This window comes from Erythrobacter westpacificensis, from assembly GCF_039542285.1.
GTDB lineage: Bacteria > Pseudomonadota > Alphaproteobacteria > Sphingomonadales > Sphingomonadaceae > Alteraurantiacibacter > Alteraurantiacibacter westpacificensis.
On sequence record NZ_BAABHV010000022.1, the window covers coordinates 1 to 56,672 of the forward strand.

Genomic DNA, 56,672 nt, shown 5'->3' on the forward strand with positions numbered 1-56,672 from the left:
ATCATGACAAACCGACGCAATCCCGTGCCACCGGCTGCGACACTCGACATAAACTGCGACTGCAAAGAATATGTCATCGACTATCTTGCGAAGAGCTTTCCGGTGCGATTGATGCAGGTCTTCGCCGACGAGGACGGCAATCTTCGCTCCGAGGCGATGATCGACGAGGAGGGCAATCCCGTTTTCTGCCCGCGCGCCATTGCCGCGCGCGATGCGCTGATCGAGCAGCTCTGCGCGCTGCCGCCCATCGCCACTGCGCTCGACGCGATCATCGAACACTTCGGAACCGACGCCGTGGCCGAAGTCACAGGCCGGACCCGCAGGCTTGTCCTGGGCCGTGATGGCCAGCAACGCCTCGAGCGGCGAAGCCCCAGTGCCAATGTTGCCGAAGCGCAAAGCTTTATGGAAGGCACCAAGCTCATCCTCGTCTTTTCGGATGCAGGCGGCACGGGGCGATCCTACCACGCCGACCTTCATGCGAAGAACCAGCAGCGCAGGGTTCATTTCCTGCTCGAGCCGGGCTGGCGGGCCGACAATGCGATCCAGGGTCTTGGCCGCACCAACCGCACCAATCAGGCCTCGGCCCCGTTGTTCCGGCCGGTAACCACCGACGTGAAGGGCGAGCGCCGGTTCATCTCGACCATTGCGCGAAGGCTCGACGCATTGGGCGCGCTGACGCGTGGCCAGCGCCAGACCGGCGGACAGAACCTGTTCGATCCGGCAGACAATCTTGAAAGCGACTATGCGCGCGATGCGCTCAGCCGCTGGTTTCAGCTGCTCTATGACGGCAAGCTCGAAGCCACCACGTTCGGCAATTTCGTCGAGCGCACCGGTCTCCGGCTCGAAAACCCCGATGGCGGGCTGACCGACAATCTCCCCACGATCCAGCGCTGGCTCAATCGCATCCTCGCGCTGCCGATTGCGCTCCAGAACGCGATCTTCGATGAATATCTCGGCCTCGTCGAAGCGCGGATTGAAGCCGCGCGCGAGGCTGGAACGCTCGACCAGGGACTGGAAACCGTGAGGGTCGATCGTTTTACGGTCCTTGCAGATGAACTCCTGCGCACTGACCCCGTGACCGGTGCCGAGACCCGTCTCGTCTCGCTCGAAGTGTCGAGGCACCTTAGGCCTCTACGCTTGCAGCGCCTGGTGCGGATGCACGAGATCAGCAGCCCGCACGCGATCCCGATGCGCAATGCGCGCTCGGGCAAGGTCGCGCTGTCGGTTCCAGCCCGTCGCCTCATCGCCGACGACGGAGCCGTGATCGAACGCCGACGCCTGCTACGCCCGCTCAAGTCCGCGAATTGGACACTTGAGGCACTTGCTGAAAGCCACTGGGAAGACATTGGCGTCACCGCGTTCACGAGCGCCTGGCGGGCTGAGGAAGAGGCGGCCGCCGCTTCACCGGTGACCGAGCGTGTCCATCTCGCCACTGGTTTGCTGCTCCCTGTCTGGAAGCGCCTGCCGGGCGATCATGTCCGCGTCACCCGGCTCGTTGCCGAGGACGGCCAGTCGATCATCGGCCGCGAAGTGCTCGATATCGATCTCGCTGCGATCGCCGAAACCTTTGGCCTGTCCGGTGTTACCGGACCATCGGCAGAGCAGATCGGCGACCTCGTCCTCGCAAACGGCAAGCCGCTGGGCCTCACAAGCCACGATGCCTTGACCGTAAAGCGCTCGCTGGTGGGAGGCGAGCAGCGCCTTGAACTGACCGGATTCTCGCCGGAACGCCTCGAGTGGTACAAGGGCAAGGGCTGCTTCACCGAGATCATCCGTTACCGCACGCGGCTATTTGCACCGGTGTCGAGAGCAAGCGAGATCCTCCAAAGCATCGCAATCGAGCCTTGAACTTCTCATTTGCCCTAAACTGGTCTATATAGAGACCAAATTCAGTCCTAAGGTGTTCTATGAAGCTGGACCAGCGCATCAAACCGATCAGCTATCTGAAGGCCCACAGCGCCGAAATTATCCGGGAGATTGGAGATGGCGCCGGGCCAATGGTCATCACGCAGAATGGCGAAGCCAAGGCAGTTCTGCAGGATGTCGCCAGCTACGAGCGCGCACAGGAAACGCTCGCTCTGCTAAAACTTCTGGCGCTCGGACAGGCCGATGTTGCCGCCGGTCGGACCCGCCCGGTGGCAGGCCTTGCGGATCGCGTACGGGGTAAGTCAAACTGAATGATGACGGCCGCCGTAGCGATCGAGATCACCTCCGGTGCGGAGCGCGATCTCGCGGGTATCTGGCAGCGCCGCTTGACGCAGCGCGGGCCGGATGGCGACGATGGTGCGGACGCACTGCTGGATGACCTTGTCGCGTCTATCGAATCCCTTGTGAACAATCCTGAGAAAGGACCGGTTCCACCGGAACTTGAGGCTCTCGGGATCACCGACTTTCGGCAATTGTCGCGCTTTCCGTTCCGCATAATCTACGGGTATCAGCCCGAGCCGGCACCCGGTCAGGTGACCGTGTTCGTAATCGCTGATGCGCGTCGGGATTTTCGGACGCTTCTCGAAGAGCGCTTGCTTAGCAGCGGATAGGCATAGGCTCCGCTGAAGAGGTCAGGGTCCGGATGAAGCTGAGCGCTGCCTCCGATTGCGCTTAGGTTTCCCCTTCTCTCCTCCCCTCCGTGTGTCTGAATGAACCGATAAGCTCCCGTGTCGCGTACGCCGGAGCCTGATCACGTCCTTCCTCAAGTCCGGGCGACTGATCTGCCTGTGCCCGCTGATGACGGGCTTGCGAATGGGTTCGCGCATCGAGAACAACTGCTCTCATGGACGGATCTCAGCCGATCCCTGATCGCCCCATCCCGGTAGCATAGATGGTCGCCACAGCCATTGAAGAGAGTGGAGGGAGCCCGTTGGGCTTGTGGGCCTCGTGATCCTCACCTGCGCCTTCATTCCATCAGGAGAACACCCATGATCCAGTCGATTCCCTTGAAGAAGCTCGTCCCGAGCCCGCGCAACGTTCGCAAGTCGAGCGATGTGCTGGCTGACCTCCAGCTGCGGGCAGACATTGGTGCGCGCGGTCTGCTGCAGAACCTCGTCGTGCGCAAAGGAAAGCGCGGCAAGTTCGAGGTCGAGGCCGGCGGTCGCCGTCTCGCCGCGCTGCAGGCGCTGGCCGAAGAGGGCACCTTGCCCGAAAACCACGAGGTTACCTGCATCGTCATCGAAGGCGAGGAAAGCGAAGTGCGCGAGGCCAGCCTTGCCGAGAACTTTCAGCGTCTCGCGATGAACCCCGCTGACGAGGCGCAGGCCTTCGCTTCCATCATCGAGGCAGGGGCTACCCCCGAAGACGTGGCGCGCCGCTTCGGCCTCACCGTCCGATTCGTCGAAGGACGTCTGCGCCTAGCCTCTCTCGCGCCTTGCGTCTTCGAAGCGCTCGCCGAAGGCACGATCACGCTTGATATGGCCAAGGCCTACGGCGCGATCTCCGACGTGGAGCGCCAAGCGCATGTCTATGCCGAGCTGCAGGACGCCTGGTACCAAATCACGCCCGACACGATCCGGCGCATGGTGCTCGACGCAACCGTTCGTGGCTCCGATCCGCGAGCGGTTCTAGTCGGACGCGACGCCTATCTCGACGCAGGTGGTCGGATCGAGCGCGAACTGTTCGATGATGATGCCAGCGAGAGCTGGATCGATATCGCGCTGCTCGAAGACCTCGCGCACAAGGCCATGGAAGAAGCCGCAGAAAAGGCCGCGCTCGAATATGGCCTTGCCTGGGTGCGCCCGACGCTGGGGAACTATGTCAGCCACGACCTTGTTGAAGGTCTCGCTCGTTTGCCCTGCGAGCCTGCGCCGCTGACCGAACAGGAAGTGCAGGAATTCAGCGAACTTGAGGCCGACTACGACCGCGTCGCCGCCGTGCTCGAAGACGAAGACAGCGACGAGGACGAGGTGGCCAAGGCGGAACAGGAACTCGTGGTGATCGACCGCGCGATGCGCGCGCTCAATGACCGGCCGCCGGTACTCGCCGAGGAGTTGAAAGCCGAGGCCGGTGCCTTCCTCGTCCTCTCGCGCAATGGCGAGCCGATGTTGGTCCCACAGTTCTACACCGAGACCGAGGTCATCGCTGACGAAGGTGTGGTCGAGGCCATTGAAGAGAACGGTCCGGCGAAGCCCAAGGGAAGCTCGTTGTCGCAGCGCCTGCTCGACGAGCTCGCGATGCAACGCCGCGACATCCTGGCCATCCATCTGGCCAACGATCCGGCACTGGCGCTCGACTTCATGGTCTTCACGCTCGCCGATGCCGATGGGAGCGATTGGCGGGCCAAGAAGGCGTCGACGCTTGGCGGCTCGGTCGCGTCCGGTCCGGTCACCGGGTTCGAGGCCAAGGATGCACCGGCGAGTGCTGCTTTGGCTGAGTTCGCCGGGTCGCTTGATGAAAGCTGGCGTTCTGGCGAAAGCGATGTCGAGCGGTTCGCAAAATTCCGTGCGCTTTCCGACGAGGCGCGCTCGGCCTGGCTCGGCCATGTCGTCTCGCGCACTCTGGTTGCGAGCTTGGCCTGCGATGGCGAGCGTTCGGTGCCACTGCACGAGGCGCTCGGCTCGCTGCTCGAAATCGAAACCACGCATTGGTGGCGTCCCACGGCGGCGAACTACTTCGACCGCGTGGCCAAGGCCCGCACGCTTGAGGCGCTCGATGCCGCCGGCGGTCCCGAACTGGTTAGTCGCTATGCCGCCTCCAAGAAGGCCGAGCTGGCGAGCGCTGCCGAGCGCATCTTCTCGGGCAACTTCATCGGCGATGCCGAGGTCAAGGAGCGGGCACAAGCCTGGGTTCCGACGATCATGCGGTTCACCGATACTGACGTTCCCACCGATCTCGAGGAAGATGCGTCGATTGAAGATGAAGCCGGCGAAACGGTCAGCGGCGATGTGACCGACGAGATTGCCGAGCAGGCTGCCTGACCCCTCCTGACAGGTCTAGGTCACTCGGCGGGCGGTCCGTCCCTATCGGGACGGGCCGCTTTTTCCCGTCATGTTATGAATTGAGCACTCTCGCTCGCTGGCCGAGAGCTGCCCTCCTGAAGTTTTTGCCACTACCGTGCCAATTGCGGCTACGATCATCTTGGCAAAGCTAGCGTACGCTTTCACCAAGTCCGATGAATCTTCCGTCCGTGATGATGACTTTGTCGCCCTTTCCGGCCGTTGCGAAGAGTTTATCCATGAAGGGGTCGGGTGCCGCAACGCAGCCATGGCTCGCGTAGCCGTTTTCGATCTCGGAACCGCCGTGGATGGCAATGCCGTCCCAAGTCAGGCGAAGGGTCCACGGCATCGGAGCGTCATCGTAAATGCTCGACGTATTGTGCCGCTCTTTGGTCAGAATTGGAAACACCCCGGTTGGGGTTAAATGATCCTCGGTTCCGAGAAGCACGGCTGTGGCCCCAATTTCATAACCGCCCCGCCAGACCGACATGACTCGTGCCTGTAGATCGACCGTCACCGTTAGCTCACCGTCCGGCACGCCCTCCTCATCCCAATACCAGTCACCGTAGCGGATCGGACTGGGAATATCGAGGATGCGTTGAACCGTGAATTCTCCGTTTTTGCTTCCGACACGCCTCTCCATCTCTTGGGGAGCGGCTTGCGTCTCGCTGACGGGAGAGCCGATTGTCGCAATCACCCCAGCGGCCAGAATGACGTAGGACCTCATTGGCTCTCTCCTTTAGTCGGTCCCATCGTCGACGCATCGCCTGTCTCGACTTGAACCGTCAACCAACGGTAACTAGCCCGCCAGCTTAAGGCAGGCTTAGGCTGCGGACACTTTTGCCGGCGTCAAAAGCGAGATCCCTTCGAGGCTTACGCCGAAACTGTGCCGGAGGATGCGGCGGTTGAGCAGGTGGCCAGTCGGGCCGCCTGAGCCCTCCTGACGGTCCGTCCGGGTTCATTTCAAACCTTGCCTGGCCAGCCCACATGCAAGTCGTCAATAACGAAATGGTGCCGATGGCCGTCGCTTCCATGCTCTTGCAAATGCGGATGATCAGACGGCAGTTCGGGATGCGTATGGTAAAGCATGGAGGGGTCTTTGCGGGGCCAGAGCCACAGGGTAAGCCCGACGCCCAGAATGCCCAAGGCCGCTAGCACCAGAAAAGTCGGCGTCATGCCAAAGCGAGCGCCGATTTGACCTGCCATGGGATACGCGACGAGCCAGCACACATGGCTCAGCGCGAACTGGGCAGCGAACAGCGCCGGGCGGTCCTCATCCGCCGACGAGCGTTTGAGTAATCTTCCGCTCGGCGTGACGCAAAGCGAATACCCGATACCCATCGCGAGCCAGCCGACCAGCAGAAACGGCCAGAGCGGTTGGGTGCCCAGCTGTCCGAACACTAGCCCTATCGCTGCCAGTGTGGCGACCAAGAGAGCCGCGCCGAAAATCATGACCGTACGGTCTTTCACCCCGGTCAGGATGCGGGGCAGAGCAAGCGCAGCCAGCATCGAGCCCGCTCCGTAAGCCGCCAAAGCCAGCGCGACGTCGCCTTCGCTGCGTCCCATGTTTTTCACGATGACAACCGTGTTGACGATGACCATCGCGCTGCCAGCCGCCGCAGCAAGGGTGACGGCCAGCAAGCCGACAAGCCTGGGTGTCTTGAGATAGACCCGCATGCCGCGTGTGGTTTTGCGCCATACACCCTCCACCCGCTTTGCCAGCGATTTCCTGTGAGGTAGAGCGGCGCTCACCACAAGCATCGCCGAGACGACGAAGCCGATGGCGGTTCCCGCGAACAGCCAGTGGAAGCTTATGGTCACCAGTAGCGCGGCAGCCAGGACCGGACTGACCAGGCTTTCAAGATCGTAGGCCATTCGGGACAGGGAAAGAGCTTTCGTGTACTCTTCTTCGTCCGGCAGGATGTCGGGAATGGTTGCTTGGAAGGTCGGCGTGAAGACGGCCGATGCCGACTGCAGCACGAAAATGAGCAGATAGATTTGCCAGACCGCATCGACGAATGGGAGCAGTAGCGCAACGCCGGCGCGGATGATGTCCATTCCCACAAGCAGGCGTTTGCGGGGAAATTTGTCGGCATAGGCCCCGGCAAGGGGAGCGATACCGATATAGGCGACCATCTTGATGGCAAGTGCCGTACCCAAGACCGCGCCGGCGTCGGCACCGGCGAGATCATAGGCCAGCAAGCCGAGAGCGACCGTCGAGAGCCCCGTTCCGACAAGCGCGATGACCTGCGCAAAAAACAGGTGACGATATGTGCGATTGGTCAGAACGGAGAGCATGGCGATGTCTTCCTTTGGGCAGAGAGTGATCTAGACTACACGCTTGATTTCGGAGTAGCTGCCGTCGGTCTTGAGGGTCACGGTTACGGTTGCGCCAGAACGATTGCGCCAGAACCAGCCATGGCTCCCATCGAAGGCGGCGACGAGTGTGCCGGACTCACCCGTGGATTCGCGGCCTTTGTCGTATCCGTGGTAAGAAATGCCCGGGGCATCGGCATGCGTATCGAAATTGACGTGGCCACCTTGCACCGACCATTCGTATTGAAGACTGGCCCCATCGGCCATGACCGCCTTGACTTCCGCACCCTCACCAGGCGCGAGCGTCAATTCGGTGACATCGCGGCGCGTTGCCGCTTCGGAGCCGCTGCCGCTGTTACCGGCGAGCGTACGAACCTCCTCGATGGCTGTGTTCTGCTCGTCGGCAGCTGCTTCCGCAGCAAGTTGCTGTTTGATCTCGCCCATCTCGGAATATCCAAGAAGACGGCCCGCTCCGGTCGGATCGATCGCGTATTCCGCGGGTAGAACCACGGTGACCAGGAGGACGGTCGCGGTCACCAAGGCGAACGCGGTCGCCTTGACAAGCTGGCGGTTGGTGGGAAGGTCGCTGGTGGACGGGCGCTGTGAATTGAACATGTCTATTGCTCCTGGAAAAATGTGATCAGGCTACGGCGAAGCCGACGAGTTGGTAGCCGACGAGCATGAAGCCCGCGGTCATGAGAAGAGTGTTGGCGGCGAAGGCGTGACGCATGAAGCTCTCGGTCCTGCGCCAAAAGCCCATCACGATCAGGATTGCGCCAAGGGCGAGCAATTGCCCGATTTCCACACCGACATTGAAGGCGAGAAGATTTGGGATGAGGCCGTCTTCGGCGATCTCGAATTCGATGATCTTCGTGGCAAGGCCGAAGCCGTGAAAGAAGCCGAAAATGAGGGTTGCTGCCTTGGTACTTGGCTGGAATCCGAACCACCGCTGGAAGGCACCGAGATTGTCCAACGCCTTGTAGACGACCGACAGACCGATGATCGCATCGATGAGATAGGCGTTGGCGGTGATACCGGTCAGGACACCGAACAGCAGCGTGGTCGAATGGCCGATCGCGAACAGCGTCACGTAGATTCCGACGTCCTTCAACCGGTAGAGAAAGAAGATGACGCCGAAAAGAAAGAGCAGGTGATCGTATCCGGTCACCATGTGTTTTGCGCCGAGATAGATGAAGGGCAGGATCAGCGTTCCGCTGCTCTCCTGGATGTAGCCCTTGTCCCCCTCGGCGACATTGTGCGCCCACGCTTCGGCACCCGAGGCGAGGAAGATTAGCAGAACTGTAGCGAGCGCGAGAATGCGCATGACTGCTGTATTGGATCGAGATTGCGTTATCGATATCATTTCGTTCTCCGGTCCCGGATGTCGGCCGCCCGCAGGATTGCACCCTGCGGACGACTGCTCCGGCTTCAGCTTGCGAGTTGAGGGTTGGGGTTTTCGTCGAATGTCCCTGTCTCCGGGACTTCCGTGCGTTCGCCGCGAACCACCCTGTAGAGTGCTGGCAGAACCAGCAGTGTCAGCGCGGTAGCCGAGACGATCCCGCCGATGACGACCGTCGCGAGCGGACGCTGCACCTCCGAACCGAGCCCGACATTCAGAGCCATCGGAACGAAGCCGAGGCTTGCGACGAGTGCGGTCATGAGTACGGGCCGCAGACGAGCCATGGCTCCTTCCTTGATGGCGTCCTCGAGCGGCTTGCCGTCATCCATCAGCTGCCGGATGAACGTCAGCATGACGACGCCGTTCAGCACGGCGATCCCCGACAGGGCGATGAAGCCGACCCCCGCCGAGATCGAGAAGGGGATGCCGCGCAGCATGAGCGCGGCCACCCCTCCGGTAAGCGCCAATGGCACCCCGGAAAACACGACCAGCGCGTCCTTCACCGAGCGAAACAGCGCCACCAGCAGGCCGAAGATCAGCAGCAAGGCGAGCGGAACGACGATCTGAAGCCGCGCACTCGCGGATTCGAGTTGCTCGAATGTGCCGCCATAGTCGACCCAGTAGCCCTCGGGCAGCTCGATCTCCGTGGCGATCCTCTCTTGCGCCTCGGATATGAAGGAACCCAGGTCCCGTCCGCGCACATTGCTGGTGACCACCGCACGCCGCTTGCCGTCCTCGCGGCTGATCTGGTTCGGCCCCTGAACGTTCTCGATCGTCGCAACCTCCGACAGCGGGACAGACCCTCCACCTGGCAGTGCGATAGGAAGACGCTCGAGCACCTGGCGATCCTCGCGCATCTCTTCGGGCAGCCGGACAACGATATCGAAGCGTCGATCACCCTCGAAGATCTGGCCGGCCTCGGTCCCGCCGATTGCCGTCGACACCACCGTCTGAACATCGTCCACGTTCAACCCGAGCTGGGTCAGGCGGATGCGATCAGGGATGACCTGAATGAACGGCAAGCCGGTCACCTGTTCGGTCTGCGCGTCCTGCGATCCCTCGATCGAAGAGACAACGCCCTCGACCTCGGCTGCAACGGAAGCGAGCTGGTCGAGATCGTCCCCGAAGATCTTGATCGCGACGTCTGAACGCACGCCCGCGATGAGTTCGTTGAAACGCATCTGGATCGGTTGAAGGAACTCGTAGCGCGAACCCGGCACCTGCTGGACGGCCTCGTTCATCTCGGCGACGAGTTGCTCCTTCGGTTTGCGGGGATCCGGCCAATCCTCTCTCGGCTTCATGATCACGAAGGTGTCGGCGACCGATGGCGGCACTGGGTCAGTGGCCACATCGGCGGTACCGATCTTCGCGAACACCTGGTCCACCTCGGGGAAGGTGCGAATTTTGTCTTCCAGGGCAGTCTGCATGGCGACTGCCTGGCTGAGGCTGGTACCCGGAATTCTCAGGGCGTGGAGCGCGATATCGCCTTCATCCAGATTGGGAATGAATTCCGATCCCATCCGGCTTGCACCCCATCCACTCAGGACCACCAGAGCCACGGCTCCGGCAAGGACAGCTTTGCGCGAACGCAAGGCGAAATCGAGCATCGGACGATAACCCGATTTGGCGGCGCGCATGACGCGCGTCTCCTTCTCCTCGACCTTGCCCGTCACGAATGTCGCGACCGCGGCCGGAACGAAGGTGAGGGAGAGCACCATGGCGGCGGTGAGCGCCATGACGACCGTGATCGCCATCGGGTGGAACGTCTTGCCCTCCACGCCTTCGAGAGCGAAGATCGGCACGTAGACGATCGTGATGATCAGAATGCCGAAAAGGCTCGGCTTGATCACCTCGGCAGATGCGCGGGCCGCCAGCTTGAAGCGTTCCTCGCGATTCAGCAGTCTTCCGAGCGAATGCTGCGCCTCGCCGAACCGACGGAGGCAGTTTTCGACAATGATGACCGCACCATCCACGATCAGGCCGAAGTCCAATGCCCCCAGGCTCATCAGATTGCCCGACACGTTGTTCTCGACCATCCCCGTGATCATCAGGAGGAAAGAGAGCGGGATCACGGCAGCGGTAATGAGTGCAGCCCTGAAGTTGCCGAGCAGGACGAACAGGACAACGATGACCAACAGCGCCCCTTCGGCGAGGTTCTTCTCGACTGTGGAGACCGTTGCTTCGACCAGTTCGGAGCGATCGTAGACCGTATTGGCGACAACGCCGCCGGGCAGCGAGCGGTTTACCTCTTCCAGCCTTTCGGCCACCGCGACACTGACATCGCGGGCATTCTCGCCAACGAGCATGTAGATCGTGCCGAGCACAACTTCGCGGCCATCCTTGGTCGCGGCGCCATTGCGGATCTCGGATTCGATCTCGACATCCGCCACATCAGCGATACGAATGGGAATGCCATCGCGGTAATCGACGATAATCCCGGACAGATCGCGTTCGTCCTCGGCCTGTCCGGGTACGCGGATAAGATATTGCGAACCCGACCTCTCGACGTAGCCAGCACCGACATTGGCATTGTTGTTTTCGAGCGCCTCGATCACGTCCTCGACCGTCAGACCGAAGCCGGCAAGACGTTCGGGAAGCGGCGCTACGACATACTCCTTGCGGTAGCCGCCGATCGAGTTGACCTCGGTGACCCCTGGAACCGTGCGAAGCTGGGGCCGAACGACCCAGTCATGCAACGTCCGCAGATCCTGCGCGGTATAGCGCGAGCCATCGGGTTTGACCGCGCCCTGCTCGGCTTCGACCGTGTACATGAAGATCTCGCCCAGGCCCGTGGCGATAGGCCCGAGCTCGGGTTCGACCGTCTCCGGCAGGTTCGAACGTACCGCCTGCAGGCGCTCGTTGACGAGTTGCCTGGCGAAGTAGATGTCGGTGCCGTCCTCGAAAACGACGGTAACCTGGCTCAGACCGTAGCGCGAAACCGAGCGCGTATAGGACAGCCCCGGCAACCCCGCGATGGCGGTTTCGACCGGATAGGTAATGCGCTGCTCGGCTTCGAGCGGAGAAAAGCCCGGCGCCGAAGTGTTGATCTGCACCTGCACATTGGTGATGTCCGGCACGGCATCGATCTTGAGCCGGCCGAAACTGTAAATGCCCACGGCGGCGAAAATGAACACCGCTGCCAGCACTGCGAAACGCTGTCTGATCGACAGCTCGACAATTCTTTCCAACATGAAATCGCGCTCCTCAGTGATCGTGGCTCGCGCCCGACTTCTCGATGTCGGCCTTGATCACGTAGCTGTTCTCGGATGCGTAGACGGTGCCTGCATCGATCCCGCTCAGCACTTCGGTCCACTCGGGACCTTCCTGACCAAGCTCGAGCATCCGCACCTCGTAGGTCTCGCCGATCTTGGCGAAGACGACGCGAAAATCGCGGAATTGCTGGATGGCGTCCGTCCTGACGGCGAGAGGCACCCGTCGCTGGTCGACCGAGACCAGCCCCCTGACCGCCATTCCCGGTCGCCAGAAGCCATCGCGATTGGGGAGCGGCGCACGTGCGGTCACCGCCTGGCTGCTGACTTCCGCCAAAGGCAGGAAGTCCCGGATGCGGGAGCCCTGCGCACGCTGGCCTTCGAGGCCCCGGATGAGCACGGATTGTCCGGGACGAACCCGCTCGATGTCGCGTGGGAAGATCGGGAAGGTCGCAACCGTGCGAGACGGATCGGAGATGACGAACATCGGATCGCTGTCCGCGATGTCGCCAATGTTGGTATTGCGCTGCGTGATCACTCCGGAAATCGGCGCGTAGATCGGATAGGTCTGCAACGATGAACTGCTTTCTACCCGCGCCAGCAACGCCCCCCGCGCTACACGATCGCCGAGATTGGCATGCAGCGACATGACGGTGCCCGGGAATTTGGCCCCCACTTCGGCGCTGCCGGAGGGATCGAGCTCCACCCGTCCGATGATTTCCACGGTTTCACCGACCTGTTGCGGTCCGACCGTCTCGGTCCGGATGCCGGCCGCACGTGCCGCCTCGTCCGAGATGGTAACCCGGCCCTCGTAAGATTCGAACGCCCATCGATGGCTGTTGTCGCCTTCGATTGCCACTACCACGACGTCGAAACTGTGCGGTTCGACGAGAACGCCCTGGCCCCGCAGGTAATCCTGTTCCGGTTCGAATTCGAACGTGGTCTTTTCGCCGTCCAGACGCGTGATCATGACCCGGGCACGGACCGTTTCGGGATCGACGGGCTCGTTGTCGCGGTAGGCGTATAGACGGTATTCGGGCGGAACACCGTCTTCAAAGACGGTAACCTCGATCGCGAAGTCGCCGTCACGAAGCATGCGACCGTTGTGTGGACCGCGCTCGTACTCGCCCTCTGCGGCTGCCTGTTCTTCGGAAGTTTCCGGCGTATCTGCCGACTGGCCGCAGGCGGTGAGTGTCGCTGCAAAGCACGCAGCAAGGAATAAGTGCGTCTTGCGCATGATCAATAACCCCCAACAAGTTCGATGAAGCGGCCAGTCAGTCGGTCGTAGTCGACCTTGGCCTGATGATATTCGGCGAGAGCATCGACGAAGCGGACTCTGGCCTCGTGCAATGCGGTCTGGGCAACGGAGACATCGAGAAAGGTGAACCCTCCGCGATTGTAGCCGGCACGGACCTCCCGAAGGGTCTGTTCGGCACCGGGCACCACCTGCTCCTGGATCGCCTCGGCCTCGTGGCGCGCCTCTTCGACGCGTTCGGCAGCCAGAGCGATCTGCCGGCGACGCTGGAACCGTTCGACCGCGAGGTCCGCCTCTACCTGCCGCTGCTCGGCCGCGGCGCGGTCGATGTTGGCCCGATTGAGCGCGCGGTTGGGCAAAGGCAGCGAGAAGCCCGCAATGACGGCGACGTCGCCATTGCCGAACAACCTGGGTCCCGCGAAGACAGTTGGATCGGTGCGCGAATTGGCTTCCTGGAGGCGATAGTTCGCGTCCGCCCTCTCGCGCCGGGCCTGGAAGACGGCAAGATCGACTGGCGTAAGGTCGGCAGTGGTGATGGCAATCTCTTCGGCTTCGAGGAAGCCCGAGGTCACGACTCCGATGCTGCGTGGATCTCCGCCGGTAAGGAGCGCCAGGCGCGCCAGAGCGGCTTCGAAGGCGTGTTCCGCCAGCCCAAGATCCACCCGGGCTTCGGCCAGTTGTGTGCGGGCCCGCGTTCCCGCGAACAAAGGGTCGCGCGCCTCATCGACCCTGCGCTGCACCTCATTGGCGAGGGTCTCGGCGATCTCGACCCTGCTCCTGGCAAGTTCGAGCGACAAGGCGGCGGCTTGCGCTTCGACGTACAACGCCTGGACTTCGCTCGCGAGATCGAGACGCCGCACGAGCGCCTCGGCCCCGGCAACGGCGATATCACCTTGCGCGAGGCGCACGCGCGCCGCGCGTTTGCCGCCGCGCTCCAGTCGCTGGTTGTAAGTCCCGTCGATCTGCCATTGGGAAAAGCCCGGGGTGCCGATGTTCTCGACGGTCCCATCGATCGTGGGCGCGGGGTTGGTATCGGCAGCGCTTCGCGCTGCGTTGAGGCCGTCGAGGCGCGCTGCGGTCGCCTCGCCCTGCGGTGAATTGGCGACCGCAGTTCGAACGGCCTCCTCGAGTGTGTACGTCTGGGCGGATGCCGAGGTCGCCCACACCAACGTGGCCGCCAGAAGGGCGGCACGCGTGGACACGTGCATGATAGACTGCTCCTGATTGTCTGAATGGAAATTGGCCCGGAATGCGGGCCGGATTCAGAAAATCAGGCTGATGGGGGCTGTGTTAACGGAGCTGGCGAAAAGCCGATGAGAGGCGGTGTCTCGCCCGGCCGCAGAAGTGTTCGAGGCGCAGGGGCGTTGCCCGCGAACTCGGTCTGGTCCGGCATCGCAATCGAGCTGTGCGAATGCGAAGCAGGGTGAGGCACGATGTCTTCGGACGCGAGCGAATCGGCGTCTGTCTCGACCTCGATGACATCGGCGGAATTGTGCTCATGCGCATGATGCGCGCTTGCCGCCTCATGTGCATGCGCCGCTTCCAGATGCGGAATCGATCCCGGAAGCCCGCCATGCGAGACCAGGAGCAATGCCAACAAAAACAGGAAATGGAGCTGCCGCATCGGCGGGCGGTTAGCTGATCGCAAGCAAATGGGCAAGCCGCAGGGACCGGTTTTTGAGCGATTGCTTGCCGTACGATCCCGTGTCCGACGGAAGATCCGGCGCGTGCAAGGTAGCACGCAGCAAGGAGAGAGGAGAGGGAGCTTTGCTCTTCCTGAGCCGGGGCATCTCCGTCCCGGCGATCAGGAGACCTCCCATGACCAAGTCCCGCCGCGCTGTTTCAGATTCGCCAGCCCAGCGCATCACCGCCGCCATCATCGAGAAACTCGAGCAAGGGACAAAGCCCTGGGTTAAGCCGTGGCGCGGTGTGCCGGTCTCGCGGCCCTTGCGGAGCTGCGGGACACCCTATCGCGGCATGAACACATTCTGGTTGTGGATGGTGGCCGATGGCTGCGGCTACGCCTCGCCTTACTGGATGACCTATCGTCAGTGCCAGAAACTTGGCGGACAGGTCCGCAAGGGTGAGAAATCGACCATCGCGATTTTCTACAAGAGCTACACCAAGGAGGTCGAGAACGCCGAAGGCGAAGTGGACACCGAGAACCGGCGCGTGCTCAAGGCCTACGCCGTTTTCAACGCTGACCAGTGCGATGGCCTCCCCGAGTTCTATCATCCCAAGCCACTCGTTGACGCGCTGGAGCCCGAAGGACGCGAAGAGCGGCTTGATGCCTTTTTCGCAGAGATTGGCGCAGACCTGCGCCATCATGGCGCCCAGGCCTATTACGAGCCGCTGCGCGACCGCGTCACCATGCCGCCAGCCGAACTTTTCGAAGCCTACGACCACTACTACGCGACGCTCGCGCACGAGCTGTCGCACTGGACGGGGCATTCCTCGCGGCTCGACCGCGATCTCAAGAACCGCTTCGGCAGCGACGCCTATGCTGCCGAGGAACTGATCGCCGAGCTGTCCTCGGCCATTCTCGGGGCAGAACTGGGTCTTCCCGTTACCCATCTCGACCATCACGCCAGCTACATCGCGTCCTGGCTCAAGATCCTCAAATCGGACGAGCGCGCGATCCTCACCGCTGCGGCCAAGGCCGAGGAAGCGGCCAGCCTGTTGCTCGAACTGGGTGGCCAGCAATCTAACGAAGGCGAGACTGACATCGATCTCGTTGATGCAGCCTGAGGAGCAGTGAGATGGGACGTTCCGTCAGCTACCCGACCGGCTCCGTAGTGGCCTTTCGCCTGCTCGATGACGGCGAAGTGGACGACACCGACTGGGCTTATGAGTGCCTCGTCGACGAAGTCATCGATACTGCGAAGGCGGCCTTTCCTTCCTTCGAGCGCTTCGATGGATGGCGCGGCCGCGAGGACCGCATCCTCCTTCGCAATGCCTTCGCCGATTGCGGCATATCGACCTATTGCGGCCTTGCAGCGATCTGGCTCGCCGAACGCGACGATGCCCAGTACTGGGAGGCCGACTTCTACAACCCACGAACGGCGAGAGCACGGCACTGGCTTGGCCAAGTCTCAGGAAGGTTCATCGACCTGTTTGGTGAGTTGCGCCTCATCGGTCGGCTCTCGAATGGCGAAGCGATCTTCGAGCGCTCCCGATCCACCTGCGATACCGGGTGCTGATCCTGCCTCATCCCTGTCCGCCGGGAGAGGCCCTTGGGCCGGTCGGGGCGAGCCGCAACCTGCGGCCCGTCGGCCCGTGTTGCCCGCGCCAGCCTAGGACCGCAGGTTTCCCGCTGCGCGGTGCGTCACGCCCCCTTTTCCCGGCCCTGATCGGGCTCCGGCGGACTGGGCCGAGGCAATGGTGCCTCCTCTCCTTGTCCCCGCGATCAGGAGACACCCCATGTACGACAGCTTCATCGACCAGTTGAGCGGCCTCGATCTCTCAGGCCTGAGCATCAGGCCGGCCCCCTTCAACGAGACCGACTTTCCCTGCGAGGACGCGATCGAGCAGACGCTTGGCGCCGTATGGTCCGACCTCTTCGCGATGTTTTCCGACACAGCCCTGGAAGCCGATGCCGAGGATATTGCCTGGGGCATGGTCAATCTGTTCCACCGCGCAGCCAGCCGCAAGTCGGCTCAACTTGATCGGGCCAGCGACGAGATCCGGGTCCTCCTCGCATCAGCCGACGGGTCCGAAGTGCATTCGAGCAATCTTGAAGAGCAGGTTGAGCGCGCGCAGGCTGCCGAAGCCAGCATGCTTGCCTTTGAGCAGATGCGCGAGGCGGCGGCAGCACTTTACCGCGACGAGACCGGCTCCTCTTGGAAGCCCGTTTCGGGCTCGCGCACGAGCCATTCGCGCCACTTCACATCGGCCGTGATCGATGCCCGCGATTTCCTCCGCGCACGTGCCGAGAACAGGCGTCACGCCCTGATACCGGAAGGAACTCCGGTCCTCTTCGCCGGTGGTCGCCAGAGCTTCGAGAGCACCGAGGATGCGAAGCGATATGCCGACAATATCTGGGCAACGCTGGACAAGGTTCGCGATGCGGTTCCCGATCTCTTCCTGGTCCATGGCGGTGACGGCAAGGGAGCCGATCGCCTGGCAGCGAGTTGGGCTGAACGCCGCGAAGTGCAGCAACTGACCTACTCGCTTGATCGTCGGCTTGGTGCCCGCGCCGCGTTCAAGCGCAACGAGCAAATGCTCTCCCTCAATCCGCGCTACGTTGTCGCCTTCCCGGGGAATGGCGTGACCGAGCGGCTCGTGATCGATGCCAAGGCACGCCGGATCACCGTGGTCGATCGCCGCGGTCCGTTGGGTGCATCCCCAAAGGGCGGCTAACGCCGCTTTGTGGCCAGCCGTTTATTTGCCGCGATTGACGTTGTCGCTCTTGGAACGGTCAGGATTGTCGCGGGCATATTCCCGATCGTTGATCTTCACGACATGAGCGCCGGGGTGCTCGCCGCGCTTGATTTCCGCTACGATATTTCGGCGCGGCACGTTCTTGCGTGACCCGACGTCATAGTGCTCGTTCCGGCCTCTGGGGCCGTCGTTCTTTCCTCTGATTTTCGTCATCCCGATCTTCCTTCAGCGCCCCACCCTTGAGGGTGCATTCTTCAAGATGGGTCTGGTTAGATAAGGATCAATTCCCTGAATTGTTGAAGAGATTGGGTGTTGCTCCTCAAGCACATGTGCATTTGCCCGTCACCGTACTATCCTTTGCGAATGCAACTTGACGATCTGCTGCAGCGCTACTTTGCCACCACCGACCTTTCCAGGGTTGCTCCCGACACCTTTGCAGCCGGCATCGAGCACTGCCGGGTCGATCTCGGCCTTGAAGAGGACCGGGGCAAGCGCTTTGCACTGTGGTCGTTCCTGCACATGTTCGGGTCCGCCCCCGATCTCGATGTGGCGTTCGAGAACGAGGAAGACCGGGAAGCGGCCCGCAACTTCATGGATCTCCTGGCGGCATCGGAAGGCGAAGGCGAAGCCTGATTGCAAGCGCCGGTCACGGCACCTTCAGACCCGCACCCGATACCCATCCGGCTTTCTTCGCGAACAGTCCTGAATCAGGTCAGCTGAGGACAGCAACCCGTTCCTTTCCGGCCGTGTTGTCGCGCTTCGCGCGCCTGCCCGCACCACCCGTCATGAACAGGTTTCCCTTGGAGCTTCGCTCCTGCGGTGCAGTCCTCCCATGCCCTGCTTCTTAGGCAAGTTCGCAAGCCGGAGATGGTCTCCGGTTTGAGGAACTTAAGGAACTTTCATCATGACCAATATCGCAATCCTCACTGGCCGCATCGCCCGCGATCCCGACACCCGCGAGACCAAGGGCGGCACCAACGTCACCGGGATCACCGTCGTCACCGATCGCCCCGCGCGCGACAAGGACGGCAAGACCTACAAGGACGAGAACGGCTACACCGCCAAGGAAAGCGAGTTCCACCGGGTGACCTGCTTCAACGGCCTCGCCAAGACCGTCGGGCAGTACTGCTCAAAGGGCCAGCTGGTCAGCGTCCAGGGCCGCATTCACTACACCCAGTGGGAGGACAAGGATGGAGTCACGCGCTACGGCACCGAGATCCTCGCCGACAAGGTCGACTTCCTCTCCCGCGGCAGTGGTTCGAGCGACGACAACGACAACACCGACGCTCCCGAGATCGACTGACGTCCATCATCATCGATCCCTACCTGAGGGGCGCTGTCCAGACCGGACAGCGCCCTTCTTCCTGTTCTAGCCGGACGATGCCTGGGGCTCGCGAGCAGGGGCAGGGCGGGCTCCTTCCAGCCGCCGCAGGCTCTCCTCTTCGCCCAGCTTGCCGAGCAGTTCGCCAGCCGTCCTGATGCCCTTCTTCGAGAAGGTCTCAATACCTGTGCCGAGAAGCATCTGGCCCAGTTCAATGGCCGCCTTCTCTTCCAATTCACGCTGGCGCTGGTCGAGCGCTTCCCGGTCGGCTTCCAGTTTCTTCAATGCGGCAATCGCGCTTCGTTGCGACGGCATATGGGGGTCCTTTCAATAATCCCCTTGTGGTGGCAGCCCGCACGCATCCTGCCCCGGATCCAGGCATGTAGGAAAATGGAATCTGACCTCGCGCCTTTAGGAAAGGTGAGAGGGTCCTGGCTCACGGAACTCCCATGCTGACGGGAATGCAACCACCGCGTCAAGGACGGCGGGGCCCCACGATTTTGCCTCCCCTTCGCTGACGCTACGGTCCGACAAAACCGTTACCCCCACCGCCGCTGGCGCGGTCGCCCATGCGGGCGATCCTGTGACCCGGCGGCCGCATCCCCGTCCTTGGACCTCCTGTCGGCTTCCCGGCACAATCAGGAGGATATCATGGCTACACTTGCAACGGTTCAGACCACTTCGAACAGCTACTTCGAGGCACTTGCCACGGCCGAACGGCGGGCATTGCACAGCTTCTTCGACCAGCACGTGATCGAAGACGACGATCTGGGCTACTTCGCACTCGACGAGGGTGACTACAACGCCCTGCCGGCACACCTGGCACACCGGGTAGTGCACACGGTCCACGGAGGGCTCCTCGACGAATATTGAAACGCGCAAAGAGGGCGGGGCCGGCAACGGTTCCCGCCCTTTTTTCATGCTCGCCCCTTTTGGCAACGGTCCGAGAAATTGAGCGGGGCTGTGGACGCGCTCTGTCCCGCGCAGCTATCGCTGCGCTCCTGAGGGCGCGGCCTGATTTGTTTCTGGGCCCCGCACGCACTTGCGCACCGGAACCGGGTCGGACCAGCGCGCGCGGCAGGACCGACAGACCCCGTTCCTGCCGCTCCACACGTGGTCCTTGGCCGGTCCCTTTTGCGCAGGTGCGACCCCTTGTTGGGAATGGAGACAGGGACAGATCGTTCGCGAACATGGGCCAGTTCCAAGGGTTGCTCACGCTCCCTCGGTAAGGGTAGTCAGTGACCCATGAGACAGAACGCCTAGGGTCACTGGTCACCACCTGCGCAATTGGGGACGAGATGCACACCGTACGCAGTAGCACTGCTGTGTTTTGGGAAAAAATGCAATAAAATCAGTGTGTGAAGCGCTCAAGGTGCTCGGCAGAGAGGGCGCTGTTGAATGCTGCCCGGTCCCCGCAAATGACGGTATTTCCAAGGGTTCTGGGGGCAGTTTGCATGAGGGCGAATGCCATATGGTCCCCAAACGCCGAAGGTCTGCCCATAGAGCACTTCTCGATGGCAATTTTGCCCGCCGCAAGCTGCCGCTGCGCGAACGCGAATACTGCATCTGGGACACTGAGCTTGCGGGCTTCGGGCTGCGCGTAAGGCCGAGCGGCAACTACTTCTGGTTCGTGCGCTTGCGCCATCGCGGCAAGCATCGGCGCATCACCCTTGGCCGGACCGACGAGCTTGAGGCGGGGCTGGCAAGGGCGCAAGCTCGCCGCATTCTTGCGGAAGCCGCGCTTGATGGTTTGCCCAAACGCGCAGTGGTCAAGGCCACCCCGACGATGACCGACTTTGTTGAGGCCTATTGGGATGATCTATCCCGCGTCTGGAAGCCCTCGACCACCAAACGAAATTGGGATGCGTGGCGGCTCGATATCAAGCCTACGTTTGGCGACACGCGCGTGGCGGACATCCTCCCACCAGACATCCACCGCTGGCGCGATGGCTGCGCGGGAGAGAGCGAGGTAAAGTTCAACCGCGCCGTGCCCGTGTTGTCCGCGCTGTTCAAATATGCCGAAGCGCTCAAGATGCGTCGGCCAGGTTCGAACCCCTGCCGAGGGATGCCACGATACAAGCGGCAAAGCGTTGAGCGTTATTTGACACCAGCCGAGTATCGCCGGATCGGAGCGGCATTGCGTGAGGCTGAGGCGGACCGACCGGCAGAGGTCGCAATCGCTCGCCTGCTCTTGTTCACTGGCGCGCGCGTGGGCGAGATCACGAACCTGCGCTGGGAGTGGGTGAAGCCGCCCCGATTTGTGCTGCCGGACAGCAAGACCGGTCCCAAGGTGATCTGGCTCAATTCGCAGTCGCAGGACATCCTTGCGGGGATCGAGAGGCGCGACGACAGCGATCTTGTGTTTCCGAACCGGACCGGAAAACGCCCACTGAACTTTGATACTTGGTGGTACAAATTCCGGCGGCAGTGCGCTTTGCCCGACGTTCGTATCCATGATCTGCGGCACAGCTTCGCTTCAACAGCGATCATGGACAACGTGCCGCTATCGACCATTGGCAAGCTGCTTGGCCACAAGCTGGTCGAAACGACCGCAAAATATGCACACCTGTCCGACGAAGTGATCGGCGAAGCCGCTGAGCGGGTTTCCGGCTCGCTGGCGGAGGCGATTGGTCTCAGGCCATGACTGCCGCCAGTCTCAAGAAGATCGTCGAAGAGGCGCTTGCCGACGTCGGGGCAACCGTCAACTTCAAGCTCGTTCCCAAAGGCAAGGCGCGGACCACGACCTGGCTTGGTGTCGAACACGGCTTTGGTATCCGGCACTATCCGAGCGGTCGCAACGTCTACATCGTCCAGACCCGCATGGCAGGCCGCATGCGCACGGTCACAATCGGACCTGCATCGGTCCTCACGCGCTATCAGGCGCAAATGGTTGCGCGCCGGGTCATCGCATACGCGCAGGTAGGTCGCGATCCGGCGACTGAGCGCCAGCGCATCCGGTCAGCGCCGAGCTTCGCCGACTTCGTGACCGAGTATTGGGATCGCTGGGCACCACGCTGGAAAGCATCGACCCTGGAAACCCACACCGGCTATCGTCGCCGCTATCTCGATGACGCCTTCGCTGGCGTCTACATCGACGAACTGAACGAGGGCCACGTCGCGAGCTGGTTTGCGGACCTCAACAATCGCACCGGACCGGGAGCATCGAACCGGACATTCGAAATCCTCAAGCACATGCTCAACAAGGCGGAGGAATGGGGCTACCGGCTCGAGAACACCAATCCGTGCCGCTCAATTCGGCCCAACCGCAAGCGCCAATGCGAGCGCTTCCTCACCAACGAGGAACTCGCCCGTTTGGGGTTCGAGCTTGCAAAACTTCGCACATCGGATGATCGCACCAAACAGTGTGCGGGTGCAGCCCTCACGCTCCTACTGCTGACAGGTTGCCGGAAGAGCGAAATCCTCACGCTCGAATGGACCGACATCAAGGGCAACCGGCTGCACTTGCGCGACAGCAAGACCGGACCACGAACGGTTTGGCTTGGCTCGGCAGCCCGCGAAGTGATCGCTGCGCTCCCGCGCTACGAGAGGATCCCATATCCGTTCTGGAATTACAGCTACCGCAAGCCGCTTCGCTGCGTGGATGGTTTCTGGCGCAGGCTCAGAGCCGAGGCAGGGCTACCCGGCGTTCGCATCCATGACCTGCGCCATACCTTTGCCAGCCATGCGGCGATGAACAAGGAAACCCTGCCGATGATCGGGCGTCTGCTCGGTCATGCCAATGTTCAGACCACCGCCCGGTATGCTCACCTCGATGACGGTCATCTGATAGAGGCCGTGCAGCAGATTGGTGATGCACTTGAGGGCTTACTGAATTGAGCAAGCCGGATAATGCCTGCAACCACGGACTGGCTGCGTGGCAGATGGAGTGCATAGTCGGAAGGTCCGCTTCGCGCCCTCATTTCAGCCATTGCCGTTCGTTTGGCGGATTACCAAAAGCAGACATATAGCCGAGCGCAATTTCGAAACTTCGAGGCGATCTTAGCTGCCGCATCATCGTAGCGGTTTAATTTCGGGCATTCCGCAGCCTCACGCCGGATTTTTTACCGAAAGTTGACGGAGAATGAATTGTGAGGCCTCATCTAGGGCTTTCTTAGCTTCGCGCGTAGGACCTACGGGCCAGACGTGCATCATTTCCGCGTAACGCCGATGATCGATTGCCGGGTTCTTGGCTTTGAGCCGCAGAGCATCGGAATCAAGAATCTCGCGGTCTCCGCTAAACACCATGGTTGGCGCAAGTCCCTCTTGGTTGGCGAAAAGGGGGCTGACGCGAGGATCGTTGGGTGGGATGTCTTTTGCCCACATGTTAGCCATGTGCTCTAGCAGCTTGAGTGAAAGTGCAGGGTCACGTTGTCCGTCGTCAGCACATTTGGCACAACTCGCGGCGTAGATCAGCGGAGTGTGGGCCTCGTCTTGGATTGATGTTTAGGCGGCGAGCTTGCGGTGTTGCAAGCGCCGATGTTCGAGTGTCTTTCGCTTGATCCTTTCTCTTCGTTTGATGATGGCGGCAGCCCTGCCGAAGTAGGCATCGGCGGGTGTGACGTTGTCGAGGCCCTCGTGGTAGCGCTGGTGGTTGTAATGCTCGACGAAGGCCTTGATCTGCTGTTCGAGATCGCCCGGCAGGAAGTAATTCTCCAACAGCACACGGTTTTTGAGCGTCTGATGCCAGCGCTCGATCTTGCCTTGGGTCTGTGGGTGGAAGGGTGCGCCGCGCACGTGGCTCATCTTGTTGGCGTCGATGTATTCGGCCAACTCGCTCGCGATGTAGCTGGGGCCATTGTCGCTGAGCAGGCGGGGCCTGTGCAGCACATTGGCGTGGTCGCAGCCTGAGGCTGCCAGTGCCATATCGAGCGTGTCAGTGACGTCCTCGGCTCGCATGGTGGTGCAGAGCTTCCATGCAATGATGTAGCGCGAGTAATCGTCGAGCACGGTCGAGAGATAGACCCAGCCCCATCCTATGATCTTGAAGTAGGTAAAGTCGGTCTGCCACATCTCGTTGGGGCGGGAGGTTTGTGTGTGGAACGTATCTGCCGCCTTGATCACGGTGTAGGCCGGGCTGGTGATCAGATCATGAGCCTTGAGCAGCCGGTAAACCGTAGCTTCGGACACGAAGTAGCGCCGCTCGTCGGTGAAGCGCACCGCCAGTTCTCGCGGGGACAGCTCGGTCTGTTCCAGCGCCATCTCGACGATCTGCTGCTGGACATCCTCGCCGATGCGGTTCCACGCCCGGCTCGGCCCGGATGGTCGGTCTGCCAGCGCCTCGGGACCACCTTCAAGGTAACGATCATACCAGCGGTAGAAGGTGCGCCGTGCCACGCCGAGCTGGTCCAGCGTGCGTTTGGCGGGCAGGTGCGACTGCTCGACGATCCGGATTATCTCCAGCTTCTCGGATGCAGGGTATCTCATTCGTCGTCTCCCCCATCCGCGATCATGCTTTTTTTGAGCAGGCGGTTCTCCAGGGTGAGGTCGGCCACGCATTCCTTGAGATCGCGAGCTTCTCGCCGCAGGTCCTTCACCTCGTCCGTGGTCGCAGCACGCGCAGTGTCACCAGCCAGACGGCGCTTGCCGGCCTCCATGAACTCCTTGGACCAGGTGTAATACAGGCTCTGTGCGATCCCTTCACGGCGGCACAGCTCGGCAATGGAGTCATCGCCGCGCAGCCCATCGAGCACGATCCTGATCTTGTCTTCAGCAGAGAAGTGCCGACGGGTCTTGCGGCGGATGTCCTTTACGACCTGCTCGGCAGGCTTTTTGGAGCTTGAGGATTTGGGCTTCATCTTCGTTCCTTCGTCACTACGACGAAGCCCAAATCCTCCTTAAATCACAACCTCAAATCTGTGCCATAGGTGCTGACGGGGGACACTCGCCTGCCATCTTGCCGTTCACAAGCAGGTAGAGTTCGATGGGAGATTGGCTCTCCTGCAACGCCTGATCGTTGGTCACCGGCGGAGCGGCCATCAGAGTGGCGATGGCGCCGCCATCGACATGGAGTTCGCTGATGCGCTCTCCATGCGCTTCCATCTCGATCAGCACCGGGGGGAACTGTACCGGGACCGAGCTGCTGGCGAGCAGGATGCGCCGGAACAGGGCATAGCGACCGGGCGCATCGTCCGCCGCGATCGCGCCCATGTCCCAGATCGCATTGCCGGGGCGGTCGAGGCTGACGGTGCCGACGAACAAGCGCCGGCCCTCGCGATGCTCTTCGCCGACCGCGTCGATCACCGCATCGGTGGCGAAGCGGGCGATCAGTGCCTCGAGCGGCCCGGTCGTCGCGACGCTGGTCGAGAACGGGATCGCCAGCGCGAAGCGGTCCTTGTAGATGTCGTCGGGCGTGATCTCGGTATAGGCGCGTTTCAGCTCGTCGTCGTAGTCCGGCCCGAGCAGCGCGAAGGGGGCGATGAGCGCCCCGGTGCTGACTCCAGTGACCACAGCAAATTCAGGTCGCTCGCCGGTTTGCGACCATCCGTTGAGGAAGCCCGCGCCATAGGCCCCGTCATCCCCACCGCCCGACAGCGCGAGCACGCGCAGCGGCTCGCCCGGCGGTGGCTGGGGGATCGAGATCTGTGTCAACAGGTTTGGGGAATTGGCCCAATAGCGGATTTGCGGCGAATCCGGCGCGTGCGCGGCTTCGATTTGCGCGGCCACGAACGGTTGCCGGTCGAAGCTCGCACAACCGCCAAGCAGCAATGCGGGGCCGAGCACTCCCAGGACGAGCGTTCGCACCAGGTCGATGGCCTGTCCCGGCACCCTGGCCAAGCGGATTTCTTTACGGGTTCGCATCGCCATCCTTCTCGGAAATCTCTGGGGGGTCAGCCTCCGGCGCGTTCCAGCTTCCGCCGAGCGCGAGATTGAGCGTGACGAACTGCTCGCGTTCCATGCGCTCGATCGTCGCCAGATCGCTGCGCGCCGCGATTGCCTGCTGCCGGATCTGAAGCACATCGAGCAGGCTGCTTTCGCCGACCCTGTACCGCAGATCCTCTATCCTGAGCGCTTCCTCGATCTCGCGCACGCGGATGGCGGCCGCGTCCCGGCGGCGGCGAAGCACCACGCCGCTGTCGAGCGCGGTTTCCACCTCTTCGAAAGCGGCCAACGCGGCGCCGGCATATTGCGCGATCGCCGCGCGCAGTTCGGCATCGGCAACGTCTTCGCCGGCAGCCAGCGCGCCGCCCTGGTAGATCGGCGCCGCGACATTGCCACCAATGCTGAACAGTGTCGCGGTAGGATCGAAGATGTTTTCGAGGGCGTCCGACACCGCGCCCGCCAACCCCGTGAGCGACAGGCGCGGGAGGCGCGCCTTGCCGGCCTGGTCCTCGGCATGCAGTGCGGCGGCGACGCGCCGCTCGGCCGCGACCAGATCAGGCCGCCGCTCGAGCAGCGTCGAAGGCAGCCCGGCGGGCGGCGGCGTTGGCATGGGCGGCAAGTCGATTCCCGAGGCGAACTCGGCCGCGGGATAGCGCCCGACCAGCAGTTCGAGCGCACGGATCGCCTCGCGTCGCGCGCCCTGTGCCCGTGCGAGAGCCTCGCGCGCCTGTTCGAGATTGGCGCGGATCAGTGCCAGATCGCCATCCATCGCGACGCCCTCGCGGACCTGCAGACCCACCAGGCGATGCAGATGTTCGAGCGTATCAACCGCCTCTTCGGCCAGCGCCACCTGCCGCGCGGCCTCGATCGAGACCAGATAGGCGCGCGCCACGCCCGCGGCGATCGATTGCCGGGCCGCAAGATAATCGGCCCGAGCCGCATCTTCGTTCTCGAGCGCGGCATACCAGCCATCGCTGATCCTGCCCCACAGGTCAATTTCCCAACTCGCCTGCGCCAGTCCCAGAAAGCTGGTGCTGTCATATTCGATGCTGGACGGCACCGGCAGTCCGGCCTGCCCGCCGATTTCGATATCGTCGATCTCGATATGGCTGCGCGAACCCAGGCCGACCGCCTGAACGGCCGGACGCAGGCCGGAACGCGCCTGACGGGCAAGTGCTGCGGCGCGCTGGACCTGCGCCGCGGCGGCCTGAAGATCACTGTTCTTCTCCTGCGCTTCGGCCACGAGCGCGGCGAGGCGCGGGTCGCCGAAGGCGGCGACCCATCCGTCCGCGACCGGCCCTGCCGCGTCGGCGACTGCCTGCCAGCGTTCCGGCAAAGGCGGCAACGCGGCGCGGGCGGGGCCTACGGCGCCATCGCCGATTCTGTCGGGATGGGAGCAGCCCGACACCAGCATCAGGCCGAGCAACATGGCGGTGAGAGGGACGATGCGCATGGTTCAACTTGCCCCCTGTGGCTCGGCTGCGGTCTCGTCAGGGCCGACCTTGAAGAAGATTGCATAGAGGACCGGCACCACGAACAGGGTCAGCACCGTCCCGAAGGTCAGCCCGAAGGCGAGGACCACGGCCATCGCCTTGAAGAAGGCATCGAACAGCAGCGGGATGACGCCGAGCACCGTGGTCAGCGAACTCAGGATGACCGGGCGCGCGCGATCATAGGCCGCCTCAATGATGGCATCGAAACGCGGTTTGCCCTCGCCGATCTCGATATCCATCTGATCGACCAGCACGATTGCGTTCTTGATGAGCAGGCCCGACAGCGAGAGCACGCCGAGAATGGCGATGAACTCCATCGCGATGCCGGTGATGAGCAGGCCGATGGTTACGCCGATGATCGCCAGCGGCACGATCATGAAGATGATCACCGGCTGGCGCACTGCGTTGAACAGCACAATCACCACCAGCACCATGCCGATGACGCCGAGCGGGACCACGCCGACCAGCGAATCGATCGCCTCGGTGCTGGTACCTTCCTGGCCGTCCCATTCGAAATCGTAACCCGCCGGAAGCTCGATCGCCTCGACATCCTCGCGCACGCGCTCAAGCAGGCGGTTGGCGGTTTCGCCCGGTGCGGGATCGGCCTGGGCGTTGATGGTCCAGCGCTGGTCGATGCGCTGGATCTGCGAATGGCGCCAGCGCGTCTCGAACCCGTCGATCACCTCCTGCAGCGGCAGCGATACGCCGGTGGCGCTGAACACCTGGATTGCTTCCATGTTCTGCGCGTCGCGCGTTTCGCTTTCGGGCGAGCGGGCGATGATCGGAATCAGGTCGTCTCCCTCGCGGAAGACGCCTATCGGACGGCCCGCGAACGTGCCCTGCAAGGCCTCGGCCACGTCCTCGCGGCTGACGCCCAAGCGGCGCGCGCGCGATTCCGAATAGAGCGGGTGGATAACGGGTACCTGCTCGCGCCAGTCGTCCTTTACCAGGATGGCTGCGTCGTCCTCGGCGAACACATCCTTGGCCTGCTGCGCCAGGCCCTGCAGAACCGCCGGGTCTGGCCCTGAAAACTGCGCCTCGATCTTCGAGCCGCCACCCGGCCCCAGTTCGAACAGCCAGACCTTGGTGCGCGCTTCGGGGGCGTTCTTTTGCAAATAGGCATGCACATCGGCCTGCAGCCGCTCGAGCGTCGAGGCGTCCTCAACCCGCAGGATCATCTGGCCGAAGGAGGATGTCGGCGCCTCGGGCTGATAGACCAGCTTGTAGCGCAAGGTGCCCGCGCCAACGATGGTCTGAACGTCGGTAACGCCGTCCATCTTCGCCAGATCCTGCTCGATCTCTTCAAGATCGCTGCTGGTGCGCTCGATATCGGTGCCCGCCGGGAGCCAGTAATCGACCATCAGATGCGGCGTGGTGGAGGCCGGGAAGAAGCCCTGTTCCACGAACGCGAAACCCACGAGGGAGACGGCGAACAACCCCCCGGTCAGGCCCATGGTGCGCCAGCGATGGCGCAGCGCGCGCGCGAGCCATTCGCGATAGGCGGTGCCGATCCGGCCGGCTTCGCGCTGCGGGGCGGCCGCGTCCTCGAAACCGTCGTGGCCTGCATCGAATTCCGTCTCCCGATCAGTGCCGGAAGCGGCAGCATCCTCCTCCTTCTCGAACAACCAGTTGGCGAGAAAAGGCGCCACGGTGATCGCGAAGAACCACGAGAACATGAGCGAGATCATCACCACCCAGAACAGGTGATTGGTGTATTCGGCGACCTGTCCGGGGGCGAGGCCGATGGGCGCGAAAGCGATGATGCCGACCAGCGTGCCGCCCAGCAGCGGCCACAGCATCTGCCCGACGATGGCGCGCGCCGCCTCCAGCCTGCTCTTTCCCTGCTGGATGCCGACGAGCATCCCCTCGACAACGACGATGGCGTTGTCCACCATCATCCCCAGCGCAATGATCAGCGCGCCGAGGGAAATGCGGTGCATCGGTATCCCGCCGGCATTCATCCCGGCCAGCGTCGCCGCCACAGTGAGCATGAGCACGGCGCCGATGACCACGGCCGAGCGCCAGCCCATGAAGATCAGCAGCGTGACCACCACGATGACGAGCGCCGTCGCGACATTGATCACGAAATCGCCGATGGCCTCCGACACCACCTTGCCTTGGTGGTAGAATTCATGGATCTCGATGCCGATCGGGCGGTCGCTCTCGGTCGCGCGCAGCTTGGCTTCGATCGCCTCGCCGACCTCGACCACATTTGTGCCGGTCGCATTCGAGATGCCCATGCCCACCGCGGGCCTGCCATTGTAGCGCAGGATCTGCATCGGCGGGTCGACATAGCCGCGAGTGACGCGGGCGAGATCGCCGAGCCTCACGACCGCGCCTTCCTGGCCGGTCATCACCGGCAGTTCGCGCAATTCCTCGACCGAATCGATCTCGCCCGTGGGCACGATTTCCAGCCGCTGGTCGCCGATGCGCACGCTGCCCGCCGCGATGACGGAATTCTGCCGCGCGAGATCCTGATAGACGCTCTGCACCGACAGGCCGAGCGCGGCGACCCGCTCGCGCACGATCTCGACATAGAAGGCTTCGCGCTGCTCGCCCGACAGCACGACCTTGCCCACGCCCTCGACACCGCTCAGGTCGGTGCGCAGGCTCTCGGCATAATCGTAAAGTTCAGCGGGCGAATAGCCATCGGCGGTGAGGATGTAGAAGATGCCGTAGACATCGCCAAAATCGTCGGCGACGATCGAGGGCCCGGCACCCGGCGGAAGCAGGCGGGCGGCATCGGCCACGCGGTTGCGCAGCTTGGTCCACACGATCTGGAGCTGTTCCTTGTTGCGCCCGAACTCGTACTTGATCTCCACCTCGATGCGCGACTGGCCCGCCTCGGAGGTCGAGACGATCTCCTTCACCTCCTGCATCTGCCCGATCTCGCGCTCGAGCCGCTGGGTGACCTCGGTGGCGACCTCTATCGGCGATCCGCCGGGATAGGGTGTTACCACGACAGCGCGGCGGATGGTGAACTCGGGATCCTCGAAGCGCGGCAGCGACCCATAGGCCGCCATCCCGGCAACGATCGTCCCGAAGATGACGAGCAGGATGAGCAGGCGATTCCTGATCGAGAAGACGGCGGGATTGAACGACATGCTCAGTCCCGCTCGTAGGGGCGGACTTTCATCCCCTCTTCGAGATTGGCCACGCCAGCAGCCACTATCAGGTCTCCGCGGCCGATGCCGGCAGTCACAGGCAGCATTCCGCCTGCTCCCTTGCCTACGGTGACGCGGCGCAGCGCGATGGCTCCGGTCCTGCGGTCCACGCGCCAGACGAATGTCTTTTCGTCACGCGCAACGATCGCTTCCAGTGGCACAGCCGGCGTCTCGGCATCATCGGTATCGAGTTCGACATGCAATGTTCCCGTCATGCCCGGCAGGATCAGCGCGCCGGAAGGCGGATCGAACAGGAACGTCGCCTCGTAGGTGAGCGACTGACGTGTGGCGTCGGTGGCGAACGAGCCTAACCGGGCCGCGAACCGCCTGTCGGGAAGACTGTCGAGCGCGATCGCCGCGTTGATCGGGACCCGCTGGTCGGTATTGGCAACGATGGACGAGGGAACCTGGACCACCGCCTTGGCGGAACCGGCGGTCTGTAAGGTCACGACCGGCTGCTGCGGCGAGACATATTCGAACGGCTCGGTCAACCGCCTGGCCACGCGGCCCGAAAAGGGCGCCCGCAAGACGGTCTTCTCCAGCTGCTCGCGCGCATTGTCGAGTTCGGCTCGCGCCGTGTCGCGCTGCGTTTCGCGCTGAACGTGCACTGCCCGCGGAATCGCGCCTTCGCCGACCAGCGCATCGGCGCGGCGGAATGCATCCTGTGCCGCCTCGTACTGTTCGCGCGCCTGGACCAGCTGGTTGCGCGCGATGGTCTGGTCGAGCTGCGCGATCACCGTTCCGGCCCTGACGAAATCGCCCTGGTCCACCGTCAGGCGGACGATCTTGCCCGGCACGTCGAAGGTTAAATCCGAAGATGTGCTTGCCTCGATGATCGCGGGAAACTCGTAAGTCCTCGCCTGACCGCCTGCCGCCACGGTGTAGAGTTTGACCGGACGCCGATCGGCCTCCTCCGGAACGGGTGCGTTGTCGCAACCTGCGATCAGATATGTGAAAATGAGCGAAACGAATAAGCGCAGCATGAAGGGTTCGGGCCTGAAAATGGCTCGGCGCGAATCAGACTTTGACATGCGCCCAAAATGAAACGAATAAGTTTACATATCATCGCTCGTCGCAATAGGAAGACCCAATTGCAAGGCCAAACGCTTTCGCTGAACCTGTCTCATCCCGAATCGGCGAACCGCCCCCGGGTCGTCATCGTCGGTGCCGGTTTCGGCGGCATGGCTGCAGCGCGCGCTCTTCGCGGCCATGCCGCGGAAGTGACGCTGATCGACCGAACCAATCATCACCTGTTTCAACCGCTGCTATACCAGGTCGCGACTGCGGCGCTTTCGCCGTCCGATATCGCTACGGCCACCCGTGTGCTGATGCGCGGTGGTTCAAACCTCCGTGTGTTGATGGCGGAGGTTGCAGGCGTCGATGTCAGGGCACGCTCGGTGCTGCTGCGCGATGGGCATCGGTTGCCATACGATTATCTTTTACTCGCCACGGGATCGGCCTCAAGCTTCTTTGGACAGGACAACTGGCGCGAACACACGCTGGTTCTCAAGACCATTGACGACGCGCTTGCCATCCGCGCGCGGTTGCTGGAAGCGTTCGAAGAGGCCGAGCAGTCGGCCGACGACACGGAGATACGACGCCTCCTGACCTTCGCTATTGTCGGAGGCGGCCCAACTGGCGTGGAACTGGCAGGGACCATCGCCGAACTCGCACGCGCGACCCTGGCGCGCGATTTCTCTCGCATCGATCCGCGCGACACGCGTGTGGTCTTATGCGAGGCGGGCGAGCGTTTGCTGTCGGGTTTCGATCCCGCGCTTTCGACCTATGCGGCCGAAGCTCTGACCTCAATGGGGGTTGAGGTGCGCACTGGCACGGCCGTCGAAGCCATCGACGCTAACGGCTTGGTGCTCGGTAGCGAGCGGATAGACGCAAGAGCCGTGCTGTGGTGTGCAGGCACTGAGGCCCGTCCGGCTGCTGGCTGGCTTGGAATCGATGAGGCGCGGAACGGTGCTGTATCGGTCCGGTCCGATTGTTCGGTGCCGGGTCATCCAAACGTCTTTGCGATCGGGGATGTTGCCAGTTTCGAAACAGGCGAAGGCCAGCCCTTGCCGGCTCTTGCGCCGGTTGCCAAGCAGCAGGGCACATATGTCGGGAAGCTGCTCGCGGCCCGTATCGCCGGTCGGCGCGAGCCCGGTGCCTTCCGCTACCGCGACTATGGTACCATGGCGGTGATCGGGCGCTCGCGTGCGGCGGCGCAATTCGGCAGGCTGCGGCTCACGGGATTTCTCGCATGGCTGGTCTGGTCACTTATACATTTGATGCTGCTTGTGGACTTTCGCAGCCGCCTGGTCGTCTATGTCAACTGGGCCTGGGCATGGTTTACTTACGGACGCGGGGCGCGGTTGTTGACGGGATCAACCACAAGTGATGCCCGTCAGCCGCCGCTCAGGAACCCTGAAAGCAGGGAAGCCGATGACGAGTGGCGGCCTCAGCCAAACTTCGAATAGCTGATCACGATCAAAGCACGCTCCCCGACCGCCATTTCGGACCTTTCGATGGCTCGCCAAGGTTCGCCATCCATTACCTGCAAGCTGTCGACCTGGCTTGCACGCGGTCGCAGGGCGAGCTCGAAGCCATCGACAGCGCCTCCTTGACGCTCCCGTTGAATCAACCAATCATCTCGATAGCAAGGAATTTAATAGGTCCTGAGCCTAGAGGCGACCGCTAGTCGCTCTCCGTCACCAGATGGACCGTGCGCGTCGGGAAGGCGATGGCGAGACCGGCCTCTTCCAGTCGCTCGAAAATTGCCAGCAGCAGTTCCTGCCGGATCAGACGGCTTTCGGCGTAGTCGGCAACTATGATGTAGGACCAGATCTCGATATCAAGCGAGCTTTCGCCGAAATGGGCGAATCTCGCGCGGAGGCCGTCATTGTCGACGGCTTCGTGGTCACGCAGAATCTGCTCGATGATCTCCACGGCCCTGCGCAGCTCGGCGGCGGAGATGCCGTATTCGACGCCGATCGTGGGATTGAACAGAAAGCGGTCGCGCTTGGCGAAATTCTCGATCTCGCGGGAGGAAAAATCACCATTCGGTATGGTGACGAGCGTCCGTTCGAGCGTACGAATCCTGGTCGAACGCATGCCGATATCCTCGACCGTGCCGACAATATCGCCCGCACGGCAGAAATCTCCAACCTGGGCCGGACGATCCGCGACCACGTTGAGACTGCCGATGAAATTTTCTACCGCCTTTTGCGCACCAAATGCCAACGCAATGCCGCCGATACCCAGTGCGGCCAGGCCCGTGGTCACGTCGAAGCCCAGCGTGTCGAGGATCGCGACCATCGCAATCACAGCCAGCAATATCTTCGCCGCGCGCCTGAGCAGAAGGACGACCGACACGGCCTGTCGCCGCTGTTGCCGTTCCATCCGAGCGGTCGTAACGCGCGCGACGGCATCGACCAGGCGTAGCCCGAACCAGGCAAGCGCTACCCAGCCAACGATACCGATATAGCGCAACAAGGTCTGACGAGCGACGATGGATGCTTCGATGCTCCCCGTCCACAGGTGGAAGGTCACCACGGCGAGAAACAGGCTGAGCGGCGGCAAGGCAGCCTGCGTGAAGCGATAGATCGCGCTTTTCTCGCGGTCGGCCACGAGGCGCCGCATGAAAGCCAGAAGTCCGGCCGATATCAGCCAGTAGAGAAGGAAGCTGCCGGCTGCGATCCCGAGCAAGAGAGCCCAGTCCAGCAGTGGGGCGCCAGCCACTTCTGCGCTTTCGCCGCCTTCCGGTTCAGCCGGATCCGTAGCCGCCGAAGACGCTGCTTCGAGAGCTTCGACCGTCTCCTGCGAAATCCCCCAGACCTCGCTGCCGGCAGGGCTGTCGGTCCGTGTGAGAAGGATCGGCAGGTTTTCCTCGCCGCCGAGCCTGCCTACCTCTTCGGTGTCGCCCGGCAGTCCATCGTCGAGACGCCCAATCGCTTCGTTCGACAAGGCACCGAAAGGCAGGAGCGTTCCCTGTTGGTCGAGCGCGGCTTGCAACTGGGTGGCCCAGATCGCTCCTTGATCGGCAAGTTGAGCCTCATCCTCTTCCGCAGACAGGTGGAAATAGTGAGCAGCCCTCGTGTAGTCCTTCGCCGCCAGGGCGCTGATCAGGCCGGTCACCGTTCCACGCGGCGTCTCGCGACTGAAAGGGTCGGGAGCAGGTGCAGCGGCCTGCTCGGCCATCGGCTCCGCCACAGGAGCGATTTGAGCGGAAGCCGGTGTTAAGGCGGCGCAAGCGACGAGCAATAAAAGGACAGAAAGACGGAGAACCGATATCGGTCCGATCTGGATATTATCTGGAAGGCGCTGGCCGTCGCAGTTCCGCAATGGCTTCAACCCTACGAACCTACGAATGACAGAGATTGCATTCCAACCGCTAGAGCTCGGCTCACTGATCGATCGGAGAGATTGCCTTGGATAAAAGGCCATTTTTGCTGGCGCCGGCGATGAAAGAAAGCAAACTCACCAGTACCATGGCGTTTTCCGTTGCGGCAGGCAAGCGTTCATGTGGGCATCATTAGTCCGCGTTGCCCGCTGCGGAGCTTTCCTGGCGTCAATGAATGGGTGCTACCGGCGAGAGAGGAAGAACCGCTCGACAGGACGACGTGATTCGGGGCCTTGCCTGGCAATGCCACAGAGGCCACGTCATACTGAGCGGCGGATCAAATGGCCGAAACAAAGCAATGGTGAGAAAATTGATGTCGCTTCCCCGCAGAACCGCGAGCGGCGGTCGTCCTACAAAGGAGGAGGCCGAGAAACTGGGCGAGCACATATTGCAGAAAGCGCTGCAGGAATTCATCACGAAGGGCTTCGATGCTGCACGGATGGACGCGATTACCGCTTCGGCCCACGTCTCGAAGCGAACGCTCTACGCACGCTACGAATCCAAGGATGAATTGCTATGTGCGACGATGGACTATGGTATTGCAAAGCATATCCGTCCGATGTGTACCCTTCCCGCCAATGGACCCGTTCGCGAGCGCCTCGAAGCGGTTGCGCGTAAATTTCTAGAAACCTCGCTCACCGCAGAAGGGCGCGGCATACAATCCTTGCTGACGTGGCTTGCCAATTACCGACCCAATTTGCAGAACAAGATCACGGGCAAGGCGATGGCTGACGTTACCGGCGTTATGGAGCAGATCCTGAAGGACGGCTATGCAAACGGGGAAATTGCATTTTCAGACTTCCCGGAGGTCGCTCAGATCGTCTTTCACTTGCTGTTCTCTCTGCCGAATTATGAAATACTGAGCGGTATGTTTCCCGAATATCATGGCGAGGAAGACGTCAGGCTGGACAAAGAACTTGATTTCGTGATGGCAGCACTTCGCACTGGTGTCGTCTTCCCGCCGAATGGGCCGTAAGCTGGCGCATATCTTGTAAATCAGTAGCTTCATTGCGTTGGTTTGAACCCCGACGTATTTCGGCATAAAACCTGCGTATAGTGCCTCCGGCTTGTGTGGATGGACGTGTTCGTTGTGGCCACTTTAAAAGTAGTGGCGAACCAGCGCTAAAGGCCGCGATTTACGCGGAGTAAACCAGTATCTTTCGGAATCGTCGTGATCGGAGTGTCCAGAAGATGACCTCGGCCAAACGTCCTCTGGAATCTCGTCGAGCAAAGTTCTTCCAGAGGCGGACCCACGCCCGAGCGTCTCGATCAACCCATCGTAGCGCTTGCGCCCCTTGACCTGCGCGCTTGCCTGATCTTCCTCCTGGAGTGTCGGCGTCACCGCGAGCCAGAATCGAACAAACAGCGCCAGCGTTTCGATCGTAAGCCCGGTGTTGCGCTCCAATCGCTGTACCTAGCGTTACAGCCGGTCGAGCCGACGCGCGAACGCCGATCCGAGACGATCGGACGCATCGAGCGACATATAGGAGGTGGCCGCCGCCTCGATGATCGCAGAGCGAGAAATGCGCTTGCGGATCGCCAACTCGCTGACCTGTCTTGCAAGCGCGGGCGGAAAGTAGATATTGTGCCCGATCCGCATCACTATCTCCTACAGATCAATGCCGTCGTCGGGATTGAGCGAGGCCTGCCGCGCAAGCCCTTGTAGCCGACACCGCCCGCGAGCTACGTGCTGGGCGATCCCACTGCACTTGAACGCATTTTCCGAAACCTCGTCGGCAATGCGCTGCGCCATGCCTCGAACGTGACCGTAAGGATTGTCTCGGAAGTTGATAAGACCTGCTGATTGTTGGAGGACGATGGGCCGGGTATCGTGCCCGAATATCTGTCTACGCTCGGCACAGCCTATGCCCGTCGCGATCCGTCAGGCGATCGACAGGCTGGCGGGGCAGGCCTCGGCTTGGCGATCGTGCGCGCGCCCGCCGAGGCGATGGGTGGCTCGGTCTCGTCCCGGTCCGAGCCCGGCCGAGGACTGCATGCGCACGTCTTCCTGCTTTCGGCGGGTGACAGCTCAGAATGGGCGAGACTCGGCCGCTGAATGACAATAACCGGAAGAGCACGTCCAAACTGAAAAAATGAGGTTCACAAACGATGAGTATCGCCGCTCAACTCGCGATCGGAACGTTGACCGTTGCACTCACGATCATAGTGCAAGCGGGGTTTGCTGCAGTAGCCTTTTCCGTCGATGACCGCTTCACACCGCCTCACACGCGAACAACACGTTTGGGCGCAACCCTGCTTCTCGCCGCTTCTACGGTATGGATGCTGTTCGCCATTACGCTGGCGGCTTGGATCTGGGCCGGCCTGTTTATTGTACTGGGTGCCTTTGAAGCGCTGGAACCGGCGCTCTATTTCGCAACGGTTTCCCTGACGACGCTGGGCTTCGGCGACGTTATCCTCGCGGAGGATGTGCGACTGCTGTCTGCGATCGTAGCTGCCAACGGCCTCGTCATGTTCGGTTTGAGCACTGCGTTTCTTCTCGAATTCGTAGGTCAGGTGCGTGAGGAGAAACGCAGTTCGACGCAATCCCGCATTTCGACGGTAGAATGATTTCGTACAGAGCCTGCTCGCTATGGCTCGCTTGAGGGATTGTGTCTGCCCCGCTCTAACCGCATCGTGCTGGCCACGTAGAAAACGCCTGGCTGCTCGGGTTTCGACGAATAGTCGGTGACCTGACGCTGGCGGAGACTGGGTGGGCAAAAGCGGAACGGCGGGTTGCGACCCTAACTGCGGACATCTTCATCAAACCGATGATGATCCCGACAGTAGTCATTCAGGCGTCTTCAGCAGAGCGCACCGCAACACTAGTGTGCCCGAATGTCTAAGCCGATTGTAAGAATGTGTGCGTCAATAGTAATGCTGCCATGATGATCCTCTTCGCCTATGGTGCGCCTTGACAGTTAGAAAAGCATTTTGGGCCTATGCGCTCGCCACGCTTTCCGGGGTCCTGCTCTCCATGAGCTATGCGATGCACCCGCTTTGGTGGGCTGCATGGATAGCTCCCGCCCCGATCATTTTCGCAACTCAGCTTGTTCCTGCATCACATCGGCGATGGCTGACACTGCTTACCGGATCGCTCGGCGGAATCAGCAGCTTCTCTTACCATCTCACGATTGGCGGTTGGCTGGTAGCCATCTTTATCCTTGTCTTGGTCGCCTTGGCTTGGTCCAGCGCGATCCGTCTGGCGGTGGCGCTTGCGGAAAGGGGTCAATTTCTTCCCGCAGTTTTCGCAGTACCGACGGTCTGGGCCGCGATCGATACGCTGTTGATCCATCTGTCGCCTCATGGCAGCGCCGGCAGCATCGCCTACAGCCAGATGGACGCTCTACCCGTTATTCAGGTGGCGAGCCTCGGAGGGATACCTGCCATCACATTCATAGTCCTTCTTGGTGGCAGCCTGCTTGGTTTGTTTCTCGGTTTCAGCAACGGTGCCGTTCGACACCGGCTGCTCGCCGCTAGCACTCTGGGAGGGACGGTGGTCGCTGCGGCGCTCGTTTTAGGCATCACCCGCCTAGACAGCTCTGACCAAGCAAAAGAGGCCAATGTCACGCTAATCGCGATGGAAGATATCAGCGAATTGCCACAAAGCTGGACAGCTTTTTGGCAGATTTACGGGGCGCAAATCGAGCAGTCGTCTAGGGCAGGCGCGATAGTGGTTCTGCCCGAAGATATCGTCCGGCTACCCCGAAATGAGGCTGAGGCAGCCGCGCGCAATCTTGCGGCTCTGGCTTCCGCTGACGACTCCACGATTGTCGTCGGCGTTTCAGTGGAAGATCCCGACGTGCTTACCCGACGGGCGCTAGTCGCTTTGCCCGATGGTACTTATCGATGGTATTTAAAGCAGCATCTAATCCCTGGAATTGAGTCGCAACTGACGCCGGGATCTCAATCGCTTGTGCTGCCTCTTGGCAATACGATCGTCGGTATCGCGATATGTAAGGACATGCATTTTCCTACATTGGGTCGCGAATACGGCAGCACTGACGCTCGCCTGATGATTGTCCCCGCCTACGATTTCGATATCGACGATTGGCTGACGGCTCGGATGACGGTTTTGCGCGGTGTCGAAAGTGGATTTTCGATTGCGCGTTCGGCTCGCAATGGTTTCAGCTTCGTCAGCGACCGCTATGGACGGGTGATCGCTGAACGCCGAAGCGGTACGACGTTGGGAGTTCTAGAAGCATCTGCTCCCATTAATGCGGACAGCGGAACCATTTACACTTCCATCGGGGACGTGTTTGGCTGGTTTTGTGTCCTGGGCTGGGCGGCATTGTTTTTTCTTCGCTCAGGGTTGTACCGACGGGCTCTCGAACGCTTTCGCTCCCCCATGCGTTGAAGGTCGGCTTTGGAGATAGTACTTCCGGTCAGCAAACCACCCAGAAGTGGACGCTGGGCTATTTGAAGCCAGCGCCCAACTCCGGTCAGATCTCAGTCTTCTCAGCGAGGGTAAGGGCGTCTTCTATGTCGACGCCAAGATACCGCACCGTGTTTTCGATCTTGGAGTGACCGAGCAAGATCTGGATTGCCCGTATGTTACCTGTGGTCTTGTATATGATCGAGGCCTTGGTTCGGCGTAGTGAGTGGGTGCCATACTCCTCTGGCGGCAAGCCGATAGCCGCAATCCATTCATCAACAAGCCGTGCGTATTGGCGCGTGCTCAAGTGTCGAGCGAGATGAACTCGGCTCGGGAAAACAAAGTCCTCCACGTCACCACCTCTGAGCTCCAGCCAGGCCAACAGACTTGCACGCGCGTCTGCCGCAATCTCAAACTGAACAGGCCGACCAGTCTTGCGCTGCGTAATTGTCGCTCGCGTTCTGATTTCCGGTCCACTGACCAGATCGCCGATCTTGAGCTCTACGAGATCGCAGCCTCTGAGCTTGCTGTCGATCGCCAAGTCGAAAAGAGCCCGGTCTCTGATGCGCTCTTCGCGATCAAGAAAGAAGCGGATCGCCCAAATCTGTTTTTGATTAAACGGTCGCTTGGGGCCGATCTTAGCGCCGAAGTTCCAAGCAACTCGGTTTTGAGCAGCAGGATCAAAATGCGAGTAAGTCATTATCATTCTCCTAGGCCGGAATGGCCTCAGAGAATGTCCGCTCTTGGCAACTAAGATCTCGGATGGCTACGTCTTCGATTGGGGCGCGTTGCTGACCTTCCGCAACGCTCGAAGTTGACCGTGCCAAGCGCTTTGCACTGTGGTCGTTCCTGCACATGTTCGGGTCTGCCCCCGACCTCGATGTGGTGTTCGAGAACGAGGAAGACCGGGAAGCAGCCCGCAACTTGATGGATCTCCTGGCAGCATCGGAAAGCGACGGCGAAAGCTGATTGCAGCGGGATCATGTCACCCTTCAGACCTGCACCCGATACCCATCCGGCTTTCTTCGCGAACAGTCCTGAACCAGGTCAGCTGAGGAGCCGCAACCCGTTCCTTTGACGGCCGTGTTGTCGCGCTTCGCGCGCCTGCCCGCACCACCCGTCATGAACAGGTTTCCCTTCGGCCCTTCAGGCCTCCGGTGCAGTCCTCCCATGCCCTGTTTCTTTCAGATGTGCGCAAGCCGGAGATGGTCTCCGGTTTGAGGAACTGAAGGAATATCACCATGACCAATATCGCAATCCTCACTGGCCGCATCGCCCGCGATCCCGACACCCGCGAGACCAAGGGCGGCACCAATGTCACCGGGATCACCGTCGTCACCGATCGCCCCGCGCGCGACAAGGACGGCAAGACCTACAAGGACGAGAACGGCTACACCGCCAAGGAAAGCGAGTTCCACCGGGTGACCTGCTTCAACGGCCTTGCCAAGACCGTCGGGCAGTACTGCTCCAAGGGCCAGCTGGTTTCGGTCCAGGGCCGCATCCACTACACCCAGTGGGAAGACAAGGACGGGGTCACGCGCTACGGCACCGAGATACTCGCCGACAAGGTCGATTTCCTCTCCCGCGGGAATGGCTCGGGTGACGACAACGACAACCAGGATGCTCCCGAGATCGACTGACCTCTCCCGTCGATCTCCCTCCCGAAGGGGTCCTGTCCAGCCGGACAGGGCCCCTTCCTCGCGTATGGAACGCCGAAGAACTTTCAGTAATCGTTTGCAAAAGCGGTGCTACGAAGAGCGCCATGACTGACCAGGCGATCGTTTGCTATCCGGGTGAGGCCGCGACTGCAGCCGAGGTTGTGGCACTTGCAAATGAGTATCGGATCGCGGCCCAGCTTCTCGTGCAGAATGGACGGCCTGGAGAGGCTAGGTCGCGGGCACCTTTTCGGATGGTCGCGATCCATGCGGTCGAGCTGTACCTCAACGCATTCCTTCTCCGATCGGGTCACAGCGCGGGCGAGGTCCGGGGTCTCCAGCACAACCTCGCGGCAAGGGCGGACCTCGCAGTCGAGGTTGGGCTGGTGCTGCGGAAGCGGACGCGGGAACACCTGCACGCCATGTCGCAGTCGCGCGAATTTCTTGTGACGCGATACGTGCCCAGCGGAACCAGCCTATCGGAGATCAATCGCCTGCAGGCGACGCTTACAGAGGTCGCGCAGAAGGTCTCGGCAGCTATCTAGGCCGGGACCGGAGGGGAGGGGGCCTGGCTCACGTTTTCCCATTCTGATGGCCGTGCAACCGGCGCGTCAAGGACGGCAGGGTCCCACCATTTTGCCTCCCCTTCGCTGCGCTGCGGTCCGACAAAATCGTTACCCCTACCGCCGCTATCGCGGTCGCCCTTTGGGGCGATCCCTGACCCGCCGGCCGCACGCCCATCCGTCCTGCTCCTGCCGTCAACGGCAGACATCAGGAGGAAACAATGGCTTCAATTGCTCAGCACAATTCGAACTCGGAACGCTACTTTGCCGCGCTGGCTTTGGCAGAGCGGCGGGCGCTGCACAGCTTCTTCGATCAGCACATCGTCGAGGACCGGGAATTGGGATATTTCGCGCTGGATGAGGGAGACTACAACGCACTTCCGGCGCACCTTGCAGAGCGGGTGGTGCACACGGTGCATGGTGCTATGCTCGATGAATTCTGACCCGACAAACAGGGTAGGGACCGGAAACGGTTCCTGCCTTTTTTCATGCTCGCAGATGTTAGATTGGTGATGGATCAGTGCTTGAGATAGGGCGTGCAATCGGTCGCCAATCGACACGATCAACATCAGTTCATGGGGCATAACGATCGCTCGCAATCGGCAATGCATTTTGCTCCCCTCACTTCAGGTTGTGACGAACGATCACATTGGGTGCACATGTTGGCTATTTGGTCCCCATTCTGGAACATTTGAGGAAAATCGTGGGCCATAGAGCCTGTTGCCGGACGATGGTTTCCGCCGCTCATTTTAACGCTGCGCTACGCTTCCATACTGAAACGAAAGCATCTTCTTCGCAAGTTGGACCGGGAGAACAACTGGTCACTGACACGCAGTTGAGAATGGGCTTGACCCAGCACACCGTACGCAGCGGATGCTGCAGATTTCCTGATATTTCTCAGTTAGATGTATGTGATTTTCACGGAATGGAATTTCTGAGCCAGTACCGCCGTGGTACCTTTTGAGTCCGAGTTGATTCGGCTCAGATGTTACTAAAGTTCTGAAATCACGCGCGAACTTATCGCTTTCCTACAAGCGTGCCACCGACTTAGAGTGATGCTCGCCTTCCGCAGGTCGAACCAGGCTTCTTGAAAATAAGGAGCTTGGAAAAATGCAAAGAAACTGTCGATTCCAGACATATGTTACCGCGCCTGTCGCGGACTGGATCAGGGCTGAGGCGCAGGATCGCCGGGTCAGCTGCAGCATCGTCATTAGCGACTGCCTGTTTGATTTCTGGCAGCGCTACATGGATGCTCAGTTGCGGCATCCGGCAACCGATCCGGTGCGCCAGAATGTCTTCATCACCGTCGCGCTTGATGCACTGCTCACGCACCATCCCGATCCCACTTTGCGCGAGCGAACGGTCGCAGCGTACCATCGCAAGCTCGAGCGTCTCGGGCTTGTTGCACCTCGTCCGGTGGGAGGCGATCATGAAGACTAATCTCGTCAACTTCACCCGCGGCAGCCAGCTGCTTGGCCATTTCGGCTTCATGTTCGCAGCAGGTCTCAAGGGGCCGCTGATCATTGGCCTGCTGGTCGTTCTTGGCCTCACCTGGTGGGAGGTCAGTTCCGCCCTCGACGACTACCAGATCTACCTCTTGTGGATGCATGTCTATGCTTCAGGCTACGCCTTCATGGAGTTCGATCCGGCCAAGCTCGTAAACCTGCGCATGCCCGATGGCAGCATGATCGGCTTTCCCATGGCTGTCGTCACCGACTTCCCCCCGATGCGCGAAGCATGGGCCCTGTTTGCCGGGGCGGTGAAGCATGCGCTGCTGCTCTCGGCTCTCATTCTCGCGCCGCTGTTTACGGCCTTCTGGTGGGTCGCCGAACACTTCGGCGAACGCTCCAAGCGCAAGCGCCATGTGCGCGGTGCTTCGCTCGTCAGCCTGGGTGAACTCGAGTCCGATATCGCGCATCACAACAAGCGCGAGCGCGCCCGCGAGTATGGCCGCGAGCTGGGCTGGAAGTGGCGGCTTGCCGGATCATCCGCGTTACGGAAAGCCGGGCTCTATGCGCCGGCGCATCTTGCCGGTGTCAGCTGGCCGTGGCGGCGCGAACAGAGCCACACCATGCTTGTCGGCACTACCGGCACCGGCAAGACCGTGGCGCTGACCGAACTCGTGAAGGAGATCCGCGAGAGGAAAGAACGCGCGGTGATTTTCGATCTCACCGGGGCTTTCATCGAGACCTTCTACGAGCCCGAGCGCGATGTGATCCTGAACCCGCTCGACGCGCGTTGTCCGGCCTGGAGCGTGTTCAATGACTGTTCCTCGCGGGCAGAATTCCATGCTGCGGCAGAATCGCTCGTGCCGCAGGATGGCGGCGGTGCCGAACAGTTCTGTCATCGCTCGCCCGGACCAAGCTTATACTCGCCACCGCCGACCGCGAGACCGCTACCTGGTGCTCCGACATCGTCGGCCACCGGGAGGTTCGCGAGATGGAGGAGGGGTATAGCTACGGCTACAACAATGCCCGTGATGCGGTCAGCCTGACGCCCCGGCGACAAGTCGTTCCGCTGCTCCTGCCCGACGAGTTCATGGGACTGCCGAGCCTCGAAGGCTACATCAAGTTCCCCGACGGGTTCGCGGCCGCGCCGGTTACGCTGACGCCGCGCAACTGGCCGCGCATCGCCGAGGGGTTTGTTGCTCGTGACACTTCGCGCAAACCACCTCCAGCCGATACCGACGAGCCGGATGAACCTGACGGCAAGGGCGGGGCCGGAGGAGGCGATGGCCCACCTGAGGCCGGTGAAGCCGGTGGCAGGGAGCGGGGTGTCAAGGCACGCCCTGCCTCGACCTCACGGGGCGATCGCAAGGCACAGAAAACGGCAAAGAGGGGTTCGCGACGGGCGGATAGACGGAGCCAGCATGACAAGGACCCTGCCAGGATAACCGACCCTGTAAAGGCGAACAGGCGAGAGGACCTCGACAAGATCGGGTCCTTCGACCGTCCCGCACAAGGCAGCCTTCCGCTGCCCGACAAGGCGCACGACAAGGATCCTTCCTTGCCTGCCGCCAGGGGGCCCAGGCGGAGCGATGTGCCCGATCCCGAGGCACAGCAACGATCCGACAAGGATCGTAACCAGGCCGACCGCCGCTTGCAGGAGGAGCAGCAGCGCGGGCTGCTGGGCGGTGCGGCGCGCGACCAGCCGGATCACGATCTCGGCGACTACGAGATGTGACCGGTTGAACGTCAGCAGAGGGGGAGAAGGAACAGGAAATAGACAATGCTCTCGATGGCCAATGTCCGTTCCCCCTCTGCGGCTGCCAGCTACTTTGCTTCCGACAATTACTACGCCCGCGCCGATGCTGATCGCTCTGGTCAATGGATCGGCAAGGGAGCCGAGCGGCTTGGCCTCAAGGGCCGCGTCGACGCCAAACAGTTCGATGCTCTCTTGCGCGGCGAACTCCCCGATGGTGTCCAGGTCGGCAATCCCGGTCAGGCGCATCGACCGGGCACCGACCTTACCTTCTCGCTTCCCAAGAGCTGGTCGTTGTTGGCCCTGATCGGGAAAGACGAACGGATCATTGCCGCCTATCGCGAGGCAGTGATCGAGGCGCTGCAATGGGCCGAAAGGAATGCAGCTGAAACCCGTCTCGTCGAAGGCGGCAAGGTGAAAACCGTCGCGACCGGCAATCTTGCGATCGGGCTCTTTCAGCACGACACCAACCGCAACCAGGAACCAAACCTGCACTTTCACGCGGTCGTCGCCAATGTGACGCAAGGTGAGGACGGGAAGTGGCGCACGCTCAAGAATGACAAGCTCTGGCAGTTCCAGACGTTGCTCAATTCGATCGCCATGGCGCGCTTTCGCACGAGCGTGGAGAAGCTCGGATACGAGACCGGTCCTGTGCTCAAGCACGGCAATTTCGAGGCGAAAGAGATCTCGCGCGGCGAGGTCATGGCCTTCTCATCGCGCCGCAAGGAAGTGCTCGAAGCGCGCCGGGGCGAGGGGCTTGAGGCAGGCAGGATTGCCGCGCTGGCGACCCGCGCACCCAAGGACAGCGTCGAGGACCGGGGCATGCTCGGAAAGCTCTGGTCGGAGACAGCGAGGTCGGTCGGGCTTGACCTGGCGCCCCTGGTCGCGACGGCCCGGCAGGTCGCTGACAAGCGCGAACGCGAAGGTTCGTCGCCGACGTCGCTGATCGAGCGGGGGAAGGCGCTGCTGGAAAAGTTCGCGGCCTATCTGCGGACCAATCCAGCCGATCCACTGGTCCCGAAAAGCGTACTCAAGGAGGATCGCGAGACAATCGCTGCGGCCCAGGCAGTTGCGTCTGCCGTGCGGCATCTTTCGCAGCGTGAGGCGGCGTTCGAGCGCACCGCGTTCTACAAGGCGGCACTCGACTTCGGTTTACCGACGACCATCGCCGCAATCGAGAAGCGCACTGCTGCCTTGGTAGCTGCGGGCCACCTCATCAAGGGCAAGGGCGAACACAAGGAATGGCTGGCATCACGCGAGGCGGTCGAGACCGAGCAACGCATCCTGGGCGAAGTTGCCAGCGGCAAGGAGACTATCGAACCCGATCTGTCCGAGAAGGAAGCAGAGACACGCGTGCAGGCGTCGGCCGAGATCGGTCACGGCTTCCGACTGAATGATGGACAGCTCGGGGCCGCGAGGCTGATCCTCACCGCGCGCGATCGCATCGTTGCGGTCCAGGGTGTTGCCGGGGCGGGCAAGAGCAGCGTCCTCAAACCCGTTGCCGAGGTGCTGCGCGAGGAAGGACGAGAGGTCACCGGGCTCGCGATCCAGAACACGCTCGTGCAGATGCTCGAGCGCGACACCGGCATAAAATCGCAGACCCTCGCGCGGTTCCTTGGTCGCTACCGGGAACTGCTCAACAATCCTTCACAAGCGCGGTTGCTGGCTGATGCCAGAGCGGAGCTTCGCGGTCAGGTCCTTGTCCTCGATGAGGCCTCGATGGTAGCCAATGACGACAAGGAAAAGCTCGTTCGTCTCGCCAATCTTGCCGAGGTACACCGCCTTGTCCTGATCGGGGATCGCAAACAGTTGGGGGCAGTCGATGCCGGCAAGCCCTTTGCCTTGCTGCAGAAGGCCGGGATCGCGCGCGCTGATATGAACACGAACCTGCGCGCACGCGATCCGGTCGTCAGAGATGCGCAGGCGGCCGCCCAGGCAGGGCACGTTCGCAAGGCCCTTGAGCGCCTTAAGGAGCATACCGTCGAAGCGAAGGGCGATGGCGCCATCGTGGCGGCCGAACGCTGGCTATCGCTCGGTCCCGAGGATCGCGAGAAGACCGCGATCTATGCGTCAGGTCGCAATATCCGGTCTGCGGTCAACGAGGCCGTTCAGACAGGTCTCCTCGCCAATGGCGAGATTGGTCCGGGCAAATTGCAGCTTGAGGTTCTCGACCGCGTCAACGCCACGCGCGAAGAGCTCCGGCATATGTCTGCCTATCGCACCGGCAGGGTGCTTGAGGTGCTCCGAAGAGAAAAGGCGCTCAATCTGAGGCCGGGCCGCTATCGCATCAGGGGATGGGACCCGAAGGGGCGCCAGGTCCTGCTTGAGGACAAGGAAGGCAAGCAGGGAAGGCTCGATCCCTCGCGGATCAAGGTGACCGAGGATCGCGACAATCTCGCCTTGCTCGAACCCCGCAAGCTCGAGGTGCATGAGGGCGACCGCATTCGCTGGACGCGCAACGACCACCAGCGAGAGTTGTACAACGCAGATCGGGCAAAGGTTTTGGCGATCGAAGGTGGCCGTGTCACCGTAGAAACCTCGAAGGGCCAGCATGTCGAGCTGCGCAAGGACGATCCGATGCTCAAGCGGATCGACCTCGCCTACGCGCTCAACGCCCATATGGCGCAGGGCCTGACCTCGGATCGCGGAATTGCAGTGATGGACAGCCGCGAGCGGAATCTATCGAACCAGAAGACGTTTCTTGTGACGGTGACGCGATTACGCGATCATCTGACCTTGGTGGTCGACAATGCCACACGCCTTGGTGGAGCGGTATCGCGCAACAAGGGAGAGAAGGCCTCGGCGATCGAGGTGACCGAACGACTTCGGTCAGCGGCGGAGCTTGGCTCGGGCAAAACAATGCCGAACAAGGCGGAAAGGCTGGTCGAGCAGGAACTGGTCAAGGAACGTAGCCGGTCGCTGGATCTGGGCTTGTAGCTTGCCATAGTTGGGAACTGCGCAAGTGGACACGAGAGCAAGCATTGTCGCCCGGTATTCCTTCTTGGTCATTGAGAAATGCCCCGCCTGGAGAAATGAAGGCTTGCATGTCGGAAAATCCGACATTATAGAGCACAAATGTAGCTAAATCATGCGAGGTCTTTATGGCGACCGTTGTCCATCCCGCGCCTGCAGTATCGGCCTTTCCCAAGGCCGATGTAATCACGGCGCTTACCGACGAGTTGCTCACTGTGGCGACGATCGAAGCGCAGCTGCGCGGCATCGCACTGCCGAACGATCAAGCGGGAACCATGAAGGCCGCGGTGCCCCTCGATTCGCTTTCGGTGGTGGATACGCTTTGCGCCATCGAGGCTGTGGTGGGCTTCGAACTGCGCGACAATATCGTGCGGACCGGGGGATATAATTCGATTGAAGAGGCGCTCGCCCACGTCGTGCCTCGGATCGAGAAGGTCTGGGTCAAGAAGAAAGGAGCCAAGCCATGAGCAATGTGGCTATCAGCCAGGAAAGCGATGACGCGGTGGAACGTCAACGCTTGGGCAACCGTCTGCGCGACGCGCGAAAATATCTCGGCCTCAAGCAAGACGAGGTGGCGAGCTATCTCAAGATTCCGCGGACGGCATTGACAGATATCGAGAATGGCCAGCGCCGGGTTGAGGCGATTGAGCTCACGCGTCTCGCCAAGCTTTACCGGCAGTCCGTCGCCTATTTCACGGGAGAGGATGAGGCGTCGGCAAGTCTGCCTCCGGACGTAGCGCATCTGGCGCGGCGCGTAGCCGATCTTTCAAGCGAAGATCGTGCCGAGCTTGGCCGGTTCGCAGAGTATCTGCGCTCGCGTTCGGTTGAGGGACAGGCCTGATCCATGGCGGGGGACTATGACAGTGCGGTTCGCGCAGGCGCGATGGCGGCAGGCAGGCTCCATCGCCGTCTCGAAATGCAGGCGCTGATCGGACAGCGCGGCGGCAACGTCGACGTCTTCGGCGCGATACATTCGCTCGATCTGCCGCTGCTGCTGCGGCCGCTCAAGGGCCTGCTGGGTGCTTATCTCAGCTCGCCGGCCCCTGGAGTGCTGGTAACCACCGAACGCCCCATGAGCATCCAGCGCTTCACCGCAGCGCATGAGCTTGGTCATTTCTTCATGCAACACGAACCCAGTCTGGATGACGAAAGCATCTTGCGCCGCATGCCGATGAGCCCCGAACCGGGCAATCAGTTCCAGGAAACCGAAGCCGACGCCTTTGCCATCGCCTTCATGATGCCCAAATGGCTCATTGCCCTTCACTGCGCGCGACAAGGCTGGACGGTCGATGAATTACGCCGACCCAATTTCGCTTATCAGCTCTCCTTGCGGATCGGCGCCAGCTATGAAGCCACCTGCCGAACCCTCTCCCGTTATAAATTGATCTCCGATGCCGTCATGCGCGAATTGCTCGATACCAAGCCGCGCAGCCTGAAAGTCGATCTGCTGCATGACTACCGACCCACTGATTATCGCGGCGATGTCTGGCTGCTGACCGAGCGTGACGAGGGTACGCGTATCGATGGCAGTCGCAATGACTTATTCGTCTTGCGCCTGAAGGAACATGCGGGTGGCGGATTTCTGTGGGATCTAGATCAGTTGATGGCGAGCGGATTTGCGGTGGTGCGCGATGAGCGTGAGGCACTCGAAGCCGACGCAATCGGCGGGCCGGTGGTTCGGCGCGTGACCGCGGCGCCAGAAGCAGCTCAGCGCGGCCGGATGTCGCTCAACGAGAGGCGGCCGTGGCAACCAGCCACAGCAAATGCGAGCCTCACAATCGACTATGATTTCACCGGCCCGGAACAGGAAGGCCTCTCCAGAGCCGAACGGCGCCATTTGCTTGAGGCTGCCTGACAACTCATGATCGATATCAAGACCGACCTGCGGCCGCTGCTTGGGCCTGTGCGCGATCAGGGCTCGCGACCGACATGCTTGGCATTCGCGGCGAGCGACACCCATGCCGGACTGCGCGAGGGATGGACGCCGTTATCCTGTGAATATGCCTTCTTCCATGCGCAGCGGCGCAGCGGGCGGCGGCATGACCAGGGCGCAACGCTTTCGGCCATGCTCGAGACGCTAAGGTTCGACGGGCAGCCAGCAGAAAGCGGGTGGCCCTATCTCGATGCGGTACCGGCCGATCCTGCTCATTGGACGCCGCCTGCCGATGTCGGTCCATGCTTCGGGCGAAAAGGCGCTCACGCCGCGCTCGATCTCGACCCGATCGTCGAGGCCCTCGACAGAAAGAAGCCGGTCATGCTGCTTACCACCCTGTCGCGGTCGTTTTTCGTACCAGCCAGCGAAGGCTTGGTCGATCCGGCCAATGACGAAAGTCCCGATCCAAACCTGCGCCATGCAATCGTGGCTGTAGGCCACGGCAAGGTCGCCAGCCAGAGCGCGATCCTAATCCGCAACAGCTGGGGCGCCGACTGGGGCTTGGACGGACATGCCTGGCTGACCGAGGAATTCCTGAAGCCGCGCCTATTCGCGACGGCAATACTGACGGAGGATATCGATGTATCTACCCGTGCCGCCGCAGCCTGATTGCGTCTCGGCCTGGCGCGAAGCCGTCCGCCTCGTGGACGCACAGCCAGGTCATCACGAATACAATGTTCTGATCGATGTCGCTAATCCGCTGGCGCGGGCCAGCCTTGCCGATCCGGTGGTGGCAGCGGTCGATGCCTTTCACGATGCTCATAGGGCCAAGCGCATCGAGACAGTGGCAAACACGATATTTCCAGCCGGGCTCTATCGGCGGTACGGTTCGCCGCAATTTTATGATCGTTTCCGCGACAACGTGCTGCCCAAGGTTCGCTCGAAGGAAAACTGGTCGGGTTATTACTTCGAACGAATGATGACCCTACCTCAACCCGAAGGCAAACCGATCAATCAGCTTGCCGAGATTATTGGACGCCTCAAGAATCCCTCCGTGCGCGCGCTCAACAAATTTGAGCTCAGCGTTTTCGACCCGGCGCGCGATGTTGATGGTTCGCCCTATGGCGGGCAGTGCTTGAGCTTTGCGAGCTTCAAGCTAATCGGCAGCGGAAACGACCGCAAGCTTGGTCTCACCGCCATGTACCGGAACCACTATTACATCGAGAAGCTGCTCGGCAATCTCATTGGGCTCGGGCGGTTGCTGCAGTTCGTGTGCGAGGAGTCCGGCGCCCAGATGGGTCCGCTGACGATCCTGTCGACGCATGCCAGGATCGATACAGACAAGTGGAACCGGTCTGACATCAACTCATTGCTTGAAATCTGCGATCAGGCCAACGCGGAACTCGCCGCAGCGGCATAGCGCGGTCGCAGCGGTAGTTCGGGCGTTTCGTCCTCGCTACCGGAAATGCCGTAGAGCTCGAACATACCATCGATGAATTCGCGCTGCCCGCCATAGCTTGGATGGCGGATTGCGGCGACCTCTGTGTCCAGTCCGCCAAGCGCCAGATGGGCATCGCGTCCGATCGCGACAATGCGCTTTGGCTGAACCATCGATACCAGAGCCTGTAACAGAGGCCAGGTGGCTTCACGCTCGGCGCGGCTATGGCAGCGATTGGACATGGGATCGTCCGCTTCGTGCGGATGGAATGGAAAGACGTTCCACAACATGACAGGCTGTCCGATACGGCCAAGCACCTGCCAGACGACTGCGGCAGTGCGTTCGGCAATGGCCGGACCCTGAGTGGCGCGTTCCAGAGCGATACCGCCCATAAGGGCCGACGCATGAGTCAAATGGACTTCGTCGGTCAGCGGCACCCCTGTACGCCGACCGCCGCGATAGCCGAGATCTCGGGCAATCCAGATCGTTTCGACATTTGCGTCGAGCACAGCTTCCAACATGCCTTGGAGATTGGCGCGTCGCCGGGCTGCGGCATCTCGCCGGTCATGGATCGAGCAGCGGTCGTGCCATGGGTTGAACACCGAAGGCAGATTTGTAGCCGCCAACGCCGAAACGAAACTCTTGGGGGTCATTGCGGCAACTCCTTGATACGCAAGCGACGGCGGGCGAAATCGATAGTGACTCGCGCCCGGCGGTTTTTCTGGAGGAAGCGGAAGGCCGCGTAACCCTGAAGAATTGCTTCCTCCCAGAGCCACAACGGACAGCGGTCAGCCTCGTAACCGGCGACGAATTGGCGGACATGCTTGAGCATGTCCAGCGGAAGTCCGCCCGGCTTCACCCCGTCGAAGAAATCCAGCTGTTGGGCCTGGCCAAATAGCCAGGAAGTGACACCTTCCTCAATCAGGATTGCGCGTGCGCCATCTTCAGCTTCGTCCAGCTTCGGGTCGCTCTTGCGCTTGAGGCGCAGCAAGGCGCGGATAACCGGTGACCAGCCTAGCACCGCGACATAGGCGTAATGGAACACGTCGTGGAACCGATAGTCGTCAGGTTCGATGGCGTTGTCGGTCAGTCGGTCGCCGACATAGACACCGCGCGAACGCTGGAAGACATAGGCCTGACCTCGCACCTTGCGCTCGTAAATGTCGATTTGCATCGAGCGGGGCAGCTGCTCTTCGGCGTCTTTGTCCGCATCGAAAGCGGGCGGATAGATGCGTTCGCGTGGCCATCGATCGAAAATCTTCTGCAGGTTCTTGATTGCCGCGGCCTCAATGGTGATGCCGGAATCGGTTGATGCACGAATGAGGCAACGCGTAACTGCAATAAGTCTTTCGGCGACATCCTCGCGATGCTGCGTCGAATTCCCGCCTTCGATTGCACGAGCGAGGAGCCCGACCTCGCTGGCCAAGGCCAGCAAGCTGTGTTCGAATTCGGGCATTGGCGCTTTGGCGAGCGGCATATGCGCAGGCTGCAGGGCGTGAAGGCTGATTGCTGCGTTTGCGCCCGCAGCGTAAGTGCCATCCGTGTCCAGTGCAGCGGCAGCTATGTCGCTCAATTCCAAGCGGTGACGCCGTGCGATAGCGGCAAGATACCACAGGACATCACCAATCTCCTCGGCGACAGCTTCGGCGTAGCCAAGATAAGAGGCGGCATCGCGCTGTTTCTTCTTGGCCTCGGCGAGCAGGCTGCCCGTCTCCCCAAATAACCCGAGCATGGTGAAGCCGATCGTGCCCGATCCTTTTCGTTGATCGGTACGCGCGGCCTCACTCGCATACTGATCGACGGTCAGAGTCACGAACTCCTCCGACATCAACTTTGCTTTCGCCTATCGACCATCGAATCCGCGGGGACGGATATTCCGTACTTCGACAGCGCGCGGAGCACGACGACCCGCATTGGAACGCGTTCCTGAACCGCGTGCCGTTCGAGGGCTTGCTTGGTTTCCGTCGGCACCTGGACCTGGAGATACTCGTCGAGGCCCACTGCTTGCTCATTTTTCATGAAAATATGAAATCATAAAATCATGAAAAAGGCAATGACGACTTCCCTCGCTCCTGTTGAATGTTCCGAAGCTGATCGTCATGAAATGTGTGCTGCAGCGCTTTGGCTCGCTATGTGTCTGTTATGACCACACCACTTATCCTCCACATCACGGACGCCCATGTCACTGGCCACGGCGTTGAGATCAGGCGCGACGACTTCAAGGTCAGAATACCTGGTATTACTCATCCAACGAGAGAAGACGTACTCGATCTCTTGCTCGCTCGGCTTGCGGAACGATTGATCAACGATGGCCGCAAGCTCGATGCCGTGGTGTTCTCAGGAGATGCTGCGCTGGGCGGCCAACTTGCTGGCCATAAGGCGCTTTACGAGATTATTAGTCGGAATCTTGAGGTGGTCGGTATTGATGCGTCGAGGATTGTTGCCACTCCGGGAAATCATGATGTCCCCCAGGGCGAAGACCCAGGAAGCGAGGAGCGGTACAAAGCCTTCATCGATGCCTGGCGATCTTCGGGTTGCATTACGCCGTGGCTGGATGGTGTAGATGGCAAGAACGCGGTCAATTCGGATATGCATAGACTGGTAGCGGAAGATCAGTCTTGGGCGATCTTCCCACTCAACAGCGCCAACTGGTCACATACGACCTCTCTTCTGGATCCGCCCCTCGCAACGATCTGGGACCAGATAGAAGGTTTGCTCACCGTTTCGGACAATGCTGAAAAGGCGAAACTAAGAAAACAGCTCGAAAGCTTGATCCGCTACGATATGGCTAGGGTCTCCGAGGATCAGCTCGAGGTCTTCAGGCAGCTCGTAGATGAAACTCCCGGACCGAAAGACGGTCCGCAAGTCCGGATAGCAGCGATCCACCATCACCTTCGAGCGCCCTCGATGCGTGAGGAAATCAAGGCGTTTGCAGATTTCACTAATCTCGAGCTTCTGTGGGCGGCCCTCGGTGAACGACGGATAGATATCGTTCTGCACGGCCACAAACATGAACACGCTGCCCGCCACAAACTGCTGGCGGGACCGGATGGCAATCGGCGTCGCGCATTGATCATTTCAGGAGCAACGTTCGATGCGCGACAAGAGGCAGATGCGGTTCGTACTCTTGAATTGAAGGGCCTTCCCTGGGTGCCATCAGTCGACCTCGAACGATTTTCGATCGGCCGAGGCGGATTGGATCTCAAAGCATTAGAAAGAGAATCAATTTCGCTTTGGCGACCAACCGATGCCGGCGAAGGCTCGACCGTGATCCACGGTACAAATCTTGATGAGGTCTACCAGCGCGCCTGCGAAGCTGCTCAATCCGAAGCGAATGGAACCACGCTGATCGTTGATCTCGATCTGCCAACGACAGAGGGCAAGGCGGTGCCAATCGGCTACCCAGCACCAGCATCACTTGAAGATCAGGAACGAGAACGCTGGTTCAATGAGCTCGCTGGATGGTGGCAGCTGCAACATTCGAGGCTTGAGAAGCGCGTTCCATACCATCATGGAGGCCGACTGTACCGCTACGCCGGCGCTTTCGACCAAATATCTCGTGTGAAGAAGATACTTGCGCGCAAACCGAGCAGCAGGGCTTTGGCAATTCTGATTGATCCTATCCGTGATTTTGATCCCGAAGGCGAGAATGAGGATTTTGCGTCTTTTTGTTCGGTTCAGTTTCGGAAACGGGAGGTTGGTCCAAAGTCCTTCATTGTAGACATAATAGCCTATTACCGTGCTCAGGAATTCCGTCGTTGGTGGCCAATCAATATTGCGGAGCTGCGAGCACTACAGTTGATGGTCTGCGACGGTACACGGATCCTGCCAGGCCGAATCACCACAATGACCGCCGAAGCTCGAGCATTCGGTCGCTCGCCGACAGAAGTCTCGGTACCCGTGATTGACCGTTGGCTCGACCAGCATCCGGCGAGGCTCTTTCTTCTTGCAACCTACCTTGCCAACGGTTCGAAGGCCGAGACAACGGATGCACGCCAGGCGGTGATCGATGGGTGGATGCAATCGATTGCAGAGTTCGAACAGGCAGCAGAACAATTCAACCAAGATGGCGTGCCGCTCGCGATAGAGGGGCTGGATGCTTTGGCGTGCTACATCGATGCTCTCGAGCCGACCGGCGAATTGAAGCGATTTGCAGAGGTGCTCAAGGGTGTCGTGAATGCCAACCGGGCTTATGCCGATACGAAACAGGAGAGGACAGATTTTGACCGCTGGGGCGCTCGGCCGCTCCTTCCAGAACTTCGGGAATTGAGTGCGAAATTGCTCGGTATCGCTGCGAGTTAGACTTCTAGTCGGAAGACGGATGTATGGTGGATCGATATAATAGCTTCGCTGAGTTGGCGGCAAATGAACGACGCGGAATTGATTATCGCATCCGCGTTGTGGATCGTGGAGCAAACTTTACGATCTTGGCACCTCATGGAGGGACGATTGAACCGGGGACTTCGGAGATCGCCGAGCGCATCGCCGGAACTGAATTCAACCTCTATTCCTTCGAGGCGTTAAGGAATGGGCCGCATGGCGATTTTCACATAACGTCCCACAGATTCGATGAACCGGAGGCTCTAGATCTCCTGCAAGCCTCATGGACCGCAATTGCGATCCACGGACGGCAAGACGATGGAACTGAGACGGTCTGGTTGGGCGGGCTTTCTGACGCCTTGCGCAATGCAATTGGCCACTCGCTTCGCAGTCAAGGTTTTGCTGCAGAACCAAATAGAAGGCTTCCTGGTCAAAGCCCGAAAAACATCTGCAATCGGGCTCTGTCAGGCGAAGGTGTCCAGCTTGAACTGCCTCGATCACTTCGACGTCGTTTGGTTCGCGAAGCCGACCTAATGCAGAGTTTTTCTGGTGCCATTCAAGATGTGGCTAGTCCTCTTCTCAACCCTTGACCCCGGCCAACTCTTGAAGAAATGTACTCCGCTTCCAATGCAGCCGACTGCAACCGGTGAGCCAACTACACAATTGGGCAGCAAACGAGCATGACGACAACGACAATCGCCAGATCAAGTACACGGGAACCGTATCTGTTGCGATTTGCCACACCGCGGAGCGCCTCGGCTCAGGAAATGCCTGGGCGTTATTGCGAGGCGCGGCAGCTGTGGGTGGTCGACGTTGAAGGGGAGTCACGGCCCATCATCGAGGAAGCCTCCGACATGCTTACTCAAACGCACACAAAAACCATGACCCAGGTCGAAGCAGACGATCACGATCATGAGCGTGGTGCAATGGCAGAAACCTCCACCTATACCAAAGTTCGGCAGGAAGCTGACGACCAGGATGCATCGCTAGCCTTGCCCGAGATTCAGACCAAAACTGACATTCAGCAGGAGACTGATGATCAGGTAACGGGCGTGGTTTGATTTTTGGGAGGGCGCCACGTTGATCCTCCTCGCCACCAATCGGAGGGACGTAACCACCGACTTCGTAGTGCTCGAACTCGAGCGCCGAGGAATAAGTTTCTTCAGGCTAAACACCGAAGACATCCACACTTATCGTGCCGTTCTTCCGAATGGCGATCCTAGACAGCTCCGCCTTAGGGGGAAAGACCGAGAGTTACATTTGAGTGAAGTCAGCGCGGCTTACTACCGTCGGCCAATGCCACCCGAGTTTGGTGACCACGCCCCGGCGACTGCTGACTATCTCCAAGCCGAGTGGTCCGCCATGCTTCGAACCATCTGGAACGCCCTTGATGGTCGCTGGCTGAACTGTCCGTTTGCCATCCTGCGCGCCGAAGACAAACCACGCCAGCTGAAGATCGCGCAGCAATCAGGTCTCAGAGTACCGGAAACTCTCGTAACCAACGATCCGGACTACCTGCTTCCTTTTGCCATGCGTGGCGAAGTAGTGGCAAAGCCGCTTCGGCACGCCCTTATTGAAGATGGAGACAAAGGACAGGTCATCTTCA

General features: G+C 61.0%; 54 protein-coding genes and 1 pseudogene (1 of these 55 running past the window's edge). 32 read left to right on the top strand and 23 right to left on the bottom strand.

The annotated features are described in order from the left end of the window. The 4 genes from ABFX23_RS15125 (at window position 1) to ABFX23_RS15140 (ending at window position 4,907) form a co-directional block, all read left to right on the top strand. Window positions 1-1,848, top strand: a complete 1,848-nt coding sequence (locus ABFX23_RS15125; RefSeq protein WP_346033831.1) for a strawberry notch C-terminal domain-containing protein — start codon at window positions 1-3, stop codon at window positions 1,846-1,848. 59 nt (window positions 1,849-1,907) lie between these two features. Continuing rightward, window positions 1,908-2,177, top strand: coding sequence for a type II toxin-antitoxin system Phd/YefM family antitoxin (locus ABFX23_RS15130; protein WP_010240558.1), 270 nt, complete (start codon window positions 1,908-1,910; stop codon window positions 2,175-2,177). A 3-nt stretch (window positions 2,178-2,180) separates the two neighbouring features. After that, window positions 2,181-2,537 (top strand): type II toxin-antitoxin system RelE/ParE family toxin, encoded by a 357-nt coding sequence (locus ABFX23_RS15135; protein ID WP_064305634.1) that lies wholly within the window; start codon window positions 2,181-2,183, stop codon window positions 2,535-2,537. Between the two features lie 378 nt (window positions 2,538-2,915). Beyond that, a complete protein-coding gene (locus ABFX23_RS15140; protein ID WP_346033832.1) occupies window positions 2,916-4,907 on the top strand; it encodes a ParB/RepB/Spo0J family partition protein in 1,992 nt (663 codons plus the stop codon). Window positions 4,908-5,076: 169 nt separating this feature from the next. Here the strand turns inward: ABFX23_RS15140 and ABFX23_RS15145 are convergent, their stop codons facing one another. From ABFX23_RS15145 to ABFX23_RS15180, 8 genes are all read right to left on the bottom strand, one after another. After that, the gene (locus ABFX23_RS15145) at window positions 5,077-5,652 is read right to left on the bottom strand and encodes a L,D-transpeptidase family protein (protein ID WP_346033833.1); all 576 of its coding nucleotides are present in this window, start codon (window positions 5,650-5,652) and stop codon (window positions 5,077-5,079) included. A gap of 236 nt (window positions 5,653-5,888) precedes the next feature. Beyond that, window positions 5,889-7,223, bottom strand: coding sequence for an MFS transporter (locus ABFX23_RS15150; RefSeq protein ID WP_119594104.1), 1,335 nt, complete (start codon window positions 7,221-7,223; stop codon window positions 5,889-5,891). 30 nt (window positions 7,224-7,253) lie between these two features. Beyond that, window positions 7,254-7,856: a transmembrane anchor protein gene (locus tag ABFX23_RS15155; RefSeq protein ID WP_119594106.1), complete on the bottom strand. Its 603-nt coding sequence runs from the start codon at window positions 7,854-7,856 to the stop codon at window positions 7,254-7,256. 25 nt (window positions 7,857-7,881) lie between these two features. Beyond that, the gene (locus tag ABFX23_RS15160; RefSeq protein WP_225082084.1) at window positions 7,882-8,565 is read right to left on the bottom strand and encodes a HupE/UreJ family protein; all 684 of its coding nucleotides are present in this window, start codon (window positions 8,563-8,565) and stop codon (window positions 7,882-7,884) included. A gap of 104 nt (window positions 8,566-8,669) precedes the next feature. Next, a complete protein-coding gene (locus ABFX23_RS15165) occupies window positions 8,670-11,831 on the bottom strand; it encodes an efflux RND transporter permease subunit (RefSeq protein ID WP_346033834.1) in 3,162 nt (1,053 codons plus the stop codon). A 13-nt stretch (window positions 11,832-11,844) separates the two neighbouring features. Further along, window positions 11,845-13,086: an efflux RND transporter periplasmic adaptor subunit gene (locus ABFX23_RS15170; protein WP_346033835.1), complete on the bottom strand. Its 1,242-nt coding sequence runs from the start codon at window positions 13,084-13,086 to the stop codon at window positions 11,845-11,847. Window positions 13,087-13,088: 2 nt separating this feature from the next. Beyond that, window positions 13,089-14,312: a TolC family protein gene (locus ABFX23_RS15175; protein WP_119594114.1), complete on the bottom strand. Its 1,224-nt coding sequence runs from the start codon at window positions 14,310-14,312 to the stop codon at window positions 13,089-13,091. Window positions 14,313-14,374: 62 nt separating this feature from the next. Further along, window positions 14,375-14,728, bottom strand: a complete 354-nt coding sequence (locus ABFX23_RS15180) for a hypothetical protein (protein ID WP_119594115.1) — start codon at window positions 14,726-14,728, stop codon at window positions 14,375-14,377. Window positions 14,729-14,922: 194 nt separating this feature from the next. Between ABFX23_RS15180 and ABFX23_RS15185 the strand changes: the two genes are divergently transcribed. From ABFX23_RS15185 to ABFX23_RS15195, 3 genes are all read left to right on the top strand, one after another. After that, a complete protein-coding gene (locus ABFX23_RS15185; RefSeq protein WP_346033836.1) occupies window positions 14,923-15,852 on the top strand; it encodes an ArdC family protein in 930 nt (309 codons plus the stop codon). An 11-nt stretch (window positions 15,853-15,863) separates the two neighbouring features. Further along, the gene (locus tag ABFX23_RS15190) at window positions 15,864-16,304 is read left to right on the top strand and encodes a hypothetical protein (RefSeq protein WP_253520496.1); all 441 of its coding nucleotides are present in this window, start codon (window positions 15,864-15,866) and stop codon (window positions 16,302-16,304) included. Between the two features lie 220 nt (window positions 16,305-16,524). Then, window positions 16,525-17,463, top strand: a complete 939-nt coding sequence (locus ABFX23_RS15195) for a DUF2493 domain-containing protein (RefSeq protein ID WP_346033837.1) — start codon at window positions 16,525-16,527, stop codon at window positions 17,461-17,463. Window positions 17,464-17,484: 21 nt separating this feature from the next. Here ABFX23_RS15195 and ABFX23_RS15200 read toward each other — a convergent pair whose 3' ends face one another. Beyond that, complete coding sequence (locus ABFX23_RS15200; protein ID WP_346033838.1) at window positions 17,485-17,697, bottom strand: DUF3892 domain-containing protein; 213 nt, start codon at window positions 17,695-17,697, stop codon at window positions 17,485-17,487. 150 nt (window positions 17,698-17,847) lie between these two features. Here ABFX23_RS15200 and ABFX23_RS15205 point away from each other — a divergent pair, with 150 nt between their 5' ends. Together ABFX23_RS15205 and ABFX23_RS15210 are read left to right on the top strand one after the other, a co-directional pair. Next, window positions 17,848-18,117, top strand: a complete 270-nt coding sequence (locus ABFX23_RS15205; protein WP_346033839.1) for a hypothetical protein — start codon at window positions 17,848-17,850, stop codon at window positions 18,115-18,117. Between the two features lie 271 nt (window positions 18,118-18,388). Next, a complete protein-coding gene (locus tag ABFX23_RS15210) occupies window positions 18,389-18,787 on the top strand; it encodes a single-stranded DNA-binding protein (protein ID WP_346033840.1) in 399 nt (132 codons plus the stop codon). Between the two features lie 66 nt (window positions 18,788-18,853). On the opposite strand, the gene ABFX23_RS15215 is transcribed toward ABFX23_RS15210, so the two are convergent. Further along, window positions 18,854-19,120: a DUF6437 family protein gene (locus ABFX23_RS15215; protein WP_346033841.1), complete on the bottom strand. Its 267-nt coding sequence runs from the start codon at window positions 19,118-19,120 to the stop codon at window positions 18,854-18,856. A gap of 336 nt (window positions 19,121-19,456) precedes the next feature. Between ABFX23_RS15215 and ABFX23_RS15220 the strand changes: the two genes are divergently transcribed. From ABFX23_RS15220 to ABFX23_RS15230, 3 genes are all read left to right on the top strand, one after another. Beyond that, window positions 19,457-19,678 (top strand): hypothetical protein, encoded by a 222-nt coding sequence (locus ABFX23_RS15220; protein ID WP_346033842.1) that lies wholly within the window; start codon window positions 19,457-19,459, stop codon window positions 19,676-19,678. Window positions 19,679-20,159: 481 nt separating this feature from the next. Further along, window positions 20,160-21,449, top strand: a complete 1,290-nt coding sequence (locus ABFX23_RS15225) for a tyrosine-type recombinase/integrase (RefSeq protein ID WP_346033843.1) — start codon at window positions 20,160-20,162, stop codon at window positions 21,447-21,449. Continuing rightward, the gene (locus tag ABFX23_RS15230) at window positions 21,446-22,642 is read left to right on the top strand and encodes a tyrosine-type recombinase/integrase (protein WP_346033844.1); all 1,197 of its coding nucleotides are present in this window, start codon (window positions 21,446-21,448) and stop codon (window positions 22,640-22,642) included. Before ABFX23_RS15225 ends, ABFX23_RS15230 begins: the two co-directional genes overlap by 4 nt. 210 nt (window positions 22,643-22,852) lie before the next feature. Here the strand turns inward: ABFX23_RS15230 and ABFX23_RS15235 are convergent, their stop codons facing one another. The 6 genes from ABFX23_RS15235 to ABFX23_RS15260 form a co-directional block, all read right to left on the bottom strand. Beyond that, on the bottom strand, window positions 22,853-23,242 hold the full coding sequence (locus ABFX23_RS15235; RefSeq protein ID WP_346034036.1) for an alpha/beta hydrolase: 390 nt from the start codon (window positions 23,240-23,242) through the stop codon (window positions 22,853-22,855). A gap of 6 nt (window positions 23,243-23,248) precedes the next feature. Next, window positions 23,249-24,600, bottom strand: a protein-coding gene (locus ABFX23_RS15240; RefSeq protein WP_346033845.1) for an IS3 family transposase whose coding sequence is annotated in 2 segments (ribosomal slippage) — window positions 23,249-24,262 and window positions 24,265-24,600 — 1,350 coding nt in all. Because the reading frame shifts where the segments join, the coding sequence is not laid out codon by codon here. Window positions 24,601-24,652: 52 nt separating this feature from the next. Continuing rightward, window positions 24,653-25,603, bottom strand: coding sequence for a patatin-like phospholipase family protein (locus tag ABFX23_RS15245; protein ID WP_346033846.1), 951 nt, complete (start codon window positions 25,601-25,603; stop codon window positions 24,653-24,655). Beyond that, entirely contained in the window at window positions 25,590-27,077 is a 1,488-nt protein-coding gene (locus tag ABFX23_RS15250) for an efflux transporter outer membrane subunit (RefSeq protein ID WP_346033847.1), read from the bottom strand. Before ABFX23_RS15250 ends, ABFX23_RS15245 begins: the two co-directional genes overlap by 14 nt. Window positions 27,078-27,080: 3 nt before the next feature. Continuing rightward, complete coding sequence (locus tag ABFX23_RS15255) at window positions 27,081-30,221, bottom strand: efflux RND transporter permease subunit (protein ID WP_346033848.1); 3,141 nt, start codon at window positions 30,219-30,221, stop codon at window positions 27,081-27,083. Between the two features lie 2 nt (window positions 30,222-30,223). Further along, a complete protein-coding gene (locus tag ABFX23_RS15260) occupies window positions 30,224-31,264 on the bottom strand; it encodes an efflux RND transporter periplasmic adaptor subunit (RefSeq protein WP_346033849.1) in 1,041 nt (346 codons plus the stop codon). A gap of 57 nt (window positions 31,265-31,321) precedes the next feature. On the opposite strand from ABFX23_RS15260, the gene ABFX23_RS15265 reads away from it, so the two are divergent. Beyond that, on the top strand, window positions 31,322-32,749 hold the full coding sequence (locus tag ABFX23_RS15265; protein ID WP_346033850.1) for an NAD(P)/FAD-dependent oxidoreductase: 1,428 nt from the start codon (window positions 31,322-31,324) through the stop codon (window positions 32,747-32,749). A gap of 217 nt (window positions 32,750-32,966) precedes the next feature. Here ABFX23_RS15265 and ABFX23_RS15270 read toward each other — a convergent pair whose 3' ends face one another. Beyond that, the gene (locus tag ABFX23_RS15270; protein WP_346033851.1) at window positions 32,967-34,715 is read right to left on the bottom strand and encodes a mechanosensitive ion channel family protein; all 1,749 of its coding nucleotides are present in this window, start codon (window positions 34,713-34,715) and stop codon (window positions 32,967-32,969) included. Between the two features lie 131 nt (window positions 34,716-34,846). Between ABFX23_RS15270 and ABFX23_RS15275 the strand changes: the two genes are divergently transcribed. Continuing rightward, entirely contained in the window at window positions 34,847-35,647 is an 801-nt protein-coding gene (locus tag ABFX23_RS15275) for a TetR/AcrR family transcriptional regulator (RefSeq protein ID WP_346033852.1), read from the top strand. 123 nt (window positions 35,648-35,770) lie between these two features. Here the strand turns inward: ABFX23_RS15275 and ABFX23_RS15280 are convergent, their stop codons facing one another. Continuing rightward, complete coding sequence (locus ABFX23_RS15280; RefSeq protein WP_346033853.1) at window positions 35,771-36,076, bottom strand: hypothetical protein; 306 nt, start codon at window positions 36,074-36,076, stop codon at window positions 35,771-35,773. A 15-nt stretch (window positions 36,077-36,091) separates the two neighbouring features. Then, window positions 36,092-36,271, bottom strand: a complete 180-nt coding sequence (locus ABFX23_RS15285; protein WP_240484756.1) for a ribbon-helix-helix domain-containing protein — start codon at window positions 36,269-36,271, stop codon at window positions 36,092-36,094. A gap of 204 nt (window positions 36,272-36,475) precedes the next feature. Between ABFX23_RS15285 and ABFX23_RS15290 the strand changes: the two genes are divergently transcribed. From ABFX23_RS15290 to ABFX23_RS15300, 3 genes are all read left to right on the top strand, one after another. Beyond that, window positions 36,476-36,727, top strand: coding sequence for an ATP-binding protein (locus ABFX23_RS15290; protein WP_346033854.1), 252 nt, complete (start codon window positions 36,476-36,478; stop codon window positions 36,725-36,727). 53 nt (window positions 36,728-36,780) lie between these two features. Further along, entirely contained in the window at window positions 36,781-37,239 is a 459-nt protein-coding gene (locus ABFX23_RS15295) for an ion channel (protein WP_346033855.1), read from the top strand. A gap of 343 nt (window positions 37,240-37,582) precedes the next feature. Continuing rightward, complete coding sequence (locus ABFX23_RS15300) at window positions 37,583-39,025, top strand: nitrilase-related carbon-nitrogen hydrolase (protein ID WP_346033856.1); 1,443 nt, start codon at window positions 37,583-37,585, stop codon at window positions 39,023-39,025. A gap of 85 nt (window positions 39,026-39,110) precedes the next feature. Here ABFX23_RS15300 and ABFX23_RS15305 read toward each other — a convergent pair whose 3' ends face one another. Next, window positions 39,111-39,743, bottom strand: coding sequence for a tyrosine-type recombinase/integrase (locus tag ABFX23_RS15305; protein WP_346033857.1), 633 nt, complete (start codon window positions 39,741-39,743; stop codon window positions 39,111-39,113). A 541-nt stretch (window positions 39,744-40,284) separates the two neighbouring features. Here ABFX23_RS15305 and ABFX23_RS15310 point away from each other — a divergent pair. From ABFX23_RS15310 to ABFX23_RS15360, 11 genes and pseudogenes are all read left to right on the top strand, one after another. Beyond that, entirely contained in the window at window positions 40,285-40,683 is a 399-nt protein-coding gene (locus ABFX23_RS15310; RefSeq protein WP_346033858.1) for a single-stranded DNA-binding protein, read from the top strand. Between the two features lie 122 nt (window positions 40,684-40,805). Continuing rightward, on the top strand, window positions 40,806-41,243 hold the full coding sequence (locus ABFX23_RS15315; protein WP_346033859.1) for a hypothetical protein: 438 nt from the start codon (window positions 40,806-40,808) through the stop codon (window positions 41,241-41,243). 239 nt (window positions 41,244-41,482) lie between these two features. Continuing rightward, window positions 41,483-41,704 (top strand): hypothetical protein, encoded by a 222-nt coding sequence (locus ABFX23_RS15320; RefSeq protein ID WP_346033860.1) that lies wholly within the window; start codon window positions 41,483-41,485, stop codon window positions 41,702-41,704. Window positions 41,705-42,371: 667 nt separating this feature from the next. Continuing rightward, complete coding sequence (locus ABFX23_RS15325) at window positions 42,372-42,701, top strand: hypothetical protein (RefSeq protein ID WP_346033861.1); 330 nt, start codon at window positions 42,372-42,374, stop codon at window positions 42,699-42,701. Continuing rightward, window positions 42,691-44,042, top strand: a pseudogene (locus ABFX23_RS15330) (type IV secretion system DNA-binding domain-containing protein); the annotation flags it as partial. The gene ABFX23_RS15325 and the pseudogene ABFX23_RS15330, both read left to right, overlap by 11 nt. Before the next feature lie 447 nt (window positions 44,043-44,489). After that, window positions 44,490-47,399, top strand: coding sequence for a MobF family relaxase (mobF, locus tag ABFX23_RS15335; RefSeq protein ID WP_346033862.1), 2,910 nt, complete (start codon window positions 44,490-44,492; stop codon window positions 47,397-47,399). Window positions 47,400-47,563: 164 nt separating this feature from the next. Continuing rightward, window positions 47,564-47,902, top strand: a complete 339-nt coding sequence (locus ABFX23_RS15340) for a hypothetical protein (RefSeq protein WP_346033863.1) — start codon at window positions 47,564-47,566, stop codon at window positions 47,900-47,902. After that, on the top strand, window positions 47,899-48,276 hold the full coding sequence (locus ABFX23_RS15345; RefSeq protein ID WP_346033864.1) for a helix-turn-helix domain-containing protein: 378 nt from the start codon (window positions 47,899-47,901) through the stop codon (window positions 48,274-48,276). The genes ABFX23_RS15340 and ABFX23_RS15345 overlap by 4 nt, the downstream gene beginning before the upstream one ends. Window positions 48,277-48,279: 3 nt before the next feature. Further along, window positions 48,280-49,290 carry an ImmA/IrrE family metallo-endopeptidase gene (locus ABFX23_RS15350; protein WP_346033865.1) on the top strand — a complete coding sequence of 337 codons (1,011 nt, stop codon included), beginning with the start codon at window positions 48,280-48,282 and terminating at the stop codon, window positions 49,288-49,290. Window positions 49,291-49,296: 6 nt separating this feature from the next. Then, entirely contained in the window at window positions 49,297-49,977 is a 681-nt protein-coding gene (locus tag ABFX23_RS15355) for a C1 family peptidase (RefSeq protein ID WP_346033866.1), read from the top strand. Then, window positions 49,949-50,728, top strand: a complete 780-nt coding sequence (locus ABFX23_RS15360; protein ID WP_346033867.1) for a hypothetical protein — start codon at window positions 49,949-49,951, stop codon at window positions 50,726-50,728. The genes ABFX23_RS15355 and ABFX23_RS15360 overlap by 29 nt, the downstream gene beginning before the upstream one ends. Here ABFX23_RS15360 and ABFX23_RS15365 read toward each other — a convergent pair. From ABFX23_RS15365 to ABFX23_RS15375, 3 genes are read right to left on the bottom strand one after another with little or no spacing between them, the layout of a single operon-like run. Then, on the bottom strand, window positions 50,695-51,399 hold the full coding sequence (locus ABFX23_RS15365) for a uracil-DNA glycosylase (RefSeq protein ID WP_346033868.1): 705 nt from the start codon (window positions 51,397-51,399) through the stop codon (window positions 50,695-50,697). The genes ABFX23_RS15360 and ABFX23_RS15365 overlap by 34 nt on opposite strands. After that, window positions 51,396-52,574 (bottom strand): nucleoside triphosphate pyrophosphohydrolase family protein, encoded by a 1,179-nt coding sequence (locus ABFX23_RS15370; protein WP_346033869.1) that lies wholly within the window; start codon window positions 52,572-52,574, stop codon window positions 51,396-51,398. Before ABFX23_RS15370 ends, ABFX23_RS15365 begins: the two co-directional genes overlap by 4 nt. Continuing rightward, window positions 52,574-52,765 (bottom strand): hypothetical protein, encoded by a 192-nt coding sequence (locus ABFX23_RS15375; RefSeq protein ID WP_346033870.1) that lies wholly within the window; start codon window positions 52,763-52,765, stop codon window positions 52,574-52,576. Before ABFX23_RS15375 ends, ABFX23_RS15370 begins: the two co-directional genes overlap by 1 nt. Window positions 52,766-52,888: 123 nt before the next feature. Here ABFX23_RS15375 and ABFX23_RS15380 point away from each other — a divergent pair, with 123 nt between their 5' ends. From ABFX23_RS15380 to ABFX23_RS15395, 4 genes are all read left to right on the top strand, one after another. Beyond that, complete coding sequence (locus ABFX23_RS15380) at window positions 52,889-55,048, top strand: metallophosphoesterase (RefSeq protein ID WP_346033871.1); 2,160 nt, start codon at window positions 52,889-52,891, stop codon at window positions 55,046-55,048. Between the two features lie 23 nt (window positions 55,049-55,071). Then, the gene (locus ABFX23_RS15385; RefSeq protein WP_346033872.1) at window positions 55,072-55,656 is read left to right on the top strand and encodes a poly-gamma-glutamate hydrolase family protein; all 585 of its coding nucleotides are present in this window, start codon (window positions 55,072-55,074) and stop codon (window positions 55,654-55,656) included. 177 nt (window positions 55,657-55,833) lie between these two features. Further along, on the top strand, window positions 55,834-56,127 hold the full coding sequence (locus ABFX23_RS15390) for a hypothetical protein (RefSeq protein WP_346033873.1): 294 nt from the start codon (window positions 55,834-55,836) through the stop codon (window positions 56,125-56,127). Between the two features lie 199 nt (window positions 56,128-56,326). Then, a protein-coding gene (locus tag ABFX23_RS15395) for an MvdC/MvdD family ATP grasp protein (RefSeq protein WP_428831673.1) crosses the window boundary here: on the top strand, window positions 56,327-56,672 show its 5' end (the start). The gene runs 413 nt beyond the window's last position; the window shows 346 of its 759 coding nt (coding positions 1-346); it begins with the start codon at window positions 56,327-56,329; its stop codon lies beyond the right edge, outside the window.

Excerpts from the sequence above, each read along its gene's own strand:
- ABFX23_RS15130 (WP_010240558.1), top strand. The coding sequence starts at position 1,908 with ATGAAGCTGGACCAGCGCATCAAACCGATCAGCTATCTGAAGGCCCAC.
- ABFX23_RS15135 (WP_064305634.1), top strand. The coding sequence starts at position 2,181 with ATGACGGCCGCCGTAGCGATCGAGATCACCTCCGGTGCGGAGCGCGAT.
- ABFX23_RS15140 (WP_346033832.1), top strand. The coding sequence starts at position 2,916 with ATGATCCAGTCGATTCCCTTGAAGAAGCTCGTCCCGAGCCCGCGCAAC.
- ABFX23_RS15145 (WP_346033833.1), bottom strand. The coding sequence starts at position 5,652 with ATGAGGTCCTACGTCATTCTGGCCGCTGGGGTGATTGCGACAATCGGC.
- ABFX23_RS15150 (WP_119594104.1), bottom strand. The coding sequence starts at position 7,223 with ATGCTCTCCGTTCTGACCAATCGCACATATCGTCACCTGTTTTTTGCG.
- ABFX23_RS15155 (WP_119594106.1), bottom strand. The coding sequence starts at position 7,856 with ATGTTCAATTCACAGCGCCCGTCCACCAGCGACCTTCCCACCAACCGC.
- ABFX23_RS15160 (WP_225082084.1), bottom strand. The coding sequence starts at position 8,565 with ATGCGCATTCTCGCGCTCGCTACAGTTCTGCTAATCTTCCTCGCCTCG.
- ABFX23_RS15165 (WP_346033834.1), bottom strand. The coding sequence starts at position 11,831 with ATGTTGGAAAGAATTGTCGAGCTGTCGATCAGACAGCGTTTCGCAGTG.
- ABFX23_RS15170 (WP_346033835.1), bottom strand. The coding sequence starts at position 13,086 with ATGCGCAAGACGCACTTATTCCTTGCTGCGTGCTTTGCAGCGACACTC.
- ABFX23_RS15175 (WP_119594114.1), bottom strand. The coding sequence starts at position 14,312 with ATGCACGTGTCCACGCGTGCCGCCCTTCTGGCGGCCACGTTGGTGTGG.
- ABFX23_RS15180 (WP_119594115.1), bottom strand. The coding sequence starts at position 14,728 with ATGCGGCAGCTCCATTTCCTGTTTTTGTTGGCATTGCTCCTGGTCTCG.
- ABFX23_RS15185 (WP_346033836.1), top strand. The coding sequence starts at position 14,923 with ATGACCAAGTCCCGCCGCGCTGTTTCAGATTCGCCAGCCCAGCGCATC.
- ABFX23_RS15190 (WP_253520496.1), top strand. The coding sequence starts at position 15,864 with ATGGGACGTTCCGTCAGCTACCCGACCGGCTCCGTAGTGGCCTTTCGC.
- ABFX23_RS15195 (WP_346033837.1), top strand. The coding sequence starts at position 16,525 with ATGTACGACAGCTTCATCGACCAGTTGAGCGGCCTCGATCTCTCAGGC.
- ABFX23_RS15200 (WP_346033838.1), bottom strand. The coding sequence starts at position 17,697 with ATGACGAAAATCAGAGGAAAGAACGACGGCCCCAGAGGCCGGAACGAG.
- ABFX23_RS15205 (WP_346033839.1), top strand. The coding sequence starts at position 17,848 with ATGCAACTTGACGATCTGCTGCAGCGCTACTTTGCCACCACCGACCTT.
- ABFX23_RS15210 (WP_346033840.1), top strand. The coding sequence starts at position 18,389 with ATGACCAATATCGCAATCCTCACTGGCCGCATCGCCCGCGATCCCGAC.
- ABFX23_RS15215 (WP_346033841.1), bottom strand. The coding sequence starts at position 19,120 with ATGCCGTCGCAACGAAGCGCGATTGCCGCATTGAAGAAACTGGAAGCC.
- ABFX23_RS15220 (WP_346033842.1), top strand. The coding sequence starts at position 19,457 with ATGGCTACACTTGCAACGGTTCAGACCACTTCGAACAGCTACTTCGAG.
- ABFX23_RS15230 (WP_346033844.1), top strand. The coding sequence starts at position 21,446 with ATGACTGCCGCCAGTCTCAAGAAGATCGTCGAAGAGGCGCTTGCCGAC.
- ABFX23_RS15245 (WP_346033846.1), bottom strand. The coding sequence starts at position 25,603 with ATGCGAACCCGTAAAGAAATCCGCTTGGCCAGGGTGCCGGGACAGGCC.
- ABFX23_RS15250 (WP_346033847.1), bottom strand. The coding sequence starts at position 27,077 with ATGCGCATCGTCCCTCTCACCGCCATGTTGCTCGGCCTGATGCTGGTG.
- ABFX23_RS15255 (WP_346033848.1), bottom strand. The coding sequence starts at position 30,221 with ATGTCGTTCAATCCCGCCGTCTTCTCGATCAGGAATCGCCTGCTCATC.
- ABFX23_RS15260 (WP_346033849.1), bottom strand. The coding sequence starts at position 31,264 with ATGCTGCGCTTATTCGTTTCGCTCATTTTCACATATCTGATCGCAGGT.
- ABFX23_RS15265 (WP_346033850.1), top strand. The coding sequence starts at position 31,322 with ATGAAACGAATAAGTTTACATATCATCGCTCGTCGCAATAGGAAGACC.
- ABFX23_RS15270 (WP_346033851.1), bottom strand. The coding sequence starts at position 34,715 with ATGGCCTTTTATCCAAGGCAATCTCTCCGATCGATCAGTGAGCCGAGC.
- ABFX23_RS15275 (WP_346033852.1), top strand. The coding sequence starts at position 34,847 with ATGGGTGCTACCGGCGAGAGAGGAAGAACCGCTCGACAGGACGACGTG.
- ABFX23_RS15285 (WP_240484756.1), bottom strand. The coding sequence starts at position 36,271 with ATGCGGATCGGGCACAATATCTACTTTCCGCCCGCGCTTGCAAGACAG.
- ABFX23_RS15295 (WP_346033855.1), top strand. The coding sequence starts at position 36,781 with ATGAGTATCGCCGCTCAACTCGCGATCGGAACGTTGACCGTTGCACTC.
- ABFX23_RS15305 (WP_346033857.1), bottom strand. The coding sequence starts at position 39,743 with ATGACTTACTCGCATTTTGATCCTGCTGCTCAAAACCGAGTTGCTTGG.
- ABFX23_RS15310 (WP_346033858.1), top strand. The coding sequence starts at position 40,285 with ATGACCAATATCGCAATCCTCACTGGCCGCATCGCCCGCGATCCCGAC.
- ABFX23_RS15315 (WP_346033859.1), top strand. The coding sequence starts at position 40,806 with ATGACTGACCAGGCGATCGTTTGCTATCCGGGTGAGGCCGCGACTGCA.
- ABFX23_RS15320 (WP_346033860.1), top strand. The coding sequence starts at position 41,483 with ATGGCTTCAATTGCTCAGCACAATTCGAACTCGGAACGCTACTTTGCC.
- ABFX23_RS15325 (WP_346033861.1), top strand. The coding sequence starts at position 42,372 with ATGCAAAGAAACTGTCGATTCCAGACATATGTTACCGCGCCTGTCGCG.
- mobF (WP_346033862.1), top strand. The coding sequence starts at position 44,490 with ATGCTCTCGATGGCCAATGTCCGTTCCCCCTCTGCGGCTGCCAGCTAC.
- ABFX23_RS15340 (WP_346033863.1), top strand. The coding sequence starts at position 47,564 with ATGGCGACCGTTGTCCATCCCGCGCCTGCAGTATCGGCCTTTCCCAAG.
- ABFX23_RS15345 (WP_346033864.1), top strand. The coding sequence starts at position 47,899 with ATGAGCAATGTGGCTATCAGCCAGGAAAGCGATGACGCGGTGGAACGT.
- ABFX23_RS15350 (WP_346033865.1), top strand. The coding sequence starts at position 48,280 with ATGGCGGGGGACTATGACAGTGCGGTTCGCGCAGGCGCGATGGCGGCA.
- ABFX23_RS15355 (WP_346033866.1), top strand. The coding sequence starts at position 49,297 with ATGATCGATATCAAGACCGACCTGCGGCCGCTGCTTGGGCCTGTGCGC.
- ABFX23_RS15360 (WP_346033867.1), top strand. The coding sequence starts at position 49,949 with ATGTATCTACCCGTGCCGCCGCAGCCTGATTGCGTCTCGGCCTGGCGC.
- ABFX23_RS15365 (WP_346033868.1), bottom strand. The coding sequence starts at position 51,399 with ATGACCCCCAAGAGTTTCGTTTCGGCGTTGGCGGCTACAAATCTGCCT.
- ABFX23_RS15370 (WP_346033869.1), bottom strand. The coding sequence starts at position 52,574 with ATGTCGGAGGAGTTCGTGACTCTGACCGTCGATCAGTATGCGAGTGAG.
- ABFX23_RS15375 (WP_346033870.1), bottom strand. The coding sequence starts at position 52,765 with ATGAAAAATGAGCAAGCAGTGGGCCTCGACGAGTATCTCCAGGTCCAG.
- ABFX23_RS15380 (WP_346033871.1), top strand. The coding sequence starts at position 52,889 with ATGACCACACCACTTATCCTCCACATCACGGACGCCCATGTCACTGGC.
- ABFX23_RS15385 (WP_346033872.1), top strand. The coding sequence starts at position 55,072 with ATGGTGGATCGATATAATAGCTTCGCTGAGTTGGCGGCAAATGAACGA.
- ABFX23_RS15390 (WP_346033873.1), top strand. The coding sequence starts at position 55,834 with ATGCCTGGGCGTTATTGCGAGGCGCGGCAGCTGTGGGTGGTCGACGTT.